50 protein-coding genes (1 of these 50 only partly in view) are annotated in these 57671 nt (G+C 64.2%); 32 read left to right on the forward strand and 18 right to left on the reverse strand.

Annotation, left to right across the window (positions count from 1 at the left end; genetic code table 11):
- Positions 1 to 357, forward strand: the 3' portion of a protein-coding gene (locus AC1RMD_RS12210; protein ID WP_492926888.1) for an aspartyl protease family protein. It extends 84 nt beyond the left edge of the window; the window shows 357 of its 441 coding nt (coding positions 85-441); its start codon lies off the left edge, out of view; its stop codon occupies positions 355 to 357.
- A 41-nt stretch (positions 358 to 398) separates the two neighbouring features.
- Here AC1RMD_RS12210 and AC1RMD_RS12215 read toward each other — a convergent pair whose 3' ends face one another.
- Positions 399 to 1853: an HD domain-containing phosphohydrolase gene (locus AC1RMD_RS12215; protein WP_492926889.1), complete on the reverse strand. Its 1455-nt coding sequence runs from the start codon at positions 1851 to 1853 to the stop codon at positions 399 to 401.
- 114 nt (positions 1854 to 1967) lie between these two features.
- Here AC1RMD_RS12215 and AC1RMD_RS12220 point away from each other — a divergent pair, with 114 nt between their 5' ends.
- Positions 1968 to 2570 carry a hypothetical protein gene (locus tag AC1RMD_RS12220; RefSeq protein WP_492926890.1) on the forward strand — a complete coding sequence of 201 codons (603 nt, stop codon included), beginning with the start codon at positions 1968 to 1970 and terminating at the stop codon, positions 2568 to 2570.
- 94 nt (positions 2571 to 2664) lie between these two features.
- Here AC1RMD_RS12220 and AC1RMD_RS12225 read toward each other — a convergent pair whose 3' ends face one another.
- From AC1RMD_RS12225 to AC1RMD_RS12250, 6 genes are all read right to left on the reverse strand, one after another.
- The gene (locus tag AC1RMD_RS12225; RefSeq protein ID WP_492926891.1) at positions 2665 to 3051 is read right to left on the reverse strand and encodes a VOC family protein; all 387 of its coding nucleotides are present in this window, start codon (positions 3049 to 3051) and stop codon (positions 2665 to 2667) included.
- A 10-nt stretch (positions 3052 to 3061) separates the two neighbouring features.
- Positions 3062 to 3487 carry a VOC family protein gene (locus AC1RMD_RS12230; protein ID WP_492926892.1) on the reverse strand — a complete coding sequence of 142 codons (426 nt, stop codon included), beginning with the start codon at positions 3485 to 3487 and terminating at the stop codon, positions 3062 to 3064.
- 118 nt (positions 3488 to 3605) lie between these two features.
- Entirely contained in the window at positions 3606 to 4391 is a 786-nt protein-coding gene (locus AC1RMD_RS12235; protein ID WP_492926893.1) for a LytR/AlgR family response regulator transcription factor, read from the reverse strand.
- Entirely contained in the window at positions 4388 to 5317 is a 930-nt protein-coding gene (locus AC1RMD_RS12240; RefSeq protein ID WP_492926894.1) for a sensor histidine kinase, read from the reverse strand. Before AC1RMD_RS12240 ends, AC1RMD_RS12235 begins: the two co-directional genes overlap by 4 nt.
- Positions 5314 to 5580 carry a hypothetical protein gene (locus AC1RMD_RS12245; protein ID WP_070267270.1) on the reverse strand — a complete coding sequence of 89 codons (267 nt, stop codon included), beginning with the start codon at positions 5578 to 5580 and terminating at the stop codon, positions 5314 to 5316. The genes AC1RMD_RS12240 and AC1RMD_RS12245 overlap by 4 nt, the downstream gene beginning before the upstream one ends.
- Positions 5581 to 5709: 129 nt before the next feature.
- Positions 5710 to 6282 carry a GNAT family N-acetyltransferase gene (locus AC1RMD_RS12250; RefSeq protein WP_492926895.1) on the reverse strand — a complete coding sequence of 191 codons (573 nt, stop codon included), beginning with the start codon at positions 6280 to 6282 and terminating at the stop codon, positions 5710 to 5712.
- Between the two features lie 146 nt (positions 6283 to 6428).
- On the opposite strand from AC1RMD_RS12250, the gene AC1RMD_RS12255 reads away from it, so the two are divergent.
- Positions 6429 to 7514, forward strand: a complete 1086-nt coding sequence (locus AC1RMD_RS12255) for an FxDxF family PEP-CTERM protein (protein WP_492926896.1) — start codon at positions 6429 to 6431, stop codon at positions 7512 to 7514.
- Positions 7515 to 7580: 66 nt separating this feature from the next.
- On the forward strand, positions 7581 to 8510 hold the full coding sequence (locus AC1RMD_RS12260) for a choice-of-anchor A family protein (protein ID WP_492926897.1): 930 nt from the start codon (positions 7581 to 7583) through the stop codon (positions 8508 to 8510).
- Here AC1RMD_RS12260 and AC1RMD_RS12265 read toward each other — a convergent pair.
- Entirely contained in the window at positions 8473 to 9153 is a 681-nt protein-coding gene (locus AC1RMD_RS12265) for a TetR/AcrR family transcriptional regulator (RefSeq protein WP_217942989.1), read from the reverse strand. The genes AC1RMD_RS12260 and AC1RMD_RS12265 overlap by 38 nt on opposite strands.
- Complete coding sequence (locus AC1RMD_RS12270) at positions 9135 to 10610, reverse strand: aminotransferase-like domain-containing protein (protein ID WP_492926898.1); 1476 nt, start codon at positions 10608 to 10610, stop codon at positions 9135 to 9137. The genes AC1RMD_RS12265 and AC1RMD_RS12270 overlap by 19 nt, the downstream gene beginning before the upstream one ends.
- A gap of 203 nt (positions 10611 to 10813) precedes the next feature.
- Here AC1RMD_RS12270 and aptA point away from each other — a divergent pair, with 203 nt between their 5' ends.
- The 14 genes from aptA (at position 10814) to AC1RMD_RS12340 (ending at position 30336) form a co-directional block, all read left to right on the forward strand.
- Positions 10814 to 12130 (forward strand): omega-aminotransferase AptA, encoded by a 1317-nt coding sequence (aptA, locus tag AC1RMD_RS12275; RefSeq protein WP_492926899.1) that lies wholly within the window; start codon positions 10814 to 10816, stop codon positions 12128 to 12130.
- Between the two features lie 13 nt (positions 12131 to 12143).
- Complete coding sequence (ald, locus tag AC1RMD_RS12280) at positions 12144 to 13259, forward strand: alanine dehydrogenase (RefSeq protein WP_492926900.1); 1116 nt, start codon at positions 12144 to 12146, stop codon at positions 13257 to 13259.
- 22 nt (positions 13260 to 13281) lie between these two features.
- Entirely contained in the window at positions 13282 to 14784 is a 1503-nt protein-coding gene (locus AC1RMD_RS12285) for a CoA-acylating methylmalonate-semialdehyde dehydrogenase (protein ID WP_492926901.1), read from the forward strand.
- A 28-nt stretch (positions 14785 to 14812) separates the two neighbouring features.
- On the forward strand, positions 14813 to 16183 hold the full coding sequence (locus AC1RMD_RS12290; protein WP_492926902.1) for an NAD(P)-dependent oxidoreductase: 1371 nt from the start codon (positions 14813 to 14815) through the stop codon (positions 16181 to 16183).
- Entirely contained in the window at positions 16183 to 17478 is a 1296-nt protein-coding gene (gene preA, locus AC1RMD_RS12295; RefSeq protein ID WP_492926903.1) for an NAD-dependent dihydropyrimidine dehydrogenase subunit PreA, read from the forward strand. Before AC1RMD_RS12290 ends, preA begins: the two co-directional genes overlap by 1 nt.
- A 74-nt stretch (positions 17479 to 17552) precedes the next feature.
- Positions 17553 to 19034 (forward strand): NCS1 family nucleobase:cation symporter-1, encoded by a 1482-nt coding sequence (locus AC1RMD_RS12300; protein ID WP_492926904.1) that lies wholly within the window; start codon positions 17553 to 17555, stop codon positions 19032 to 19034.
- Positions 19035 to 19053: 19 nt separating this feature from the next.
- The gene (gene hydA, locus AC1RMD_RS12305; protein WP_492926905.1) at positions 19054 to 20448 is read left to right on the forward strand and encodes a dihydropyrimidinase; all 1395 of its coding nucleotides are present in this window, start codon (positions 19054 to 19056) and stop codon (positions 20446 to 20448) included.
- 18 nt (positions 20449 to 20466) lie between these two features.
- Entirely contained in the window at positions 20467 to 21702 is a 1236-nt protein-coding gene (locus tag AC1RMD_RS12310) for a Zn-dependent hydrolase (protein WP_492926906.1), read from the forward strand.
- Positions 21703 to 21785: 83 nt separating this feature from the next.
- A complete protein-coding gene (locus AC1RMD_RS12315) occupies positions 21786 to 23456 on the forward strand; it encodes a putative bifunctional diguanylate cyclase/phosphodiesterase (RefSeq protein ID WP_492926907.1) in 1671 nt (556 codons plus the stop codon).
- 49 nt (positions 23457 to 23505) lie between these two features.
- Positions 23506 to 24822: a tetratricopeptide repeat protein gene (locus AC1RMD_RS12320; RefSeq protein WP_492926908.1), complete on the forward strand. Its 1317-nt coding sequence runs from the start codon at positions 23506 to 23508 to the stop codon at positions 24820 to 24822.
- Positions 24823 to 24932: 110 nt separating this feature from the next.
- The gene (locus AC1RMD_RS12325; RefSeq protein WP_492926909.1) at positions 24933 to 27758 is read left to right on the forward strand and encodes a xanthine dehydrogenase family protein molybdopterin-binding subunit; all 2826 of its coding nucleotides are present in this window, start codon (positions 24933 to 24935) and stop codon (positions 27756 to 27758) included.
- Complete coding sequence (locus AC1RMD_RS12330) at positions 27755 to 28306, forward strand: (2Fe-2S)-binding protein (protein WP_492926910.1); 552 nt, start codon at positions 27755 to 27757, stop codon at positions 28304 to 28306. Before AC1RMD_RS12325 ends, AC1RMD_RS12330 begins: the two co-directional genes overlap by 4 nt.
- Complete coding sequence (locus tag AC1RMD_RS12335; protein WP_492926911.1) at positions 28303 to 29526, forward strand: c-type cytochrome; 1224 nt, start codon at positions 28303 to 28305, stop codon at positions 29524 to 29526. Before AC1RMD_RS12330 ends, AC1RMD_RS12335 begins: the two co-directional genes overlap by 4 nt.
- Positions 29527 to 29577: 51 nt before the next feature.
- Positions 29578 to 30336 carry a substrate-binding periplasmic protein gene (locus AC1RMD_RS12340; RefSeq protein WP_492926965.1) on the forward strand — a complete coding sequence of 253 codons (759 nt, stop codon included), beginning with the start codon at positions 29578 to 29580 and terminating at the stop codon, positions 30334 to 30336.
- Positions 30337 to 30348: 12 nt separating this feature from the next.
- Here AC1RMD_RS12340 and AC1RMD_RS12345 read toward each other — a convergent pair whose 3' ends face one another.
- The 4 genes from AC1RMD_RS12345 to AC1RMD_RS12360 form a co-directional block, all read right to left on the reverse strand.
- Positions 30349 to 32118, reverse strand: a complete 1770-nt coding sequence (locus AC1RMD_RS12345; RefSeq protein WP_492926912.1) for an allantoate amidohydrolase — start codon at positions 32116 to 32118, stop codon at positions 30349 to 30351.
- Between the two features lie 73 nt (positions 32119 to 32191).
- Positions 32192 to 33112, reverse strand: coding sequence for a heparin lyase I family protein (locus tag AC1RMD_RS12350; protein WP_492926913.1), 921 nt, complete (start codon positions 33110 to 33112; stop codon positions 32192 to 32194).
- A gap of 11 nt (positions 33113 to 33123) precedes the next feature.
- Positions 33124 to 33936, reverse strand: coding sequence for a heparin lyase I family protein (locus tag AC1RMD_RS12355; protein WP_492926914.1), 813 nt, complete (start codon positions 33934 to 33936; stop codon positions 33124 to 33126).
- 138 nt (positions 33937 to 34074) lie between these two features.
- Positions 34075 to 35010, reverse strand: coding sequence for a LysR substrate-binding domain-containing protein (locus tag AC1RMD_RS12360; protein ID WP_217942973.1), 936 nt, complete (start codon positions 35008 to 35010; stop codon positions 34075 to 34077).
- Positions 35011 to 35128: 118 nt separating this feature from the next.
- On the opposite strand from AC1RMD_RS12360, the gene AC1RMD_RS12365 reads away from it, so the two are divergent.
- From AC1RMD_RS12365 to AC1RMD_RS12390, 6 genes are all read left to right on the forward strand, one after another.
- Positions 35129 to 36346 (forward strand): urate hydroxylase PuuD, encoded by a 1218-nt coding sequence (locus AC1RMD_RS12365; protein WP_492926915.1) that lies wholly within the window; start codon positions 35129 to 35131, stop codon positions 36344 to 36346.
- A gap of 22 nt (positions 36347 to 36368) precedes the next feature.
- A complete protein-coding gene (locus tag AC1RMD_RS12370; protein ID WP_492926916.1) occupies positions 36369 to 37601 on the forward strand; it encodes a M20/M25/M40 family metallo-hydrolase in 1233 nt (410 codons plus the stop codon).
- Between the two features lies 1 nt (position 37602).
- Positions 37603 to 38046, forward strand: a complete 444-nt coding sequence (locus AC1RMD_RS12375; protein WP_492926917.1) for a thioesterase family protein — start codon at positions 37603 to 37605, stop codon at positions 38044 to 38046.
- Positions 38047 to 38128: 82 nt separating this feature from the next.
- Positions 38129 to 39385 (forward strand): paraquat-inducible protein A, encoded by a 1257-nt coding sequence (locus AC1RMD_RS12380; RefSeq protein WP_492926918.1) that lies wholly within the window; start codon positions 38129 to 38131, stop codon positions 39383 to 39385.
- On the forward strand, positions 39378 to 41009 hold the full coding sequence (locus AC1RMD_RS12385) for a PqiB family protein (RefSeq protein WP_492926919.1): 1632 nt from the start codon (positions 39378 to 39380) through the stop codon (positions 41007 to 41009). Before AC1RMD_RS12380 ends, AC1RMD_RS12385 begins: the two co-directional genes overlap by 8 nt.
- Complete coding sequence (locus AC1RMD_RS12390) at positions 41006 to 41605, forward strand: PqiC family protein (protein WP_492926920.1); 600 nt, start codon at positions 41006 to 41008, stop codon at positions 41603 to 41605. The genes AC1RMD_RS12385 and AC1RMD_RS12390 overlap by 4 nt, the downstream gene beginning before the upstream one ends.
- Here AC1RMD_RS12390 and AC1RMD_RS12395 read toward each other — a convergent pair.
- Positions 41602 to 42510, reverse strand: a complete 909-nt coding sequence (locus AC1RMD_RS12395) for a LysR family transcriptional regulator (RefSeq protein ID WP_492926921.1) — start codon at positions 42508 to 42510, stop codon at positions 41602 to 41604. The two genes, AC1RMD_RS12390 and AC1RMD_RS12395, sit on opposite strands and share 4 nt — an antisense overlap.
- A 92-nt stretch (positions 42511 to 42602) precedes the next feature.
- On the opposite strand from AC1RMD_RS12395, the gene AC1RMD_RS12400 reads away from it, so the two are divergent.
- The 6 genes from AC1RMD_RS12400 (at position 42603) to AC1RMD_RS12425 (ending at position 51767) form a co-directional block, all read left to right on the forward strand.
- Positions 42603 to 43307 (forward strand): histidine phosphatase family protein, encoded by a 705-nt coding sequence (locus tag AC1RMD_RS12400; protein ID WP_492926922.1) that lies wholly within the window; start codon positions 42603 to 42605, stop codon positions 43305 to 43307.
- Positions 43308 to 43328: 21 nt separating this feature from the next.
- Positions 43329 to 44558 carry an acyl-CoA dehydrogenase family protein gene (locus AC1RMD_RS12405; protein ID WP_492926966.1) on the forward strand — a complete coding sequence of 410 codons (1230 nt, stop codon included), beginning with the start codon at positions 43329 to 43331 and terminating at the stop codon, positions 44556 to 44558.
- 21 nt (positions 44559 to 44579) lie between these two features.
- A complete protein-coding gene (locus AC1RMD_RS12410; RefSeq protein WP_492926923.1) occupies positions 44580 to 45662 on the forward strand; it encodes a LacI family DNA-binding transcriptional regulator in 1083 nt (360 codons plus the stop codon).
- 306 nt (positions 45663 to 45968) lie between these two features.
- Complete coding sequence (locus AC1RMD_RS12415; protein ID WP_492926924.1) at positions 45969 to 48449, forward strand: TonB-dependent receptor; 2481 nt, start codon at positions 45969 to 45971, stop codon at positions 48447 to 48449.
- 135 nt (positions 48450 to 48584) lie between these two features.
- Positions 48585 to 50957: a DNA polymerase II gene (locus tag AC1RMD_RS12420; protein ID WP_492926925.1), complete on the forward strand. Its 2373-nt coding sequence runs from the start codon at positions 48585 to 48587 to the stop codon at positions 50955 to 50957.
- Between the two features lie 12 nt (positions 50958 to 50969).
- Entirely contained in the window at positions 50970 to 51767 is a 798-nt protein-coding gene (locus AC1RMD_RS12425) for an isocitrate lyase/PEP mutase family protein (RefSeq protein ID WP_492926926.1), read from the forward strand.
- A gap of 54 nt (positions 51768 to 51821) precedes the next feature.
- On the opposite strand, the gene AC1RMD_RS12430 is transcribed toward AC1RMD_RS12425, so the two are convergent.
- Both AC1RMD_RS12430 and AC1RMD_RS12435 read right to left on the reverse strand, forming a co-directional pair.
- Positions 51822 to 52238 carry a DoxX family protein gene (locus AC1RMD_RS12430; RefSeq protein WP_492926927.1) on the reverse strand — a complete coding sequence of 139 codons (417 nt, stop codon included), beginning with the start codon at positions 52236 to 52238 and terminating at the stop codon, positions 51822 to 51824.
- Between the two features lie 25 nt (positions 52239 to 52263).
- A complete protein-coding gene (locus AC1RMD_RS12435) occupies positions 52264 to 53076 on the reverse strand; it encodes a pirin family protein (RefSeq protein ID WP_492926928.1) in 813 nt (270 codons plus the stop codon).
- A 104-nt stretch (positions 53077 to 53180) separates the two neighbouring features.
- On the opposite strand from AC1RMD_RS12435, the gene AC1RMD_RS12440 reads away from it, so the two are divergent.
- A complete protein-coding gene (locus tag AC1RMD_RS12440) occupies positions 53181 to 54071 on the forward strand; it encodes a LysR family transcriptional regulator (protein ID WP_492926929.1) in 891 nt (296 codons plus the stop codon).
- 410 nt (positions 54072 to 54481) lie between these two features.
- A complete protein-coding gene (locus tag AC1RMD_RS12445; protein ID WP_492926930.1) occupies positions 54482 to 55231 on the forward strand; it encodes a PEP-CTERM sorting domain-containing protein in 750 nt (249 codons plus the stop codon).
- Positions 55232 to 55289: 58 nt separating this feature from the next.
- Here AC1RMD_RS12445 and AC1RMD_RS12450 read toward each other — a convergent pair whose 3' ends face one another.
- Positions 55290 to 56099, reverse strand: coding sequence for a hypothetical protein (locus AC1RMD_RS12450; RefSeq protein ID WP_492926931.1), 810 nt, complete (start codon positions 56097 to 56099; stop codon positions 55290 to 55292).
- Positions 56100 to 56194: 95 nt separating this feature from the next.
- Complete coding sequence (locus AC1RMD_RS12455) at positions 56195 to 57481, reverse strand: TonB family protein (RefSeq protein ID WP_492926932.1); 1287 nt, start codon at positions 57479 to 57481, stop codon at positions 56195 to 56197.
- Positions 57482 to 57671 lie beyond the last annotated feature (190 nt).

Genomic DNA, 57671 nt, shown 5'->3' on the forward strand with positions numbered 1-57671 from the left:
CTTGCTGCGGCAGGGATCCCCGCACCTCCCGCCGCGCGCGGAAAGTTCTTGATTGATACGGGAGCTAGCCGCACATGCATTGATTCGAATTTGGTGGGGCAGCTCGGATTGCCCTCAATAGGATTGATCGATGTTCAAACGCCCTCTACCAAGGGCGTTCCTCACGCCTGCAAACTCTTCGATGCAATGCTCTTCATACCCGGGAAACGATCGGCGGGCTACCGAATTTCAACGCTTGCGTTGATCGAGGTTAGCCTGGCTGGTCAGGGAATTGATGGCCTCATCGGCCGAGACTTGCTGAACCGTTGGACGTGCATCTACAACGGCACTGCGGCCTCGTTCGCATTATGTTATTGATAATGTCACCATGCTATCGCCTTACTGCAAGAGGTGCCGGATCAGATCAACCGCAGGGTTACCGCCTTGAGGGTTGCGGCGGCGCGGGTGCTGCACTGCAGTTTGCGAAACACGTTCTCCACGTGCGTGCGCACCGTGCTCGGGCTGATCGCCAATGAACGTGCCACTTCCTTGTTGGTCAGGCCCAGGCTGATGCCACGGAAAACTTCGGTCTCCCGCTCCGTCAACACGACTTTGTTTTGCGCGCCGTCTGCGGTGGGCGCCTTGCCGCTGCAGATTGCCCGCACGGCGGCGCTGTCGAATCGGCCGGCATCGGCTTCCGTTTCCAACAGCAGGCGTGCCGCATCCGGCGTCATGGCTGCGCGCCAGGGCCGGAGCGATTGCAGTGCGATCCATGCCGACGCTGCGGCCACGATCCGGCCCTCGACCGGAATCGATGCTCCTGTGCAGGCGCGGAAGGCGCCGCTGCCGTCCAACCGTTCGGTAGCATAGGAGCCGGTGTCCGCCGCGCTAGCCAGGGCGCCGATGCGTGTGGTGGCGCGGCTGGTCCAGTAGGGCGCCAACCGCAGTTGTTCGCGTGCGGCCGCGGATAGTCGGCCGGTTATGTTCCATACCGAATTGGGCACCGCCGCGCGGCCGATGCCATGCACCAGCGCGGCCCGGTGGCAGTGCTCCGCCGTCTCCATGCCGAGTCCCATCGCGACCGCGCCGCAGCGCGCCGCTTCCGCCACGCGACGCGAATAGCCGGTCATCCATGGTAGCTTCAGATCAATCACGTCGGCCAGCAGTTCCAGCGATACTGCGCCCTGTCCGGCAAGCGCGCCGAATGACAGCGAGGCCTGCCAGCTCTCGTCATGGTCCAGCACTTCCAGCCATGAAGCCGCATGCCGTAGCGCGATCGCCGCCAGCGGCGCCGGGTAAGCCTTGCCGCTTTTTTGTCCGATGATGTCCAGCATGCGCTCCTCGCCTTGTGCGCGGCGGAGGACCTCGATGTCGCTTGCCAGGGCCACGATGTAGACGCTCTCCGGCACGCTTCGCGGCCATTCGTGATTGGGCCCGGTACCTGCTAGTGTCGTGAAGATCGAGCGCAGCGCCAGCTCGACATCGGCCGGTACGTTGAGCATGCGGGCGATGTCGCCCGACACCTCACAGTGGATCTCCGACAGTTGCCGGAAGGAGCCTTGCAGCTGCCTGCCCATCGCGGCATAAGCCGGGTCGCCGGTTTTCTGCGACATCAACAGCGCGCGGCCGCCGACATCGTCGCCAATCAGCGCGCTGAAATCCGGCGCGTTGGCAGTGCAGCCCGACCAACGCAGCAGCGCGACCTGTTGCACGGCTTCGCCGTCGCGGGCGCCGCAGCCGGAGGCGTGGGCCAGGCGCGCGCCCAGCCACGCGGTGCGCAGCGAATGGTCGGTGGGTTGGCCCATGCTCAGGTCGCCGATATACGCCAGCGCGTGCATGATGTCTGTAACGGAGGCGGGGGTTTCGGGATGCATCGGCCGATTATAGCCATCTTTGCCGCGCGGCCGGCATCGGACATTCGACCGATTACGGGGCGGCGCCGGGCGCGGCATAGTGCGGCTTCCACTTCATTCATCCGAGGATACAACATGAAATTTATCTCAACCCTGATCGTCGTCGCCACGCTGGCCACCTCCGGCGCCAGCTTCGGCGCAGACCGCCAACGGCATCTGCGCGGCGACGTGACCGCGGTCGGCGCCGGCGAGATGACTATCGTCGACCGCAAGGGCGTCACGACCACGGTGCAGTTGTTGGAGAAGGCGCAGGTACTGGACGTGTCGCGCAGCAGCCGGGCGGCGATCCAGGAAAACAGCTTCCTCGGCATTGCTGCCGCCCCGGCCCCGGATGGGAAGATCCGGGCGACGGGTGTGATGATCTTCCCGGAGGCGGCGCGAGGCATGAACGAGGGCCACTACCCTTGGGACAACATCGAACAGGGCACGATGACCAACGCCACCGTCGCCAAAGTGATCAAGAAATCCAGCAGCACCGAGTTGGAAATGCGCTTTGGCGGCAAGTCGCAGCAAGTGTTGCTGGACAAGGCCACGACCTACGGCCAGTTCGTGCCGGGCGAGCGCAAACTGCTGGTGGTCGGTGCCAAGGTCATGGTGATCGGCGCGGAAGGTGCGGACGGAAAGGTCCACGCCAACGCGGTGCTGGTCGGTCGAGACGGTCTCATGCCGCCGCTTTAAACCGCCAGTGGACCGGCCTCGCCGGCGCCAACGACTTCACCGGCGGCTACTGGGAAGACCTGCATGGTTACAACTGGTTTGCAGGTCTTTAGCGTCAAGCCGCGTTGGCGTCGCTCTGCATCATGCCGAAGATGTTGCCGTCGTGGTCTTTGGCGTAGGCTAGCCAGCCGATGCCGGGGACGGCCATCTTCGGCACCACTATCTCCGCCTTCAACGTGCCCACCCGGGACAGCATGCCGTCGAGCTGTTCGACATCGATGGTGCAGACGAAGGCGTTCACGCCCTGCATCGCCTCGGGCGCCGGCCCCCGGCGCGGCAGCAGGCCGCCGTTGATGCCGGGCTTGCTGCTGTCGCCGGTGTCGATCAGCCAGTATTCGCCGCCTTCCCACTTGTGGAAACTCCAGCCGAACAGCTCGCTGTAAAAATCGATCAGCACCTGCGGTTGGCTGGCCTGGATTTCAAAATGTACCGGACGTCCCATGTTGTTCTCCTTAATCCGCCGGATCGTAGGTGCCGATGCTCCAGATGTGGCCCTCTGGGTCGCGGCAGGTGAAGCCGCGTCCGCCGTAGTCCTCGTCCTTGATATCGAGCAGGATCTCGCCGCCGGCCTGCTTGACGTTGTCGTACACCTTGTCGGCGTCGTTGACGACCAGGTAGGAACTCTGCGTGTTGAACTGGCCGATCTCGGCAGGCTGCTTCATCAGGCGGCCGAACTCGGTGTCGAACACCGAACCGAGCATGATCATGCCGTTGCCGAAACTGAGTTGCGCGTGGGCGATGCTGCCGTCGTCGTTCGGCACCACCAGCGTCGCTTCAAAACCGAACGTGGTGCACAGCCAGTCGATGGCGGCCGGCGCGTCGCGGTAGCGCATGCATGGAATGACGCTGCTGCGCGTCTGCTTGGGTATGCTGGACATTGTTTTCTCCCTGTCGTGGTATGGAACAGATTCGATCAATATTTACCCCCATCCGTTCGGCGGGCTGGTGCGGCCGAACGATGCGGGAAAGTATATATTGATAACGATCAGACGGAGATTACATTTGCTGGAATAAATGGGCATTGCCGCGGCTGACTTCCAGCTGTTCGTCGAAGTTGCGGATCTTCACCATCTGCCGTCCGCGCAAGTCGCGCGTGACTTCTTCGATGGCATCGACCCGCACCAAGGTCGAGCGGTGGATGCGCCAGAATTCGTCCGGGTCCAGTTCGTCGGCCAGCTCCTTCAGCGTTTTGCGTATCAACACTTCAGCTTGCGCGGTCTGGACCCGGGTGTACTTTTCGTCGGCGCGGAAGAACAGCACTTCGCGCGTGCTGATCATGCGCAGGTTGTTGCCGACCACCGCCTGGATCCAGCGCAGGTATTCCGGCTTGGCGCTCGGCTTGCTCTGGCTGGACAACAGCTGGCTCAGCTGCCGCTCGATGTTGGACGGCTGCTGGCCGATCAACGATTGCAGGCGCGCGCAAGTGGTCTTCAGGCGTTCGCCGCCGGCCGGCTTCAACAGATAATCCAGCGCACCCTGTTCGAAGGCTTCGATCGCGTATTGATCGTAGGCCGTCACGAACACCAGGTGGCAGCGGTTGAACAGCATGCGCGCCGCCTCGATGCCGGACAGGCCGGGCATGCGGATATCGAGGAACACGATGTCCGGCTGGTACTGGCCGGCCAGCGCCACGGCCTCGATGCCGTTGGCCGCCTCGGCGACGATCTCCAGTCCCGGCCACGCTTCCAGCAGGCGCGCGCGCAGCTGGCGGCGCATCGGTTCCTCGTCGTCGGCGATCAGCGCGGTGGCGCGGCGCTGGCCGCCCTGTGTGACGATATTCATTTCGAACCTCCGGCAAAAATATCCGGTGCATACGGTATGCGGACGCTGGCGCGGGTGCCGCCCGTCAGCGGCGCCTCGATCACCAGCTGCGCGCGGTTGCCGTACAGGATGCGCAGGCGTTCGCGCACATTGGCCAGGCCGATGCCGTCGCCGGCATGGACGTTGAAGCCGATGCCGTCGTCCAGCACGTCCACCTGCAGCATGGCGCCGTCGACGCTGGCGCGGATGTCGATGCGGCCGCCCTCGATCTTCGGCTCCAGGCCGTGCTTGATGGCGTTCTCGATCAGGATCTGCAGCATCATCACGGGGAAGGTGGCGCTCAGCATTTCCGGCTGCACGTCGACCGACACCGCCAGCCGCGCTCCCATGCGGGCCTGCATGATGGCCAGGTAGGCGCGCGACATCTCGATCTGCCGGCCCAGCGTGCCGCTGCCCTTGGCGCGCATCTGCGGCAAGGTGGCGCGCAGGTAGTCGATCAGATTCTGGTGGATGCGCGCGGCCTGCGGCGGATCGGTCTCGATCAGCTGACCGATCAGCGCGAGCGTGTTGAACAGGAAGTGCGGTTCGACCTGCGCCTGCAAGGCCGCCATGCGCGCCTCGATCAGGCGCCGCTCCATGCCTTCCTCGTCGGCGTGGCTGGTGGCGTGGTGCGCCTCCAGCTCGGCCTTGCGCTTGCCGCCGGCCAGCACCTTCAGGCTCAGCGACAGCGCGATGAAGGCGACGGTCTGCTTGGGCAGGCCGAACGGCGTCAGGCCGAACAGCAGCAACAGCAGCCACACCATCATCAGCTTGCGCCATTCCACCTGCGCCAGCCAGTCGAAGAAACGCCACCACATGCTGGTGGCCGTTTCGCCGATCTCGCGGATGATGTCGAGCAGGCTTTTGGCGTTGTCGTAGCCGGCCTTGGCCAGCCCGCGCTTTTTCATTGCTGCTGCTCCTGGCGGCGACGCTGGCGGCGGCCGCCGACCACGCAGGCGCCGACGGCGATCTTCAGCACCAGGAAGAAGGCGAACAGCACCATCGCCAGCGGCAGGATGGTGAGGATGAAGGCCAGTATCAGCGCGGCGCCCAGCAGTGCCGGCGGCGACATGCGCTGCACCAGCCGCACGCCGTAGCGCACGGTCTGGGCGAAGGCGCGGAAGATTTCTTCCATCAGATCCATCACGGCCTGGCTGTTCAATTTACTCATTTGGAACTCCATCAAAATCGTTGCGATGGAATCACTGTAGCAAAGCCCTCAGGCGCGCTGTGGTGGATTCCGATCAACTGCGGTTTGAGCGGGATGGCCGGTTATTCCGGAGGATAAGCGGCGGCCAAATCAGTGCTCCTGCGTAATGACCGTTGCACGATCCCAGTCGCTGCGCAGCAGGCCGTAGATCACGCTGTCGGAGATCTCGCCGCCGACGAACCAGCGCTCGCGCAGCAAGCCTTCGCGCTGGAAGTGCAGGCCTTCCAGGATGCGGCCGGAGGCAATGTTGTCGGGATGGATATCGGCTTCGATGCGGTGCAGCTCCAGCGGGCCGAAGCCATGGGCGATCAACGCGGCCAAGGCTTCCTGCATGTAGCGCTTGCCCCAGTGCGGCTGCGCCAGCATATAGCCCATCTCGCAGCGATGGTTGCGGCGGTCGAAGGCATACAGGGTGACGGTACCGATCAGTTCGCCGTCCGGCAGCAGCATCGCCAGGCGCAGCGCGCTGCCGTCCTGGTAGCCCTTGAGGGTTTGCTCGACGTTGTCGACCGCCTGGGTGGCGTGCAGCCAGGGTCCGCTGCTCCAGTAGCGCAGCGCGACGGGATCGGAGAACAGGCGGAACAGCGCATCGGCATCGCCGTGGTCGACGAAGCGCAGGGTGAGGCGGGCGGTTTGCAGCTGGAAGGGTTCAAAGCTGGGCATGCTGGTTCTTCTGTTGATAGACGGCCTGCCAGCTTAGCGGATTTTATACGCCAGTTGGTGATTTTCATAATACTGACAACAGGAAATAATGATATACTAAAAACAATATCTATTAATCTTCTAATATCCAATCCAAGGACCGCTCCATGATCGCTCGCACCTGCATCGCCATTGCCGCCGCAACCCTGCTGTCTGGAACTGCCTGCGCAGCGCCGCTGACCGCCACCCAGATGCTGCAACAGTTCAATGTTGTCGTCAGCGGCAATCTGAGCTCCACCTCGCACGTGGACGGCCGCGCCTACGTGGGCCTGAACGCCAATGGCGGCGACTATGTGCAGCACGCCGGCGATACGCCGGCCTCGGCCTATGCCGGCCTGACCGTGGGCGGCACGCTCAGCGGCAACGTGCATGTGAACGCGCTGGGCCTGGTCACCGGCGGCGACGCCAACGGCATCAACGTCAACAGCGGCGCGTCGTACGTCGGCGGCGCTGCGAGCAATTCCAGCTTCAATGGCGCGGCCTGGGTCAGCGGCAGCGCCAACGGCGTCAACTTCAACGGCGCCGGCCATGCGGCCAGCTACGTCAACACCAATAACAACAACGTGCTGAACGCGCCGACCAGCCTGATGAACAGCACGCTGGCGGCGTCGACCTCGACCAATTTCGGCGCGGTGATGACCGGCCTGTCGAGCCAGCTGTCGGCGTTGCATGCGACCGCCGGCACTTCGGTCGCATATAGCAACAACGACAGCAACGTGCTGCTGAGCGGCACCGCCGTCAATGGCGTGCTGGTGTTCGACCTGACCCACGAAGACAGCAAGATCTTCTCGAACAAGGTGACCGATATTTCGTTCAACCTGGGCGGCGCCACCACGGTGATCTTCAACACCGACGACAGCATGCTGAGCCTGAACGCCAATTTCAACCAGGCGCAGGCCCTGGGCAGCAAGCTGATCTGGAACTTCGCCGGCCACGACACCAGCGTCAGCGTCGGCCGCACCTTCGGCGGCCAGGTGTTGGTGGCCGATGGCAGCTTCAGCAATGTCGGCGGCGCCAATGTCGAAGGCGGCGTGTTCGCCAAGACGCTGAACCAGTTCGGCGAGATCCATCTCCAGAGTTTTACCGGCTCGGTGCCGACCGCGCCGGTGCCGGAACCGGAAACCTATGCCATGTTGCTGGCCGGCCTGGGCTTGATGGGGGCGATGCTGCGTCGCCGCAAACAGCCAGGTTGAAAGTGCTTTGCGGCAACGGAACGTGATATACTTGAAGTAATTTAATTTGCTATCAAGGAACTATTCATGGTCGCTGTCACGAAAACCGCTGTTTCTGCTGTCGTTCTTGCAATTGCTGCCCTGGGTAGCGCGCAGGCTGCCGTGCTGGATCTGGGGCTGCATGGCGCCAATGTCTTCTCCTTCACCGATTTCAAGGCGCCCAGCGCCGACGTCGAAGGCGCCATCATGGCCGGCCGCGATGTGCAGCTGGCCAATTACTCGGTCAACGCCAACAACGTCGATGCTTTCGGCGGCTATGCGCTGATCGCCGGCCGCGACCTGAAATTCACCAGCGGCTCGATCAAGAACGGCGACGCCTTTGTCGGCGGCAAGTCCAGCCTGACCCAGAGTGTCGATGTGTACTCGAAAATCAAGACCGGCGCCGCACCGGTCAACATGGCTGCGCTGGCCGGCCAACTGACGGCGACGTCGACTTCGCTGTCCAAGTTGTCCACCACCGGCAGCGCCACCGAGCAGTGGGGCGGCCTGAACATCGCCGGCAGCAAGCAGAGCGTGGAAGTAATCGACATCGACGCCAAGACGCTGTCGAAAGTCACCTACTTCAACTTCAGCAACCTGAACGCCGGCTCCACGCTGATCCTGAACGTCAGCGGCGACAAGGGCAGCTTCAACGGCGGCTACCAGGGCTTCGAGAACTACAACGTGCTGTTCAACTTCTACCAGGCGACCGACCTGGGTATCCACACCGGCCTGACCGCGAATATCCTGGCGCCGCTGGCCAGCGTCAACGGCGGCAGCGGCGTGATCACCGGCAATGTGATCGTCGATTCGTGGAGCTCGTCGGTGCAGATCAATGCCAGCCATTACTTCAAGCCGACCGACGTCAGGGGCTACGTCAGCGCCGTGCCGGAACCGGAAACCTATGCCATGCTGCTGGCGGGCCTGGGCCTGGTGGGCTTTATGGCGCGCCGTCGCAAGCAGGCCGCGGCACGCTGATCGCCGACAGCACCATATCGACGATGACCTTCTCGGCATCGTCGAAGTCCTTCCTGGTGAGCTGCTTGCGGTTCAACACCAACGCCATCTGCGCCGAAAAGTCCGCATAGGACTGCGTCATCGCCCAGATGGCGAACAGCAGGTGCGTCGCATTGATCGGCGCAATCTTCCCCTCGCTGATCCACTTCTCGAACACCTCGATATCCTTGCGCACCAGCGGCACCACGCGGTTCTGGATCTGCGCGCCGTACATCTGCGCGCCGCTGATCACCTCCATCGCGTACACGCGCGAGGCCCACGGCTGTTCGCGCGAGAATTTCAGCTTGGCCTGCACGTAGGTGCGCAGCACGTCGCGCGGGTCCTGGTCGCCGGAGGCCAGGTTTTCCATCCGCTCCAGCCACTCGTCCAGCACCTCGTCCAGCACGCGCTGGTACAGCGCCTGCTTGGTGGGGAAGTAGTACATCAGGTTCTGCTTCGACAGGCCGGCGTTCTCCGCCACGGTGGCGATCGAGGTGCCCTCGTAGCCGCATTCGGCGAACACCCGCACCGCCTCGGCGGCGATGTCGGCTTCCAGTTTGTCGCGATTGAGAACGCGCCGTTTGATCTTCGGCGCTGGCTCGGCATTCAGTTTTGCTGTCGGCATGTGAGTCTCAGGAAGGTCAGGAGTTGAGGATGGTCGGTGTAGGCCACGTTGAAGCGGAACCAGATCGATTCCGGCGCGCGCAGCATGAAGAAATCGCACGGCGACAGCAGGATGCCGGACTTGAGCGCCAGGTCGGCGATGATCTTGCCGTTCCAGTCGGCGCTCGGCGCCTCGCTCCAGCCGGCGCTGACGAACATGCCGCCGCGCGGCCTGGCCAGCGGCTCCATGCCGACGCTGCGCAGGCTGTCGATGGCGCGTTCGCGGCCGGCCTCCAGCTGGGTGGCCAGCTTGTCCACCATGCGCTTGTAGGGCCGCGCGGTGATGGCGTGATAGACGGCGCGCTCGTTGATCTCGGAGGTGGTCAGGCCGGCCAGCATCTTCACCCGCAGCAGCTCGGGGATCAGCGAGGCCGAGGCGCAGATCGAACCCACGCGCAGCACCGGCGACAAGGTCTTGGAGAAGCTGCCGACGCGGATCACGCGCCGCAGGCCGTCCATCGCCGCCAGCGAGGCTTCGCCGCGCGGCGCCAGTTCGCGGTAGATGTCGTCCTCCACCAGCCAGAAATCGAACTGCTCGGCCATGCCAAGCAGGCGGTGCGCCTGCGCCACGCTGAGCGAAGTGCCCAGCGGGTTTTGCAGCACCGTGTTGACGAACATGAGCTTGGGCTGGGTTTGCGCGGCCTGCCGCGCCAGCGTGTCGAAATCCAGGCCTTGCTCGCCGCGCGGTATGCCGACCGGCACGCAGCCGTGGTGGCGGACCAGCGACAGCAGGTTGCTGTAGCCGGGATCTTCGACCAACACGGTGTCGCCCGGCTTGGTCAGCGTGCGCAGGATCAGGTCGAAGGCGTGGGTGGCGCCGTGGGTCAGCAGCACCTGTTCCGGCTCGACCGGGAACAGTTCATCGCTCAACGTGGACGACAACTGCTGGCGCAGCGACGGGAAGCCCAGCGGATGGCCGTAGCCGCGCAGCCGGTTGGCGGGGATGCGCATCGCGTGGCGCACGGCGTCGAGGATGGTGTCCTCGCCGTACCACTCGGGCGGCAGCCAGCCGGCGCCCACGGCCAGCGCGTCCGAGGTGCCGGAATACAGATCGGGGGTGAGGGCGTCGATGGCGGTCGGCGCGGCTTGCAAGGTCGACGGCAGCAAGGTCGCGGGCACGTCCTGGCGGGCCACAAAATAGCCGGAACCGCGCCGCGATGACAACAGCCCCAGCGTCACCAGACGGTCATAGGATTCGACAACTGTAAAGGTACTGATGCCATTACACTTCGCGAATTGCCGCACCGACGGCATTTTGGTTCCGATGCGCAACTCCCTGCGGCCCACCATCGCGCTGATGGCCGAGACGATCTGGTCGACCAGGCTGCCTTTCCTGCTGCGCTCTATGGCGAGCACGGGCCAGCCCACCGCTCCGGGCGGGCAGTCGGCTTGATCGATCGCAGGATTCGCTAGCTCCATCCTTGACTCCACTTAAAGCGCAAAGCAAAACTGTAGTGTTTTTGTTGCCAGTACGGTTGGGCAGTTTTGATATTTGTGTATCTGTGCCATAGTTGTTGCGCTGTCTATTATTGCATCATCATTTTGCCAACTGGTAAATTTTTTTACGGTTCGTCAAAAAAATCCATACGTTTGCGAGCAAACTGTTATCCCAGGAGATGAGCATGAACGAATCCAGACCTGAATCGATGGCGTCCTTCTGGATGCCCTTCACGAACAACCGCGATTTCAAAGCCCATCCGCGCCTGCTGGTGTCGGCGCAGGGCATGTACTACAAGGACGTCGACGGCAACAGCATCCTGGACGGCACCGCCGGCCTGTGGTGCGTGCCGTGCGGCCACGCGCAGCCGAAGATCGTCGCCGCCGTGCGCGAGATGGTGGGCCAGCTCGATTTCGCGCCGACCTTCCAGATGGGCCACCCGGCCGCCTTCGACCTGGCCGAAAAGCTGATGGAGTACACCAACCATAAGTTCGGCCACGTGTTCTACACCAACTCCGGTTCCGAGGCGGTGGACACGGCGCTGAAGATCGCGCTGGCGTACCACAAGGCGCGCGGCGAAGCGAGCCGCACGCGTTTGATCGGCCGTGAGCGCGGCTATCATGGCGTCGGCTTCGGCGGCATCTCGGTGGGCGGCATCGCCGGCAACCGCAAGCCCTATGGCGTGATGCTGCCCGGCGTCGATCACCTGCCGCACACGCACAACCTGGAGAAGAACGCCTACACGCGTGGCGAGCCGGAATACGGCACCGAGCTGGCCGACGAACTGGAACGCATCGTCGCGCTGCATGACGCCTCGACCATCGCCGCGGTGATCGTCGAACCGGTGGCCGGTTCCACCGGCGTGCTGATACCGCCCAAGGGTTACCTGAAGCGCCTGCGCGAGCTGTGCACCAAGCACGGCATCCTGCTGATCTTCGATGAAGTGATCACGGGCTTCGGCCGTTTGACGACGCCGTTCGCGGCCGACTACTTCGACGTCGAGCCGGACATGATGACCACCGCCAAAGGCCTGACCAACGGCGTGATTCCTATGGGCGCGGTGTTCAGCAAAAAATTCATCCACGACGCCTTCATGGAAGCGCCGGCCGGCATTGAACTGTTCCACGGCTACACCTACTCGGGCCACCCGGTGGCCTGCGCCGCCTCGCTGGCGACGCTGGAAGTGTTCAAGGAACAGAAGATCCTCGAACACGCGGCCGGCATGGCCGAATACTGGGCCGACGCGGTGCACTCGCTCAAAGGCCTGCCGCACGTGATCGACATCCGCACCATCGGCCTGATCGCCGGCATCGAACTGGCGCCCATCGCCGGCAAGCCGGGCGCGCGCGCCTTCGCCGCCTTCAAGCAGGCCTTTGCCGACGGCGTCTTGATACGCACCACCGGCGACATCATCGCTCTGTCGCCACCGCTGGTACTGGAGAAAAAACACATCGACGAACTTTTTGGAAAGCTGACGACGGTACTTAAAAACTTAAACTAACGAGGAGAACACCATGCTGGTAGGCGTCCCAAAAGAGATCAAGAACCAGGAGTCCCGCGTTGGCCTTACCCCGGCCAGCGTGAAGGAACTCGTATTGCGTGGCCATCAAGTACTTGTGCAGAAAAATGCCGGCGTCGCCATCGGCTTGAGCGATGCGATGTATGAAGGCGCCGGCGCCACCATCGTCGAAGCGGCGGCCGAAATCTTCGCCCGCGCCGAGATGATCGTCAAGGTAAAGGAACCGCAGCCGGAAGAATGCGCGATGCTGCGCAAAGGGCAGATCCTGTACACCTACCTGCACCTGGCGCCGGACCCGGAGCAGACCAAGGCGCTGGTGGAATCGGGCGCGGTCTGCATCGCCTACGAAACCATCACCGGCGCCAACGGCGGCTTGCCGTTGCTGGCGCCGATGAGCGAGGTGGCGGGGCGCATGTCGATACAGGCGGGCGCCGCGCACCTGGAGAAATCCAAGGGCGGCATGGGCCTGCTGCTGGGCGGCGTGCCGGGCGTGGCGCCGGGCCATATCGCCATCATCGGCGCCGGCGTGGTCGGCACCAATGCCTTGCAGATGGCGGTCGGCATCGGCGCGCGCGTGACGATCCTGGACAAGAACATCGACCGCCTGCGCCAGCTGGATCTGATCTACGGCAACCGCATCTCGACCATGTATTCGAACGCGCACTCGATCGAGGAAGCGGTGCTCGATGCGGACCTGGTGATCGGCGGCGTGCTGGTGCCGGGCGCCGCCGCGCCCAAGCTGGTGACCAAGGACATGATCGCGCGCATGAAGCCGGGCGCGGTGGTGGTGGACGTCGCCATCGACCAGGGCGGCTGCTTCGAAACCTCGTACGCCACCACGCACGAGAAGCCGACCTACGTGGTCGACGGCGTGGTGCACTACTGCGTGGCCAACATGCCGGGCGCCGTCGCCCGCACGTCGACCTTCGCACTGAACAACGCAACCATAGTCCATGCGGTAGCGCTGGCCGACAAGGGCTGGCAGAAAGCGCTGAAAGCCAACCCGCATCTGAAGCACGGTTTGAATGTCTGTCTCGGCCAGGTCACCTACGAAGCGGTGGCGCACGGCCTTGGCTATACCTATGTAGACCCGGACAGCCTGCTGGGCTGATGCCGAAATTTGAAAGAAGATCATGAGCAACCTGGACACCATCACCCATTACATCAACGGCGTTAAAGTCGATACGCAAAGCGGCCGCTACGCGGACGTGTTCAATCCCGCGCTGGGCGAACCGGTGGCCAGGGTCGCGCTGGGCACGACGGAAGAAGTCGATGCCGCGGTGCGCGCCGCGGAAAAAGCTTTCCCGGCGTGGGCCGCCACGCCGCCGCTGACGCGCGCCCGTGTTCTGTTCAAATATCTGCAGCTGTGCCAGCAGCACACCGACGAATTCGCGGCGATGCTGACGCGTGAACACGGCAAGACCTTCGCCGATGCGCAGGGCGAAGTGGCGCGCGGCATCGAGATGGTGGAATTCGCGGTCGGTATTCCGCAGCTGTTGAAAGGCGAATTCACCGACCAGATCTCGCGCGGCATCGACGCCTGGTCGATGCGCCAGGCGCTGGGCGTGGTGGCCGGCATCACGCCGTTCAACTTCCCGGTGATGGTGCCGATGTGGATGTTCCCGGTCGCTATCGCATGCGGGAACACTTTTATTCTCAAGCCTTCCGAGCGCGATCCGTCGCCGTCGCTGCTGCATGCGCGGCTGCTGAAGGAAGCCGGTTTGCCGGACGGCGTGTTCAACGTCATCCAGGGTGACAAGGTGACGGTCGATGCCTTGCTCGATCATCCTGTGGTGCAGGCGGTGAGCTTCGTCGGTTCGACGCCGATCGCCGAATACATCTACTCGCGCGGCTGCGCTGCGGGCAAGCGTGTGCAGGCTTTGGGCGGCGCCAAGAACCACATGGTCGTCATGCCGGATGCGGACATGGAGATGACCGTCGATGCGCTGATGGGCGCGGCCTACGGTTCGGCCGGCGAGCGCTGCATGGCGATCTCGGTGGTGGTGGCGGTTGGCGATGCGGGCGACAAGATCGTCGACGCACTGGCAAAGCGCACCGCCGCACTGAAAGTGCGCGACGGCATGGCGTCGGATGCCGAAATGGGGCCTGTCGTTTCCAGCGCGGCCAAGCAGCGCATAGAGCGCTTGATTGGCGAGGGCGTGGCGCAGGGCGCGACACTGGTGGTCGATGGGCGCAACCACGTTGTGGCCGGGCGCGAGAACGGCTTCTTCATCGGCGGTACTTTGTTCGATCACGTCACGCCGGATATGACGATCTACAAGGAAGAGATTTTCGGCCCCGTGCTGTGCATGCTGCGTTCGCCGGACGTGGGCAGCGCGGTGGAGCTGATCAACCGTAACGAGTACGGCAACGGCGTGGCGATCTACACGCGCGATGGCGGCGTGGCGCGCGAGTTCGTGCGACAGATCCAGGTCGGCATGGTGGGCGTGAACGTGCCGCTGCCGGTGCCGATGGCCTTCAATAGTTTCGGCGGATGGAAGCGCAGCCTGTTCGGCGACCACCACGCATATGGCCCCGAAGGCGTGCGTTTCTACACGCGCCACAAGGCAGTGATGCAGCGCTGGCCGAACACCGCAAGCGCTGGCGCAGAATTTGCATTCCCACAGATGAAGTAATCGCCACCACGTCTAGCCAGGAAATCGTATGATGATCGAATCTCTCAAATACATGCCCCAGCCGAAGGAAGCCAATGCCACACTGGCGGAACACTTCACTGACCTGGCACCCGCGCTGAATGCGCGCCAGGCCGCGATCGAAAGCTCGCGCTGCCTGTATTGCTACGATGCGCCGTGCACGCGCATCTGCCCGTCGGATATCGACGTCGCCAGTTTCATCCGCAATATCCACGACGAAAACGTCAACGGTGCGGCGGTCGGCATCCTCAAGCAGAACATCCTGGGCGGCAGCTGCGCGCGCGTCTGTCCGACCGAGATCCTGTGCGAGGACGCCTGCGTGCGCAACCACGACGCCGAAGGCCAGCCGGTGAAAATCGGACTGCTGCAGCGCTATGCCATCGACAACATGACGCTCACCGGGCACCCGTTCGCGCGCGCCGCATCGACCGGCAAGAAGATCGCCGTGGTCGGCGCAGGTCCAGCGGGACTGTCGTGCGCACACCGCCTGGCGATGCTGGGCAACGACGTGGTGATCTACGAAGCGAAGGAAAAATCCGGCGGCCTGAATGAATACGGCATCGCCAAGTACAAGCTGACCGACAATTTCGCGCAGAAGGAAGTCGACTTCCTGCTGCAAATCGGCGGCATCGAAATCAAGCATGGTCAAGCTCTGGGCGGCAACGTGGAGCTGAAGGACCTGCACGCGCAATACGACGCCGTGTTCCTCGGCCTGGGACTGGGCGCCAGCAAGCAGCTGGGCCTGACCGGCGAAGACGCTCCCGGCCTGTTGGCCGCCGTCGACTACATTGCCGCGCTGCGCCAGGCCGACGACCTGAGCAAGCTGCCGCTGCCGGCGCGCGCCATCGTCATCGGCGCCGGCAATACCGCGATCGACATGGCGGTGCAGATCCAGCGCCTCGGCGCGGAAGAGGTCACGCTGGTGTACCGTCGCGGCTTCGACGCGATGAGCGCCACCGAACACGAACAACACATTGCGAAAGAAAACCAGGTCCGCATGCGCACCTGGGCCCAGCCGCAGCAAGTGCTGCTGGACGAAGCGGGCCGCGTGCGCGGCATGCGCTTCGAGAAAACCGCAATCACCAACGGCCGTCTGGCTGGCACCGGTGAGACTTTCGAGATCGCGGCCGACGCCATCTTCAAAGCCATCGGCCAGAGCATGGACGAAAAGAGCATCAGTGATCCACTGGCGAAAACGCTGAAACGCGACGGTGACAAAATCCACGTCGACGATCAGTTCCGCACAGTCCTGCCGCGCATCTACGCCGGCGGCGATTGTGTGGCGCCCGGACAGGACCTGACCGTGCAGGCGGTACAGCACGGAAAACTGGCGGCCCACGCCATCCATCACGACATTAACGGTATGAAGGAGGCTGCATAATGGCTGACCTGAGCATAGAATTCTGCGGCATCAAGTCCATCAATCCGTTCTGGCTGGCCTCCGCGCCGCCGACCGACAAGGCCTACAACGTGGTGCGCGCATTCGAGGCGGGTTGGGGCGGCGTGGTGTGGAAAACGCTGGGCGAGGATCCGGCCGCAGTCAACGTATCGTCGCGCTACTCGGCGCACTACGGCAAGAACCGCGAAGTCCTCGGCTTCAACAACATCGAGCTGATTACCGACCGTTCGCTGGAAATCAACCTGCAAGAGATCACGCAGGTGAAGAAGGACTGGCCCGACCGCGTCATCATCGTTTCGCTGATGCTGCCGTGCGAAGAGAAGCTGTGGGCCGATATCCTGCCGCTGGTGGAAGCCACCGGCGCCGACGGCATCGAGCTCAATTTCGGCTGCCCGCACGGCATGCCGGAGCGCGGCATGGGCGCGGCCGTGGGCCAGGTTCCCGAATACGTGGAGATGGTCACGCGTTGGTGCAAGACGCACTCCAAGCTGCCGGTCATCGTCAAACTGACACCCAACATCACCGACGTGCGCGCACCGGCGCGCGCCGCCAAGGCCGGCGGCGCCGATGCGGTCTCGCTGATCAACACCATCAACTCGATCACCCACCTGGACCTGGACCAGATGGTGGCCTTCCCGATCGTCGGCGGCGCCAGCACCCACGGCGGCTACTGCGGTTCGGCCGTCAAGCCGATCGCGCTGAACATGGTCGCCGAGATCGCCCGCGATCCGCAGACCAAGGGGCTGCCGATCTCCGGGATCGGCGGCATCGGCAACTGGCGCGACGCGGCGGAGTTCATGGCGCTCGGTTCGGGCTGTGTGCAGGTCTGCACCGCCGCCATGCTGCACGGCTTCCGCATCGTCGAAGAGATGAAGGACGGCCTGTCGCGCTGGATGGACGAGAAGGGCTACAAGAGCATCGGCGAATTCGTCGGCAAGGCCGTGCCGAATACGACCGACTGGAAATACCTGGACATGAACTACCAGGTGATCGCGCAGATCAACCAGGACGACTGCATCAAGTGCGGCCGCTGCTACGTGGCGTGCGAAGACACGTCGCACCAGTCGATCGCGCAGCTGATCGACGCGGCCAGCGGCGTGCGCACGTATGAAGTCATCAAGGAAGAATGCGTGGGCTGCAACCTGTGCGAAATCACCTGCCCGGTGCAGGGCTGCATCACGATGGTGCCGCAGAACACAGGCAAGCCATACATGAACTGGACACAGGACCCGCGCAACCCGCGCGCGGAGAACATCAAGGTGACGGAAACGGTATAAATGGTATAAATGCGCGGTACAAGGTACGGAACTTGCAGCGATAGAAGGACATATCAACCTTTGGAGAAAGCCCCGTGAGCAAAGAACTCTCTGGCAGCACGCAACTCTGGAACGAAGACCTGGCACCGACCACCGAGGCGCAACGCACCTGGCGCTGGTATCACTTCGCCGCGCTGTGGGTCGGCATGGTGATGTGCATACCGGCCTACACGCTGTCCGCCAGCTTGATTGAAGGCGGCATGTCCGGCTACCAGGCCGTGCTGACCGTGTTCCTCGCGAACGCCATCGTTCTGTTGCCGATGCTGTTGATCGGCCATGCCGGCACCAAGTACGGCATTCCGTATGCGGTGCTGGCCCGCTCTTCGTTCGGTACCTCCGGCGCGCGCTTGCCGGCGCTGATGCGCGCCATCGTCGCCTGCGGCTGGTACGGCATCCAGACCTGGTTCGGCGGCCAGATGATCTACACGCTGCTCGGCGTGATGATGGGCGGTGACATCGGCGGCGACAAGATCGCGGGCCTCGGCATCAACGGCGGTCAGTTGTTGTGCTTCCTGGCTTTCTGGGGCATCCAGTTCTGGTACATCGTGCACGGCATGGATGCGATCCGCAAGCTGGAAACCTATACCGCACCGCTGAAGATCCTGATCTGCTTCGTGCTGCTCGGCTGGGTCTACAACAAGGCAGGCGGCTTCGGCGACCTGCTGTCGGCGCCTTCGCAGTTTGTCGCCGGCGGCAAGAAGGCCGGCCAGTTCTGGTCCGTGTTCTGGCCTTCGCTGACGGCGATGGTAGGCTTCTGGGCCACGCTGGCGTTGAACATTCCCGACTTCACGCGATTCGCCAAATCGCAGCGCGACCAGGTGCTGGGCCAGTCGGTAGGCCTGCCGGTGCCTATGGGCCTGCTGGCGATGATGGCGGTGATCGTCACTTCCGCCACGGTGGTCTTGTACGGCAAGGCGATCTGGGATCCGGTCGACCTGGCCAGCCGCATGACCGGCGCCGCGGTGCTGATCGCGCTGTTGATACTGTTGATCGATACGGTGTCCGTCAACCTGGCGGCGAATCTGGTCGGCCCGGCCTATGACTTTTCGTCGCTGGCGCCCAAGCAGATCTCGTACAAGGTGGGAGGCTACATCACGGCCGGCATCGCGATCGTAATGATGCCCTGGAAGATACTCGAGTCCACACAGGGCTATATCTTCACCTGGTTGATCGGCTATTCGGCGCTGCTGGGGCCTATCGCCGGCATCCTGATCGTCGACTACTACATGGTGCGCAAGACGGAGTTGAACGTCTCCGAGCTGTATCGCGAAGACGGCCAGTACTCGTATGGCAACGGCTGGAACATGGTCGCGCTGGTGGCGTTTGTGGTCGGCGTGCTGCCGAATATCCCCGGCTTCCTCAATGCCGCTTTCCCGGCGTCCTTCCCCGATGTGGCGCCCGCCTTTAAAACGATCTATACCTATGCCTGGTTTGTGGGAATCGCTATTTCCGCGCTGGTGTATGGAGTTATGATGAAGGGCAAAGCAGTTCCCGCGATCCGGGCTGCCCACCCCTAAAGAGATTCAGGAGATGTCTATGACAACTATCATCCGCGGCGGCACTGTCGTCAACGCCGACCGGGCTTTTCGCGCCGATGTGCTCTGCTACGGCGACAAGATCGTCGCCGTCGGCGACAACCTGGATGCGCCGGCGTCGGCCAAGGTGATCGACGCCAGCGGCCAGTACGTGATGCCGGGCGGGATAGATACCCACACCCATATGAACCTGCCCTTCATGGGTACCGTGACGCAGGACGATTTCTACACCGGTACGGCGGCCGGCCTGGCCGGCGGCACCACCACCATCATGGACTTCGTGATCCCGGCGCCGAAGCAGAACCTGATCGAGGCCTATCACCAGTGGCGCGGCTGGGCGCAGAAGGCCGCCGGCGACTACACCTTCCATGTGGCGATCACCTGGTGGGACGAGACGGTGCACCGCGACATGGGCATCCTGGTGCGTGAGCATGGCGTCAACAGTTTCAAGCACTTCATGGCGTACAAGAACGCCATCATGGCCGACGACGAGACCCTGGTGAAAAGCTTCCGCCGTTCGCTGGAGCTGGGCGCGATTCCGACCGTGCACGCCGAGAACGGCGAGCTGGTTTATCAGTTGCAGCAGGACCTGCTGAAGAAGGGCATGACCGGACCGAGCGCGCATCCGCTGTCGCGTCCACCGGCAGTGGAGGCGGAAGCGGCCAACCGCGCCATCGCCATCGCCAATGTGCTCAACACGCCGGTGTACATCGTGCACGTCTCGTGCGCCGAATCGCTGGACGCCATCACCCGCGCCCGCGCCAACGGCCAGCGCGTGTACGGCGAGGCGCTGGCCGGCCACCTGGTTATCGACGACAGCGTGTACCAGAGCGAGGACCTGGACTTCGCGGCTGGCCATGTGATGAGCCCTCCGTTCCGCAGCAAGCACCACCAGGCCGCGTTGTGGCATGGTCTGCAAGGCGGCAACCTGCACACCACCGCGACCGACCACTGCACCTTCTGCGCCGAGCAGAAAGCCGCCGGCAAGGACGACTTCACCAAGATCCCGAACGGCTGCGGCGGCGTGGAAGACCGCATGTCCGTGGTGTGGGATGCGGGCGTCAACAGCGGCTTGCTGACGCCGTCGGAATTCGTCAAGGTGACGTCGACCAACGCCGCGCAGATTTTCAATATGTATCCACGCAAGGGCGTGATCGCCGTCGGCGCCGACGCCGACATCGTGGTGTGGGACCCGGAAGGCAGCCGCACCATTTCGTCGTTGACGCAGTTTGCCAAGGGCGGGTTCAATGTATTCGAAGGCCGCACCGTGCGCGGCGTCCCGAGCACCACGCTGGCCGCCGGTAACGTCGTGTTCCATCGCGGTGTGCTGATGGCGGTGGAGGGCGCGGGCCGGCATATCGACCGTCCGTCGTTCAAGCCGACGTCGGCGCGCTAATCAAAGAGGAGTAGAGCAATGAGCGAAATGCGCATCAATGGCGACCGCCTGTGGGCGGCGCTGATGGAACTGGCCCAGATAGGCGCCACCGCCAAGGGCGGTGTCAAGCGCCTGGCCCTGACGGACCTGGACAAGCAGGGCCGCGACCTGGTGGTCGGCTGGGGCAAGCAGGCCGGCATGTCGGTCACGGTCGACCAGATCGGCAATGTCTTCATGCGCCGCGACGGCACCAACAACGCGCTGCCGCCGGTGATGACCGGCAGCCATATCGACACCCAGCCGACCGGCGGCAAATTCGACGGCAACTACGGCGTGCTGGCCGGCCTGGAAGTGGTGCGCACGCTGAACGACTTGAAGATCAAGACCGAGGCGCCGATCGAAGTCGCCTTCTGGACCAATGAGGAAGGCTCGCGCTTCGTGCCGGTGATGATGGGTTCCGGCGTGTTCTGCGGCGCCTTCAGCCTGGAGACGGCCTACGCCGCCAAGGACACCGAGGGCAAGACCGTCGGCGAGGAACTGGCGCGCATCGGCTACAAGGGCGACCAGGTGCCGGGCGACCATCCGATCGGCGCCTACTTCGAAACCCATATCGAACAAGGCCCGGTGCTGGAAGACGCCGACAAGGTGATCGGCGTGGTGCCGGCGGTGATGGGCCTGTCCTGGTACGACTGCGTGGTGACCGGCATGGAAGCCCACGCCGGCCCAACACCGATGGGCCTGCGCAAGGATGCGTTGCAGGTGTCGACCCGGATCATGCAGGAAGTGGTGGCCATCGCCAACCGCTACCCGCCGTATGGGCGTGGCACAGTCGGCATGGTGCAGCTGTTCCCGAACAGCCGCAACGTGATACCTGGTGAGGTCAAGTTCAGCATCGACCTGCGCAACGTGAACGATGAACTGCTCAACACCATGCACGAAGAGATGTTGGCTTTTATCGACGCGACCCGCAGCGAAACCGGCTTGAAGATTTCGATCGAGCGCGTGTCCTACTACCCGCCATGCCCATTCCACCCGGAGTGCGTGGACGCGGTGCGCAACGCCACCGCCAAGCTGGGATATTCGACGATGGACGTGGTCTCCGGCGCCGGCCACGATGCGATCTACGCCGCGCGGCTGGCGCCTGCCGGCATGATTTTCGTCCCTTGCAAGGATGGCATCAGCCACAATGAAATCGAGGACGCCAAGTCCGAACACCTGGAAGCAGGCTGCAACGTTCTGTTGCATGCGATGCTGGAGCGCGCCCGTATCGTTTGACCGCCGCCCGGCCGGGAGGCATACTGACTCGTAGTGGGCTATTGAGCCCACAGGAATGGATCAGGGCTTTCCCGGCTTTCAACATGCAAGAACCACCACCATCCCACGCGGCGGCCCTGGAGACAGACTGCCTGACGGCCACCCTGGAAAGCATCTCCGATGCGGTCCTGATGCTGGACCGTAGTTGGAGTATCCGCTACATGAACGGCAATGCGGAACGGCTGCTGCAGGTGCTGCGCCGCGACGTGACGGGCAAGAACGTCTGGAAGGTATTCCCCGAAGCGGTCGACGGCCCGTATTACCGCGCCTATCACCTGGCGGTGGAGACCAACAGCCTGGTGGCTTTCGAGGAGTACTACGCGCCGCTCGATCTGTGGACCGAGATCCGCGCCTATCCGTCGCAGCAGGGCGTGACGATCTACTTCCGCGACATCAGCGAGCGCAAGGCCATCGAGGCGCAGATCCACAACATGGCTTTCTACGACAAGCTCACCGGCCTGCCGAACCGCCAGCTGCTGCTGGACCGCGCCGGTCATGCGCTGTCGCTGGGCCACCTGGGCGCCATGCTGTTCATCGATCTGGATAACTTCAAGATCATCAACGACACGCGCGGCCACGACAAGGGCGACATGTTGTTGCAGCTGGTCGCAGCCCGCCTTGTCGCCGAGGTGCGCGAATGCGATACGGTGGCCCGTTTCGGCGGCGATGAATTCATCGTGCTGCTGGAGGATCTGGGTAGCACCGAGAACGACGTCGCCAGGGCGGCGCAGGATATAGCACTCAAGATCGTCCGTGCCTTCGCCGAGCCGTTCGATATCGAGGGAATGGAACAATACAGCACGCCCAGTATCGGCATCACGGTTTTCAGCGGCGCCTGCGGTGTGGACGACGTGCTGAAACGCGCCGACCTGGCCATGTACCAGTCCAAGGCGGCGGGGCGCAACACCGTATCGTTCTTCGACCCGGCGATGCAGGCGCGCGCCAGCGCGCGGGCCGCGCTGGAAGCCGACATGCGGCGCGCACTGGGCAATGACGAATTCGTGTTGTACTACCAGCCGCTGATGGGGGTGGGCGGTAGCATGGCCGGCGTCGAGGCGCTGGTGCGCTGGCAGCATCCGCAGCGTGGCCTGGTGCCGCCCGTCGAATTCATTCCGGTGGCCGAGGAGTCGAGCCTGATCCTGCCGCTGGGGCGTTGGGTGATGCGTGAGGCATGCAGCCGGCTGGCGCAGTGGGCCGGCGACGCGCGCACTGCCGGGATGGAAGTCGCGGTCAATGTCAGCGCTTCGCAATTCCACCGGCCGGACTTCGTCGAACACGTGCTGGAGGTGCTGGCGCAGACCGGCGCCCGCGCCGACCGGCTGCGGCTGGAACTGACGGAGAGCCTGCTGTTAAAGGATGTCGAGGGAACGGTAGCGAAGATGCAGCAGCTGCGCGCCGCCGGCGTCAGCTTCGCGCTGGACGATTTCGGTACCGGCTATTCGTCGCTGTCCTATCTGCACCGGCTGCCGCTGGACCAGCTCAAGATCGACCGGTCCTTCATTTGGAGCGCGGTCAAGGAAGACAGCGGCGCCGCGATCGTCCGCATCATCGTCTCGCTGGGCAAGGCGCTGAACATGTCGGTGCTGGCCGAGGGCGTGGAGACGCAGGAGCAGCTCAACTTTGTCATCGCCGAAGGCTGTCAGTATTATCAAGGTTATTTATTCAGCAAGCCACTGCCTGAGCCGGAGCTGCTGACACTCATCGCAGGCTTATAGTTTGATGCATTCGGATCCAAGGCAAGCCTACCTCGATGGAAATCACCATATGGCCGCCGGCGACTTCGCCGCTGCGGAGCATTGCTTTTTGCTGGCCCTGGTGCTGGAGCCCATGCATGGCGCCGCGCGCGCCAATCTCGGTTATCTGAAGGAGCGGCAGGGCGCGCTGGCGGAGGCGGAGTTCCACTATCTCCTGGCGATTTCGCTGATGCCCGGCCATGCACAGCTTTACCAGAATCTGGGCGTGCTGCTGTTGAAGGCGAAGCGCTTCGAAGAATCGGAGGCTGCGGCACGCATGGCACTGGAGCTGGCGCCGGAATCGCTGTCCGCGTGGAGCCAGCTGGGCGTGCTGCTGGCGTGCGTCAAGCGCGAGCACGAGGCCGAGCAATGCTACCGCCGCGCGCTGGCGCTGGACCCGGAGCATGCGCGGACCCGCTTCAACCTGGCCTACGTCCTGCTGCGGCAAGGGCGCTTTGAGGAAGGCTTGCCCTTGCTGGAGGCGCGCTGGCAGTTCGACTCCTTGGCGCATACCTTCACCTGCCCCCGCTGGGACGGTGAACCTTTGCATGGCAAGTCGGTGGTGATCGTGCTGGAGGCGGGGCAGGGCGACATGATCCAATTCTGCCGCTACGCCGCGCAGTTGAAGGTGCGGGGCGCGTCGCGCGTCGCCGTGATATGCCACGCGTCGTTGAAGCGGCTGTTCGCCACGTTGCGGGGCGTCGACCGGCTGTATGCCTTGGGCGATCCTCTCCCGGATGAGCCATGGGACTACTGGACGCATCCGATGCGCCTGGCCGCCACGCTGGGCATCAGCCTGGCCTCCATGCCGGCTGCGACTCCTTACCTCGCGGCGGAGCCTGAGCTGGTGCGGTATTGGGCCGGCCGCCTGCCGCAGCAAGGCCTGCGGGTTGGCCTGGCATGGCAAGGCAATCCGGATTTCGAGAACGATGCCGACCGTTCGCTGCAGTCGCTGGAGACGCTGGCGCCGCTGGCCGCCGCCGGATCGGTGCATTTCGTCAGCCTGCAAAAAGGCAGGAGCGAGGATGAGGCATTGAACCCGCCCGACGGCATGTCGCTGTACGCGGCCGGTCCGCAGCTGCGCGACTTTGCCGACACCGCTGCCGTCATCGCCAATCTCGATCTGGTGATCAGCGTGGATACGGCGGTAGCTCATCTGGCGGGCGCCCTGGGCAAGCCGTGCTGGGTGCTGCTGCCCGATTATCGCTGCGACTGGCGCTGGTTGACCGGGCGTAGCGATACGCCATGGTATCCGGCGATGCGCCTGTTCCGGCAATCCACAGCCGGCGACTGGGCGCCGGTGATCGACGCCGTCGGGCGCGAATTGCCCCTGTTGCGCGGCGATTAGACTGTAGCGGCGCCCCGTTTGAAAGATGTTGACTCGTCCCCCGCTCTCTGGTCAACTAGATTACTCGAAAAAGAAGAAGCGCTTGACCTGACTCTCTGAGGGGTTACAAGATGAATGGGGACATTACACGCCGCAGTTTCTTGAAGGCCAGCGTGGTCGCTGGCGTTTCCGTCTACATCGCGCCCCTGGGCGGCAAGGCGCTTGCCGCCCTGTTCGAGGAAAAAATCCTCACGCCAGTCGCCTGGGACGGCAAGGCCGGACTGGCCAAATTCCGCATCGACGGCCTGTCCAAGGTGACCGGCGCCAAAGTCTTCGCCCGCGACATCCGCTCGCGCGACATGCCGCACTGGCCGCAACAACAAGCCCACGCCCTGATGCTGCGCACCACCCGCGCCGACGCGCTGTTCGACGGCATCGACCTGTCCCTGCTGGGCGCGGACCTGAAGCCGGACCGTATCGTGACGGCGGAAGACCTGGTGCGCGACGGCATCGCCTTCCCTGGTTTCTATGGCACAGACATGCTGCTGCCGATCGGGAAGCAGCCCGCCTATCTGGGACATGCGGTGGCGGTCCTGATCTTCAACGACTTCGCCCGCTTCCGCGCGGCCAAGGATGCGCTGCAGTTCAAGGTGGGCGTGGTGCGCTACGGCGCCGCCGCGCCGCCGATGGAGCGCGACCCGTGGGGCACCTTCCGTTTTGTGCGGGTGGGCGGCGCCACGTCGGCCGACATGGACGTTTTCTCCAGCCTGAAAAACGCGCCGGTGTTCCCGAGCGCGATGCGCAAGCAGCAGCCGGTCTGGCCGGACGGCATAGAACACGGCAAACTGGGCGAGCAGGGCATGTACTACGCCAACCAGATCAAGGAAGAACTGGACCGCCCGCCGGCCGACTGGCTGGTGCTGGAGCGCGACTACAACACGCAGTCGGTGGACACGGCCGCGATGGAGCCAGACAACGCCAACTGCTGGTACGACGCCGCCGCCCAGGCGCTGCACATGGTGGTGCCGACGCAGTCGCCGCAGGAGGTCATCGACAGCACGATAGAAATGCTCAAGAAGAGCAAGTTCCCGCTCAAGAAGCTGTTCCTGCATCCGTGCTACACGGTGGGCTACGGCTCCAAGGACCACTACAGCTTTCCGTTCTACGGCCTGATGACGGCGCTCTACGCGAACGGCATTCCGGTGCGGCTGGCCAACGACCGCTACGAGCAGTTCCAGTCGTCGATCAAGCGCCATGCGTTCAAGCTGAAATACCGCATCGCGGTCGACCGCAAGAGCGCGATGCTGCAATCGTTCCAGGGATACTTTGAAGCCAACGGCGGCGGGCGCTGTAATTTTTCGCCGTCGGTGGCGATGGTGGCGGCGACGGCCGCGCAATCGATCTACTATTTTCCGAAGAACGATTTCGCCGCCGTCGCCATCGCCTCGCGCGCGGTCGATGCCGGCTCGGCGCGCGGCTACGGCACCTTGCAGAGCATGGCCGCAACCGAAATGATGATGGACGAATTCGCGGAAAAGCTGGGGCTCGACGCGATCGACTTCCGGCTGAAGAACGCGTTGCGGTCGGGGATGAAGAACACGCAGGGCGCGATTCCGGCCGGCGCGGTGCGGGTCGACGAGGTGCTGCAAAAGGCCAAGGTCCATCCGTTGTGGACCGGCCGCGCCGGCGCCAAGCGCGCGTTCGAGGCGGCGCATCCCGGCCACCGCTACGGCGTGGGATTCGCCTGCGTACAGAAGGACTTCGGCACCGGTGCCGAGAGCTCTTTCGCCAAGGTGCAGATCAACGCCGACGGCGCGATCGACCTGTCGCACAGCGGCACCGAGATCGGCACCGGCATGTCGACGTCGCAGGCGGTGGCCTGCGCCAAATGGCTGGGCAAGCCGGCCGGCACGGTGCATACCGCCGTCACCGAATGGGACGACCTGCCGGTGGTCAGCAGCGGCGATCCCTACATCATGAGCCAGGCCGACCAGGACAAGCTGTCGGCCAATCCGCGTTGGTCGCCGACCTACTGTTCTCCCGCCAGCGCCACCAATTCCGCCTACTACTTTACGCACAGCACGCGCGAGGCGGCGCGGGTGGTCTTCATGCACGGCCTGTGGCCGGCCGCGATGGCCATCTGGAGCGAAGGCTATGCCGGTGGCCAGGCGGCGTCGCTGGTGATACGGGTGGAGGACGCGCGCTGGGTCGACGGCAAGCTGTCCGCCGGCGGCTTGCAGGCGCTGTCCTGCGAGCAGCTGGCGCAAAAGGCGCACGAGCTGGGATTGGTGACCGGCGCCACGGTGCACGTGTTCAACCGCTGGCAGTGGAGCGAGGCGGAGTTCGACGTCGACGGCGCCGGCGTGCGCCTGCCGATAGACGGGCTGTCGCTGCGCTACGGCGATGGCGCGGACAAAGGCAAGAAGGCCAGCATGAGCTCCACCGGCGGCTACCATGTGCTGAACCGCAAGCGCGTGTTCATCGCGCCGGTGCAGCGCAATAACGCCACCGTCACTTACTACAGCGCGGTGGGTACGCTGGTCGAACTGTCGGTGCACGAGGCCAGCGGCAAGGTCGAGCTGCTCAGCCATCATTCCATCATGGAGTGCGGCAGCATGCTGTCGCCGCAGCTGGTTTCGAGCCAGTTGCAGGGCGGCCTGGCGATGGGCATCGGCCATGCGTTATACGAGCAGCTGCCGTTGTACGAAGACGGTCCGGGCAACGGCACGTGGAACTTCAATCGCTACCAGCTGCCGCGCGCCAGCGATGTCGCGGTGTGGCGGCAGACGGCGGATATCCTGCCGCCGTTGACGGAGACCGACACGCCCAAGGGCATCGCTGAGGTGGTGATGATTCCCGTGGTGGGCGCCATAGTCAACGGCATCGCGCACGCCATCGGCCACCGCTTCACCGACTTGCCGGTGACGCCGGAACAAATCCAGGAGGTGCTGGCATGAGCATCGCGACCAAACCGATTACGCTCAACATCAACGGCAAGACGGTTGGCCCGCTGCCGGCGCCGGAAGGCCTGATGATGATCGATTTCCTGCACGAGTACCTTGACCTGACCGGCTCGCGCCTGGGCTGCGGGCAGGGCGTCTGCCACGCCTGCGTGGTGATCCTGGACAAAGCCGACGGCACCAGCGAGGAAGTCCGCTCCTGCATCACCGGCGCGCATTTCTTCGATGGTAAAAAAGTCCGCACGGTGGAGGGCCACGCCAAGTTGAACGACAAGGGCGAAGTCGTGGCGCTGTCGCCGGTGCAGCAAAAATTCCTCGAACATTTCAGCTTCCAGTGTGGCTACTGTACCCCGGGGTTTGTGAACGCGGCCACGGTGCTGCTGGAGCGCTTGAAGCGCACACCGGTCAGCCGCGACCGGATCGACGACACCATCACCGAAAGCCTGAATGACCACATCTGCCGCTGTACCGGCTATGTGCGCTATTTTGAAGCGGTCAAGGATGTCGTGCTGAATACACCCGGGCTGGTGAAGGAGGGCAAATGATGAGCCGCCATCCCACACTTTGCGCGTCCCTGGCGCTGCTGGCCGTATTGTCCGGCGGCCTGCAGTCCGCCGCCGGCAGCGATGCCGTCACGCGTGGACGCTATCTGGTCAAGGTGGCCGATTGCGCCGCCTGCCACACGTCCGCCACCGGCGCGCCGTTTGCCGGCGGCGTCGAACTGAAATCCGACTTCGGCACTTTTTACGGCACCAACATCACGCCGGACAAGGAGCATGGCATCGGCAAATGGACCGCCGGGGAGTTCTACGCGGCCCTGCGCGACGGCGTGGCGCCGGACCGGCATCTGTATCCGGCCATGCCCTACACCTCCTACCGCTCGATGAGCCGCGCCGACAGCGACGCCATGTTCGCCTATCTCATGCAGATCAAGCCGGTGGCCGTGGCCAGCAAGGCCGCCGATCTCAAGTTCCCATACAACATGCGCTTCGGCATGCGCTTCTGGAACATGCTGTTTTTGAAGGACACGCTGCCCGACGCGTCGGCCGGCCAGTCGCCCGCCTATCTGCGCGGCCGCTACCTGGTCAACACGATGGGGCACTGCGCGGAATGCCATACGCCGCGTGGCGCGCTGGGGCAGATGGATGGAATGAAACCGTTGAGCGGCAGCGCGATGGCGCGCATCGCTGCGCCGGATATCTCGCCGGCCGGACTGTCGGCATCCGGATGGACGGCGGCCGACCTGGCGTCGTTCCTGGGCACCGGCGTCGCGCCGCAAGGCTCGGCCTACGGCGAGATGTTCGCCGTGGTGCACCTGAGCACCCAGCATTTGACGCCGGGCGACATGTGGGCCATGACCACCTATCTGCTGGGCGACAAACCCTTGCCGCCGCAGCCGCTGAAGCCCGTCGCGGCCACCGGCGATGCCGCGATCGATGCTGGCCGTCGTACCTACATCGCCGTCTGCGCCGGTTGTCATGGCGCCGATGGCGGCGGCAAGCCGCATGTGGCGGTGGCGATGAAGGGCAACACCACGGTGCGCAGCGCCGATCCGCACAACCTGATCGCCGTCACGCTGGACGGCATCGAAGCGCAGCGCTTTGGCGCGAAGGAGAACATGCAGGCGATGCCGGGTTTCGCGAAAAAGTTGAGCGACAAAGAAATCGCCGGCTTGAGCAACTTCCTGCGCGCGACCTGGGGCGGGCAGGCCGGTACGGTCGGCGAGTCGCAGGTGAAGGATCTGCGGACGGCGGAAAAGCCGTGATTCACTGTCTAATCGGGAGGCTTCGTGCTTGGTAAGTCTCGTTTGGCAGCAGTGCTGCTCTTCGCCTACGGCATTGCCCATGCCGGGGCCTACCGCTGCGTATCGCTCAACTATCCCCCATTGATCCAGCAGGACGCCGGCGGTCCGGTGCACGGTCTGGCGGTCGACATCGTCGCGACGGTGATGGCGGGTCTGGGCCATACCGTCAGCGTCGAAATCCTGCCATGGGGCAGGGCGCTGGCGTTGATCCGGCAGGGCGAGCGTGACTGCATCTTCACGATCTTCCAGTCGCCGGAGCGCGAACAATTCCTCGACTTCAGCCGCGAATCGCTGATTCCGCAGATTATTTACTTCTACGCCAGGGACGACCACAGCGCCCGCTTCGACGGCGACTTCGCCGCGCTGGCCGGACTGCGGGTGGGCACCGTGCTGAGCGTGAACTACGGCGCTCGCTTCGAGGCGGCGCGCCCGCAACTGGCGATTCGCGAGGTGCCCACGCTGGAGCAGAACTTCCGCAAGCTGACACTGGGCCGGGTCGATCTGATTCCCAGCAATGTGTACACCGCCAGCTACACGCTTGACAAGCTGGTCGGCGCCGACCTGGCCAGCCATATCGTCAAGCTGCCGCAGGCGATCGACAGCGTACCGAGTTACATTGCCTTCGCCAAGGGGCGCCAGTTGACCGCATTGCGCGACCAGTTCGACCAGGGCCTGCGCGCCCTGATCGCCAGCGGCGAATACCGCCGGCTGCTCGAGCGCCACCGCATCGAGTGGACGCCTGAACTGAGCCGGCAGGTCGAGGGGCGCTAGCCCGGCATGACGCTAGGCGGGGCGGAAGCTGCGCAGGAAATCCAGCAGCACATGGGCGGCGATGTCGGCATCATCCGCCGTCATCGTCTCCAGCGGATTGTGGCTGATGCCACCGTTTCCGCAGCGGGTGAACAGCATGGCCACGTCGGTGATGGCGGCCATCGCCATCGCGTCGTGGCCGGCGCCGGACAGCAGATCGAAACGCGGCAGGCCGGCGCGCTCGATGGCGGCGCCGAACTGCCGCATCAACCGTGGCGCGCACGGCGCGGCCGAGGCGTTGACGATCTGCTGCATGCTCGCTTCCACCTGGCGCCGCGCGCAGATCGCGGCGATGCCGTCCAATACATCCTTCACCGCCGCCAGCCGCACCGCATCGTCGGCGGCGCGGATGTCCAGCGACAGCCTGCATGCGCCTGGGATCACGTTGACCGAACCGCCTGGCACCTGCAACTGGCCGACCGTGCCGACCAGCGATTCGCCCTGCGCGCAGCGCCGTTCGACCAGCAGCACGATTTCCGCCGCCGCCGCTGCCGCGTCCTTGCGCATCGCCATCGGCGTGGTGCCGGCATGGCTGGCCAGGCCGGTCAGCTCGACCAGGTAGCGCGAGCTGCCGGCGATGGCCGTCACCACGCCCAACGCCAGGTCGCGTTCCAGCAGCACCGGGCCTTGTTCGATATGGACTTCCACGAAGCCGAGCAGTTGCGCCGGATCGCGCGCGATGGCGGCAATGCGCGCCACGTCGTGGCCGGCGGCCAGCAGCGCGTCGCGCATGGTGACGCCGTCGGCGTCGGTCTGGTCGAGCAGCGACAGGTCGAAGCGGCCCGTCACCGCGTTACTGCCCAGGAAAGTGCTCTTGAATCGCACGCCTTCCTCCTCGGCGAAACCGACGATCTCGAAATGGAAGGGCAGCTTCTCGCCGCGCTGGTGCAGGTGGCGCACGATGGCGATCGGCAGCAGGATGCCGAGACGGCCGTCGTACTTGCCGCCGTTGCGCACGGTGTCGTAGTGCGAGCCGGTCATCAGCGTTTTCGTGTCAGGTGCGTCCGAGCGGTAGACGCCGACCACGTTGCCGACGGCGTCGATGTGCGCATCCATGCCGGCCGCGCGCATCCACTCCGTCAGCTGCGCGGCGGTCTTGCGGTGCGCCGGCGTCATGTAGGCGCAGGTCAGGTCGAAGTCCGCGTTGACGCTGTTGTCGGTGTCGCTCCAGGCGCCGATGGTCTCGCACCACTGCATGATGGTCGGGCCGAAGTCCAGCGTTACGCCCAGCAGGTCGTTCAGGCGTAGCTCGGCGATGCGATTAATCTGGCGCAGGCACTCGGCGATTTCGTCGGCGCGCTGGTTCTTCAGGCGGCGCGTGAAGGTGGCGATGATGGCGCGGCGCGTCAGTCCCTGTCCGTCCGGGCCTTTGACGGCGAGGATGAAGGGAAAGCCGAATTTGTCGTTGTAGTCCGCGTTCAGCTGGTGCAGCGTGGCGAATTCCTCGGCGCTGCACAGGTGCAGACCGGACCTGGCTTGCTCGCTGGTGGATTCGGCCGTCAGCCGGCCGGAAACGGCTGCTTTGCCCGCCAGTTCAGGGTGGGCGCGGATCAGGCCCAGTTGCTCGTCCAGCGACGCGGCGCCGACCGCTGCCTGCAAGGCCAGCTTGAGCGCGGTGGGGTTGGCGAAAGGCCGCTGGGCCGCCGCCCGTTCCGGTATCCAGGGCGAATGCTCGTAGATGCCGCGCAGGCGGTCGGTGAAGGTGGCGGCGTCGCCGCTGTTTAATTCGGAAAGAGTCGTCATAGCCTAGTGTAATCCCAGGTGAAGGATTTGGGCGCAAAATGACCGAAGAAACAGTGGCCACGCCAGTGGCGTTTCAGGAACCGCATGGCGTCTTCGACGCCAGCACCGACGGTTCCGAGGTCGCCGCGCCTGCCAGGTAGACGTAGTCCGTATAGATCGTCTGACTGTCCGGCATCCCCCTTGTGCCTGGAACATACAGGCCGGTCTTGGGATAATTACCCAGCCAGGTCGTGTACGAATTGAACGCGTTTTCAGCTTGATATTTCAGCTTCCCGTTCATCCATAGCTTGAAGGAGCCGGTGCCCGGCGTTGGCGACCAATCTGCGCGCATGACGAAGCAGTACCACTTGTCCCTGGCCTCAAGCTGGTCAATTTGCGCGAGGCGGATCGACTGGCTTGACGAGGTCAGTTTTTCCAGGTGCGGCGTCACCGACATGGTGTCCGTCAACTCGCTGGCCTGCAATGCGAGCTTCAGGTACTTGCCTTGAATGGCCAGCGCCACCGGCGGCGACAGGATGGCCTCGTTCTGGCTGGTGTGTAGCTGCCCGATTACCATGTCCAGATCGTTGACCTGCCAATCGTGTGGGACAAAGACGCTGATGGCGTACCAGCGAACCCCGGTCTTGATATAGTCCCAGCTTGGCGACAGTTCGCCGCGCGACACGACGGCCTTGCCGTCCGGCGTGACGGTCACCGCGGGGCGGAAGGCCTGCACTTTGAATACCTCATGTCCCGCCTGGGCGGCGCCGGGGAACTCCTTGGACCAGGCGATCTGCGCATCTTGCTTGTTGAGCGTATAGACGTCGTCGATGTAGCGTCTATTTGAAGGATTCGAGTTGTAGCTAATTGCGGCCGGTGCGGAGCGTTGGGCGGGCGGAGACGGGTTGGTGCCAAAGTCGTGAATGATGCCTCCCAGGCCGATGTCGAACTGGGCGTGCGCCGCACCGGTTATGCCGAGAGCCAGCATGGACAGTATGATTCGAGAAGTAGTCATCGTCTGTGTCCTTATTGTGCGGAGATTGGGCAAGGCATGTATTTTTGCAGGAAGCCTGAATAGGCTGTGCTGTTGCCGAGAATGACAGCATCGACTATCGCCTTGCGCGTGATGGTTTGCGCGGTGGCGTTCGTGCTCAGCCCGACCTGCGGCGTCAACACCGCGCCCTTGTAGCTGTTATGGGTCCGGACTGCGTCATAGGCGGCGCTTGCCTGGCCGTTCACCCAGACATGGGTTTCTCCTTCGCGCACGTTGCCGCTCCAGGCAGCCTTGATCACCACGCAGTGCCACTGGCCCGCGACCGCCGGCGAGAGCGCGAAGCTGCGCGTCTGCGTGTTGGCCGCGGTTGGCGGCTCGCCGCTCGCCGGATCGCGATGGTTGGCGCTCAATACGATCTTCAAATCATGATCATCGATGACCAGTGCCAGCGGCGGCGGCAGATTCGCGTTGTTCGATGCGATGCGCGCGACCGTCACTGGCCCGGAGTCATACGTCCAGTCGGCGGGCAGGTAAATACTGAAGCCGTACCATCGTATCGGCTCGGCGGCGTAGGGATCGGACAACGGCGCAATCATTGCCTGCTGCGGCGTGGCACCGGAGCTCAGCCCCACTTGAACGAAGCCCTTGGAGGGTACGCTGATGGGGTTCGGCTTGAACTCTTTGATGCCGGTGGCTGTGGCCAGGAACTGGTAGCTAGCCGGGAAGGTGCTGTTGGTCAGGCCCTGGAAGCTGCTCAGTTGGGCGGGAAGGGCTTCGGTTGCCTGTGCCGCGCCCTGCACGAGGTATAGAGCCCCGAGCAGGAGAGCGTATCGGGATATCGGCATATTGTTTTCCTCTTGGGGTGAAAGGATGGCAATATTATCATTTTCTTATGTTTGTCGACGTGACTCGCTTTGCCTGGTGTGCGCGGCGCCGGTAGCGGCCTGGATACCCGGTATCCAGGCCGGCTTATATGGCGGGGCTTACTTCCCCAGCGCCTTGGCCGCCGTGGCGACCTGCTCGCGCAGCCACTTGTGCTCCGGCGCCTGGTGCACGCGTTCGTGCCACAGCTGGTAGAAGCGCATCGGCGGGAACTTGACCGGCACCGTGAAGGTCTTCAGCGGCATGTTGCGCTCGTAGTAGCGCACGAACTGGCGGCCGGTGGTCAGCACCAGGTCCGTCTGCGTCAGCATGTACGGGATCAGGCCGAAGTAGGCCGATTCCACCGCGACGTTGCGTTGCAGGCCCTGGCGCTCCAGGAAGTCGTCGATGACGCCGTGGTAGCCGGGCAGGATCTGCGTCGGCGCCACGTGGGGCAGGGACAGGTAGTCGTTGATGGTCATGTCGTCGCTGCCGGTGCGCAGCGCATACGGGCAGTCGGAGCGCATCACGGCGATGATCGGGTCCTCGAACAGCTTGGACATGTGCAGGTGCTCGGGCGGCTCGTCCCAGTTGGCGATGACCAGGTCCATGTCGCCGTCCGACAGCAGGCGCACGTAGTCCACGCCGGGGCCCAGGCCGTGGATCTTCACGCGGCTGTTGGGCGATCCGCGCCGCAGCAGCGCCACCAGGTTGGGCAGGAACTGACTGTCCAGGTAGTCCGGCGCGGCGATGTGGAAGGTGCGCGCTTCTTCCTGCGGCACGAAGGGCGACTTTTTCAGGAACAGGTTCTCGGTCTCGTCGAGGATGCGCTTGGCCGGGATCAGCAGGCTTTCGCCGTGCTGGGTCGGCACCATGCCGCGCGCGCCGCGCACCAGCAAGGGGTCGCCGGTCAGCTCGCGCAGCTTGCGCAGCGAGGCGGAGATCGAGGGCTGCGGCTGATTCAATTTGAGGGCGACGCGTGAGACGTTCTTCTCAACCAGCAGCAGGTAGAGGATGCGGATCAGGTGCAGATCCAGGTGTTGCGGCAGGGCGGCCATGGGAGTATTTCTGTTATACGGAATCGGATATGTTTAATATACTCCAATGTTCATGTGGTCGGCGTCAATTCCGTTTATCTTCTGTAAATTAGCCACACTCTTTACCCGGAAAGTTCCCATGGATTTATACGCCTATCTGATCCCGTACGGCCTTGAGTGGCTAAACCTGATCGTGCGCTGGCTGCACGTCATCACCGGCATCGCCTGGATCGGCGCTTCGTTCTATTTCGTCTGGCTGGATAATTCGATCCGCCCGCCGGCTCCCGGTTCGGAGCTGGCGAAGAAGGGAGTATCGGGCGAGCTGTGGGCGGTGCACGGCGGCGGTTTCTACAACCCGCAAAAATACCTGGTGGCGCCGGCCGAGCTGCCGAAGGACCTGCACTGGTTCAAATGGGAGGCTTATTCCACCTGGCTGTCCGGCATCGCGCTGCTGACCATCGCCTACTACTTCAACGCCCAGGCGATGATGATCGATAAGTCGGTGGCCGATATCGGCAGCTGGCAGGCGATCGGCATCGGCGTCGGCACGCTGGTGGTCGGCTGGACCGTGTACGACCTGCTGTGCCGCTCCCCGTTGGGCCAGCGCGACCTGTGGTTCGGCGTGGTGGTGTTCGCGCTGATCGTCGGCGCCGCGTATGGTCTCACGCATGTGCTGAGCGGCCGCGCCGCCTACATCCACGTCGGCGCGCTGATCGGCACCATCATGGTCGGCAATGTGCTGATGCTGATTATTCCCGGCCAGCGCAAGATGGTGGAGGCCATGTCGGCCGGCCGCCTGCCCGATCCGATCCACGGCCAGAAGGCCAAGCAGCGCAGCGTCCACAATAACTACTTCACGCTGCCGGTGCTGTTCATCATGATCAGCAACCACTACGCGATGACCTACCGGAACGACCATGCGTGGCTGGTGCTGGCCTTCATCATGGCGGCCGGCGTCTTCATCCGCCACTTCTTTAACCTGCGCCACAAGGGCCGCGTGGAGTGGCGCTATCCGGCCGCCGGCGTGGCGCTGCTGGTCGGCGTGGCGGTGGCGATCGCACCGCCGCGTCCCATGGCGGTGGCTGCGGCGGCCGACCCTGCGGCGCAATTTTCCAAGGTGAAGACCATCGTCGACCAGCGCTGCGTGGCTTGCCACTCGGCCCATCCGTCGCAGGCCGGCTTTGCGACGGCGCCGGCCGGCGTGATGCTCGACAGCGCCGAGCAGGTGCGCCAGAACGCGGAAAAAATCTACAAGCAATCGGTCCAGCTGAAAGCCATGCCGCTTGCGAATCTGACCAATATGACCGATGCCGAACGGGCGCAGATCGCGACCTGGTTCGAGTCCGGCGCAAAATGAGAGAACAGCGGAGAGAACTGCGATGACGACGAACAAAGAACAACTGGCACTATGGATCGACGCGCACTTCGATGAGGAAGTCGGCGTATTGCAGCAGCTGCTGCGCGTGCCGACCGATACCCCGCCCGGCAACAACGCGCCGCATGCGGACATGGTGGCCGACCTGGTCAAGGCCTACGGCTGGACCGCCGAGAAGCACGCCGTGCCGGCGCAGGTGGTGCAGGACTACGGCATGGAGACCATCACCAACCTGATCGTGCGCCGCCCGTATCAAGCCGGCGGCCCGACCGTGGCGCTCAACGCCCACGGCGACGTGGTGCCGCCGGGCGACAACTGGACCTATCCTCCGTACGGCGGCGTGGTGGAAAACGGCTACATCTACGGCCGCGCCGCAGCGGTCTCCAAGTGCGACTTCGCCACCTACATCTTCGCCACCCGCGCGCTGGAGGCGCTGGGCGTACCGCTCAAAGGCGGGCTGGAACTGCATTTCACCTATGACGAGGAATTCGGCGGCCTGCTGGGACCCGGCTGGCTGCTGGAGCAAAAGCTGACCAAGCCGGACTTCGTCATCGCTGCGGGCTTCAGCTACAACATCGTCACCGCGCACAACGCCTGCCTGCAACTGGAGATCACGGTACACGGCAAGTCCGGCCACGGCGCGATGCCGGAAACCGGCCACGATGCGCTGCAGGCGGCAACCCGCATCCTGAACGCGATCTACGACCAGCTGCCGGAACTGAAGAAGGTCAAATCGAAGATCCCCGGCATCGACTCGCCGACCATGCTGGTGGGCCGCATCGACGGCGGCACCAATACCAACGTAGTGCCGGGCAAGGTCGTGCTGAAGATGGACCGCCGCATGATCCCCGAAGAAGATCCGGCGGTGGTGGAAGCGCAGGTGCGCGCGCTGATCGAGAAGGCGGTGGAAGGCCAGCCCGGTATCCGCGTCGAAATCAAACGCCTGCTGCTGTCGCACGCGCTGCGCGAGCAGCCGGGCACCGGGAAGCTGGTGGCCAGCCTGCAGCAGAACGCGCAAACCTTCATCGGCGAGACGATCCCCGCGCAAGGCACGCCGTTGTATGCGGACGCCCGCCTGTACGGCGAGCAGGGCATCCCGGCGGTGCTGTACGGCGCCGGCCCGCGCTCGGTGCCCGAGTCCAACGCCAAGAAGGCCGATGAGCGCCTGTTGCTGGAAGACCTGCGCAAGGCGACCAAGGTGGTAGCATGCACGCTATTGGATTTCCTTGGAGAGTAAGATGTTTGAGAAGAAGATGATGGCCGGCTGGGGCGATATGGACTTCAACAGCCATATGCGCAATACGGCGTTCCTGGACAAGGCGGGCGATGTGCGCATGCTGTTCCTGTCGGAGAACGGCTTCCCGATGAGCGAATTCATGCGCCTGAAAATCGGCCCGGTGGTGATGAAAGACGAAATCGCCTACTTCAAGGAAGTCATGCTGCTGGAGGAGATCACCGTCACGCTGGGCGTGGCCGGCCTGTCCGAAGACGGCAGCCGCTGGTCGCTCAGCACCGACATCATCCGCGCCGACGGCAAGCTGGCCGCGCGCGTGACCAGCACCGGCGGCTGGCTCGATCTGGCGGCGCGCAAGCTGATTGCGCCGCCGGCCAATCTGCTGGCCACCTGGCAGTCGCTGGGCAAGACGGCGGAGTTCCAGGAACTTAACACCAGCATCAAGTAAGGCCATCGGGCGGCCGCGATTCTGGCGGATTATCGTATCGATTGTCGTATCATATGGCCATTATTGAACAAACGGCCAGCCAGTGCATCGATATGATCTGATCAGCTGTCACGATTGCGGCGTACTGCACAAGCGGCGCCCGGTGCTGCCGCGCGAAAAGGCGCGCTGCGTGCGTTGCCGTTCCATCCTCTATCGCGGCATCCACTCGGACGTCAACCGCATGGCGGCCATCACCCTGTGCGCCATCTTCACCTTCCTGATCGCCCAGTTTTGTCCCATCGTAGAACTGGAAGTGGGCGGCTACTCGTCCAGCGCCACCTTGTTTGGCGCGATACGCGTGCTATGGACGGAGCAGATGCAGCTGGTGGCGGCGATCGTGTTCCTGTTCACGGCGCTGTTGCCGGCGGTGGAACTGGGCGCGCTGCTGTATGTGACGCTGGCGCTTCATTATGGCGTGCGGCCGCGCGGTTTCGACCATCTGCTGCGCGCGGTGGGCGCGGCGCGGCGCTGGGGCATGACGGAGGTGCTGATGATCGGCATCCTGATCACCATCGTCAAGATGACCAGCCTGGCGCATGTGGTGGTGCAACCGGGCCTGTTCGCCTTTGGCGCGCTGACGCTGATGCTGGCGATCGTCACCTCTTTCGATCCGCAGATGCTGTGGAATATCGGCGAGCACTTGCCGGGACCGCGCCGTCCGGCGCAGGCCGAGTTCCGCTACACGCCGCACACCCGCCTGGCCGCCTGCCACAGCTGCGGCCTGGTGGCGCAGGACCAGCCGGCCGCGCACCAGCATTGCGCGCGCTGCGGCGCCGTGCTGCACCGGCGCCGGCCCGATAGCGTGGGCCGCACCTGGGCCTTCCTGCTGGCTGCCACCATCCTCTACATCCCCGCCAACCTGCTGCCGGTGATGTACACGCACTCCTTGTTCGGCAAGGAGGACGACACCATCATCAGCGGCGTGGTCTACTTCTGGACCAGCGGCTCGCCGGCGCTGGCGGCGATCATTTTCATCGCCAGCATCGTGGTGCCGGTGCTGAAGCTGGCGGCGTTGTCGCTGCTCGCGCTGACGGCGCAGCGGCGTTCGCGCTGGCGTCCCTTGCAGCGCACGATGCTGTACCGGATCGTGGAGTTTGTCGGCCGCTGGTCGATGCTCGATATCTTCGTGATTACCCTGACGGTGGCGCTGGTGCGCTTCCAGTCGCTGGCCGTGATCACCGCCGGTCCCGGCGCGCTGGCGTTTTGCGCGGTGGTGGTGCTGACGATGCTGGCGTCGATGCAGTTCGACCCGCGCCTGATCTGGGATCCAATCGATTCAAATGGAGAGAACCATGCCTGAAAACGAGAGCGGTGCGCCGCCGCTGCCCGAGCCGAGAGTGGAGAAGGCCAATCGCTGGCTGCCTTCGCTGGTATGGCTGATCCCCCTGCTGGCCGCCTTGATCGGCCTGGCGCTGGTGACCAAGTCGGTGATGGACCAGGGCCCGACGGTGACGGTGAGTTTCCGCAGCGCGGATGGACTGGAGCCGGGCAAGACCAAGGTCAAATACAAGGACGTGGATATCGGCCTGGTGCGCACGATCACGCTGTCGCGCGATTTGTCCAAGGTGCTGGTGCAGATCGACATGAGCAAGGAAGCCAAGCGCTTCACCGCCGCCGATACCCGGTTCTGGGTGGTGCGACCGCGCGTGGGCGCGAGCGGCGTTTCCGGTCTGAGCACCTTGCTGTCGGGCGCCTACATCGGCGTTGATGCCGGCAAGTCGGAGGAGGTCAAGGAGGAATTCGTGGGCCTGGAAAAGCCGCCGCAGGTGGCCGGCGACGACAAGGGCAGCAAATTCTCTTTGCATGGCGAGAGCCTCGGTTCCGTCGATGTCGGCTCGCCGATCTTCTACCACCGTATCCAGGTGGGGCAGGTGGTCGGCTTCGACCTGGACGAAAAGGGGCGCGGCGTGAAAATGACGGTGTTCGTCAACGCGCCGTACGACCAGTACGTCGGCAAGAACACGCGCTGGTGGCATGCCAGCGGCGTCGATGTGCGGCTCGATTCGAATGGTTTCAAGGTCAACACGCAGTCGCTGGCGGCCCTGCTGGTGGGCGGTATCGCGTTCGAGAGCATGAGCGGCCAGAAGCCGGAACAGCAGGCGGCGCCCGGCACCGACTTCCCGCTGGCCTCCGACCAGGCCAACGCCATGCGCGAACCGGATGGCGTGCCGATCACCACGGTGCTGTACTTCGACCAGTCGCTGCGCGGCCTGTCGCCGGGCGCGCCGGTGGACTTCCGCGGCATCGTGCTGGGCGAGGTGCGCTCGGTCGGCGTGGAGTTCGATCCGGTGAAGAAGAGCTTCCGCATGCCGGTGACGGTGGACATGTACCCGGCGCGCCTGGGCCGCAGCTTCCAGCAGTCGGTTTCCGGCGACCAGGATCGCAACGCCGGTCCGGTGGTGTTGGAGCGCATGGTGACGCGCGGCCTGCGCGGCCAGCTACGTACCGGGAACCTGTTGACCGGCCAGCTGTATGTGGCGTTGGACTTCTTCCCGAACGCGCCCAAGGTGAAGCTGGATGTGGCGCAGTATCCGCTGGAGGTGCCGACGGTGCCGAACAGCCTGGACGAGTTGCAGACGCAGATCGCCAGCATCGCGCGCAAGTTGGATCAGGTGCCGTTCGGCGAGATCGGCAACAACCTGCGCGACACGCTGAAGAGCGCCAATGTGCTGCTCAAGCAGATCGATGCGCAGGTGGTGCCGGAGATGAAGGATACGCTGGGCGCGGCGCGCAAGACCTTCGGCGAAGCCAACCTGCTGCTGCAGAAGGACTCGCCGGTGCAGTCCGACCTGCGCGAGGCCTTGCAGCAGCTGACGCAAACGCTGCAATCGCTGAACGCGTTGTCGGATTATCTGGAACGTCATCCCGAGTCGCTGTTGCGCGGGAAGGCGAACAAGCAGGACACCAAGGGAGAACCTAAATGAAGCGCTATTCAACCGCGCTGGCCATGACGGCCGCGATGCTGCTGGCCGGCTGCGCCGCTGCGCCGCCCGAGCACTTCTACAGCCTGAGTAACGGCATGGGCGTGCCGGCGCCTGCCGCCAGGCCGGCGGGCTACTACATCGAACTGCCTGCGGTGACGGTGCCGCAGCAGGTGGCGCGCTATCAGCTGGTGGTCAGCACCGAAGCGGGGCGCATCGATCTGCTGGAGCATGAGCGCTGGTCGGCGATGCCGGCGTCTGAGCTTGGCCAGGCGCTGTCGCTGGCGATCACCGGCGAACTGGGAACGGTGGACGTGTTTCGCACGCCGACGGCGGACGGCGCGCCGGTCTACCGCATCAGCACCAACGTGCAGCGCTTTGAATCCGCGCCCGGGCAGTATGCGCTGATCGATGCGGTGTGGAGCGTGCGCCTGGTCGGCAGCGCCAAGGTGCTGACCTGCCGCAGCGTCGCCAACGAGGTGGTCGGCGGCGGCTATGACGCGCTGGTGGCCGGCCACCGCCGCGCCGTCACGCGCATCGCCGCCGATATCTCCAAAGCCATCCGCATGCTGGCCTCCGGCGCCAGCGCCGGCTGCTAGTTCGCCGCCTGCATGGCCTGCTTGATTTGTTCGCGCAGCCAGATGCTGGCTGGATCGGTGTCGATGTTGGCGTGCCAGTACAGGTAGATGTCCAGCGACGGCATGGTCAAGGGGAAGGGCAGGATCTGGTTGCCGAACTGCTGGTTCACCACGCGCGCCAGGCGTTCCGGCATCGTCAGCGCGAGGTCGGTCTGGCTGACCACCCGGCAGGCGGCGAAGTAGTGCTGGCAGCGCAGCCGCACGCGCCGCTGCAATCCCATCCGGCTCAATTCAAAATCCTCCAGCCCCGGCCCGCGCCGGCGTGAGCTGGTCTGGATGTGCTCCAGTTTCAAATACCCGTCCAGATCCAGCGCGCCGCTTACCAGCGGATGATCGCGCCGCACCAGCACCACCGTCTGGTCGGTCGCCAGCAGCGTGCGGCGGATGTCGTTCGACAGCGGCAGCAGGATGTCGATGGCGGCGTCCAGCGTGCCGGCCGCCAGTTCGCTCTCCAGCTCGCGCCGTCCCACCTGCAAGGTGTTCAGGCCTACCGTCGGCGCGTCGCCGGCCACGCGCGCCATCAGCGGCGGCAGCACGCTCGCCTCCAGCACATCGCGCAGCGCCAGCGAGAAGGTGCGTTCGCTGGTGGTGGCGTCGAAGCGCTCGGCGCCGTTCAGCGTCACTTCAAAGCCGCGCAGCGATTGCCGCACCGGGTCTATGATGGAACGGGCCAGTGGCGTCGGCACCATCACGTGGCCCTGGCGTTCGAACAGCGGATCGTCGAACAGCTGGCGCAGCCGGTTCAGCGCGTGGCTGATGGCGGGCTGGGTCAGGTTCATCTTCAGGCTGGCGCGGGTGATGCTGCCTTCCGCGTAGATCGCCTCGAAGACGATGAACAGGTTGAGATCGACCTTGGATATATGCATGAAATTTATTCGGCCCAATTAAAACTATTCATTTGATGAATTATAGGCCGGACGTTAAGCTGGTGCCTGTTTTGATCGGGAGCTGGAAGAAAATGGGACAAATTTATCTGGTGCGCCACGGGCAGGCTTCGTTCGGCAGCGCCAACTACGACCAGCTGTCGACGCTGGGCTACGAGCAGGCGCGCTTGCTGGGGCAGTGGTATGCCAACAGCCGTCAGTCCTTCCAGCGCGTGGTGGTGGGCGGCCTGGCGCGTCACCGCCAGACCGCCGACACCTGCCTGGCCGAGCTGCCGAAAGCGCAGCTGGCCGACACCGAATGGATCACCGATCCCGGCTTCGCCGAATTCGACCATCTCGAAGTGCTGCGGCGCCACTGTCCGCAGGTGGACGACGCCGCCGCCTTCCAGCAGATGCTGGCGCAGCACGAAGAGCCGCAGCGCGCGCTGGAGCATCTGTTCCGCGCCGCCATGCAGCGCTGGATGAGCGGCTGGCACGACGACGAATACAGCGAGACCTGGCCGGAATTTCGCCGCCGCTGCGTGGGCGCGCTGGAGCGGCTCGACACCGACAGCAGCAAGCAGGCCACCATCGTGTTCACTTCCGGCGGCGTGATCGCCACGCTGATGCAGCACCTGCTTGGCTTGCAGGACTACCAGGTGATGGAGCTCAGCTGGACATTGGCCAATTGCGCCGTCACCAAGCTGCTGCAGCGCCCCGGCCAGTTCACGCTCAGTTACCTGAACAACTACTCGCACCTGGAATGGCTGGGGCAACCCGGCGCCGTCACCTACCGATAAAGAATGACAAAGGACAGCATCATGGACTTCGACTACAGCCCGAAAGTACAGCAACTCCAGGCCCGGCTGACGGCCTTCATGGACGAGCATATCTATCCGAACGAGGCGCGCTTCCACGCCGAGATCGACGCCAACCGCACCGCCGGCGACGCCTGGGTGCCGACAGTGGTGATGGAAGAGCTCAAGCTCAAGGCGCGCGCGGCGGGGCTGTGGAACCTGTTCCTGCCCGATTCCAAGCACGGCGCCGGCCTGACCAACCTGGAATACGCGCCGCTGTGCGAGATCATGGGCCGCGCCGTGTGGGCGCCGGAAGTGTTCAACTGCTCGGCCCCGGACACCGGCAACATGGAGGTGCTGACCCGCTACGGCACCGAGGCGCAGCAGCGCGAGTGGCTCGCTCCGCTGCTCGATGGCCGCATCCGTTCCTGCTTCGGCATGACCGAGCCGGACGTGGCCTCGTCCGACGCCACCAACATCGCCAGCTCCATCGTGCGTTCCGGCGACGAGTATGTGATCAATGGCCGCAAGTGGTGGTCCTCCGGCGGCAACGACCCGCGCTGCAAGGTCTTCATCTTCATGGGCAAGAGCGATCCCGATAACCCCAACCGCCATGTGCAGCAGTCGATGATACTGGTGCCGCGCGATACGCCGGGCGTCAACGTGCTGCGCCACCTGCCGGTGTTCGGCTTCGACGACGCGCCGCACGGCCACGCCGAGATCGTGTTCGACAACGTGCGCGTGCCGGCCTCCAACCTGCTGCTGGGCGAGGGGCGCGGTTTCGAGATCGCCCAGGGCCGCCTCGGGCCCGGCCGGATCCACCACTGCATGCGCTTGATCGGCCTGGCCGAGCGCGCGCTGCAGCAGATGTGCCGGCGCAGCTTGAGCCGCGTCGCTTTCGGCAAGCCGGTGGCGGAGCAGGGCGTGACGCTGGAGCGCATCGCCGAGTCGCGCATCATGATCGACCAGGCGCGCCTGCTGGTGCTCAACGCCGCCCACATGATGGACACGGTCGGCAACAAGGTCGCGGCCAAGGAGATCGCCATGATCAAGGTGGCGGCGCCGGCGATGGCCTGCAAGGTGATCGACTGGGCGATCCAGGTGCAGGGCGGCGGCGGCATGGCCGATCCTTTCCTCGCATCGGCCTACGCCGGCGCGCGTTCGCTGCGGCTGGCCGATGGTCCTGACGAAGTGCACCGCAGCCAGATCGGCAAGATGGAGCTGGCGCGCTACAAGGCGCCACGCAGCCACTGAGGCGGGTGTTAGAATCGCCGCATGGATGACGCCCCGGACCACAACATAGACTCGAATGCGGTACCGCCGGCGGCCGCGCCGCGCCGCACCCGCCGCAAGAACGGCGGCACCACGCTGCGCGACGTCGCCAAGCTGGCGGGCGTGGCGCCGATCACCGCCTCGCGCGCGCTGAACACGCCGAACGCGGTGTCCGACGCCATCCTGCTGCGGGTGCGCGAAGCGGTGGAGCAGACCGGCTACGTGCCCAATATGCTGGCCGGCGGCCTGGCCTCGCGCAAGAGCCGGCTGGTGGCGGCGGTGATCCCCACCATTTCCGGCAACGTGTTCCTGGAGATGGTGCAGTCGCTGACGGCGTCGCTGGCGGCGTCCGGCTACCAGTTGATGCTGGGCCAGTCGGGCTACGAGGATTCGCGCGAGGATGAACTGCTGGAGGCCATCATCGGCCGCCGTCCAGACGGCGTGATACTGACCGGTATCATGCGCTCGCCGCAGGGCCGCCAGCGCTTGCTCACCAGCGGCATCCCGGTGGTGGAAACCTGGGACCTGACGCCCGACCCGATCGACATGCTGATCGGCTTTTCCCACGAAAAGGTGGGGGAGTCGGTGGCGCGCTACCTGCACGCGCGCGGCAAACGCCGGGTCGCCACGCTGAGCGCCAACGACCAGCGCGCGATGCGCCGCATGAAATCCTTCTCGGACACCGCCATCGCCCTCGGCATGGCCGCGCCGGGCGAGGGCGCCGTGCCGGGCTGGGTGGTGCCGGCGCCGACCAACGTCGGCATGGGCCGCACCGGCCTGCGCGAGCTGCTGGCGCGCCATCCCGACATCGACGCGCTGTTCTGCAGCTCGGACATGGTGGCGCTGGGCGTGCTGACCGAAGCCCAGGCCCAGGGCATCGCGGTGCCGGATCAGCTGGCCGTGGTCGGATTGGGCGATCTCAGCTTTTCGCGCGATCTGCAGCCGGCGCTGACCACCGTGCGCATCGACGGCGCCCGGATCGGCAGCACCGCCGCCCGCTTCATCATCGAACGCTCGCAGGAACGCGAAGTGAGCGACAGCATCCTCGACATCGGCTTCTCCATCATCGAGCGCGACAGCGCCTGATATCCGTTACAAATCGCTTCATCCCCCTTTCTGAAACTTATTGACATCTCCTATCCACCGGATTAACCTAAGTCATCGTACAACTGGTACCGGTACCATCAGCCGGGCGCCAGGGGCATTTCATAGGGCAAGACCCTGTTTAAGCTGATGAAATGGTGCGGCGCGGGAGTCCGGTGGTGTGGCTTGGGTTGTTGTTAAACGCCTACACATCGTACAACTGAGTGGAGTCAAGCAGAGCAGTTTTTATCTGTCAATTAGGGGACAATAGTGTTTAACAAAAATTACAAGCATCACGCGACTACGACCATGACCACCATCAAGATGACGCCACTGGCGCTGGCCTTGTTCGCCATGGGAGCCCAAGCGCAGCAGGCATCGACCGCCCAACCCGGCCAGCTGGAGACCGTGGTGGTGACCGCCAACAAGCGCGTCGAAAAACTGGAAAGCGTGCCGATGGCGATCTCGGTCATGAGCGAGCAGGAAATCCAGCGCGCCAACATCCGCGAGTTCGAGGACGTGGTCAACATGATGCCCTCGCTGACGCTCAACTCCGGCACCACGGCGGCCAACAACGCCATCTTCATGCGCGGCATCGGCACCGTCTCGGTCGGCATCGGCGTCGAGTCGGACGTGGCCGTGATCATCGACGACATCCCCATCGCCACCCAGTTCCAGGCCTTCAAGGACCTGGCCGACGTGGCCCGCATCGAAGTGCTGAAGGGGCCGCAGAGCACGCTGTTCGGCAAGTCGGCGGTGGCCGGCGCGGTCAACATCGTGACCAAGCCGCTGTCCGGTCCGATGACTTATCGCGGCAGCACCTACCTGAGCAACGACCATGAGTGGCGCGTCAACGCCTCGATGGGCGGCCGCATCAACGAGCAGTTCGCCATGCGCATCGCCGCCAGCAACACGCGGCTGCCGGGCACCTTCCACAACCTGACCGACGGCCGCGACGTCAACGGCTCGGGCGGCAAGACCTTCCTGGCCAAGCTGCAATGGACGCCGCTGGACAACCTGTCGATCGACCTGACGCCGCACTACAATTTTTCGGAAAACACCCGTGGCGTCACCGCCATCAACGGCTTCTTCCTGCGTAGCGGTTCGGCCGCCGCCGGCAACCTGGTGTCGACCCCGGTCGGCCTGAGCGGCGCCTACCTCAACGGCAATCCGCTGCTGCCGGCCACGGCGGTGCTGGCCGGCATCAACGTCAACGATCCGAACAACCGCAACGTGCGGCGCGACTTCCCGACCGGCCTGGTCTCCAGCGACCGTGGCACCGGCTTGAAGGTGAGCTACACCTTGCCGAATGATGCGCAACTGATGTCGATCACGTCGGTGGACAAATACCTGGCCAACGATTTCCGCGACCAGGATTTCACCGACGTGCCGACCATCGCCGAAGCGGGCAAGACCGCGCTGACGCAGGGGAACAACCAGTACGGCAGCTACGACATCCGCGCCAAAACGCAGGAGTTCCGCTACGTCTCGCCGGACCAGGGCAGCTTCAAGTACGTGGCCGGCCTGTGGCTGGCGCATAACGAGATCTACCGCCACTTCATCCGCGGCTACTGCGTGGCGCCGACCTTGTGCAACGGCAGCTCCAACTCCAGCCCGACCAACTACTACACCGACATCTACAACACCAACAAGGCCTTGTTCGGCCAGGCCTCGTGGGAATTCGCGCCGACCTGGACGCTGGAAGCGGGCCTGCGCGACAACCAGGAAACCTCGGGCTTCCACTATGCGCGCAACTACTACACCAACCAGGTGGACCGCGCCAGCTTCGTGCCGGGCGCGGTGGGCGTGGACCAGTTCCAGAGCACCGGCAACTCGGACCGCTCCTACACCGGCAAGGTCAGCTTGCAGAAGCAGGTCACGCCGGAGTTGATGGTGTACGTGATGGGCGCGACCGGCTACAAGGGCAAGGCGTACGACGTGACGTCCGGCCTGAAGGCGGTGGCGGCGTTCCCGGTGCGTCCGGAAACCAGCCAGACGATGGAGCTCGGCGCCAAGGCCAACCTGTTCAACAACCGCATGTCGGTGGCGGCCACGGTGTACAACTCGGAGTTCTTCAACTACCAGCAGAACGTCACCTACGTGCTGCCGAACGACCCGACCATCTACAGCCAGCTGAACTCGATCCCGCGCATCCGCACGCACGGTTTTGAGCTCGACGCCAACCTGCTGGCGGCCAAGGACCTGACCATCAACGCGGCGCTGGCGTTCACCTTGCCGACGATCGAGAAGTGGGCCAACGGTCCGTGCTTCGCCGACACCACCAACGTCGCGGTCGGCACGACCAAGCTGGCGGCGAATGGATCGCTGGCCGGCCAGAACCCGAGCTGCTTCCCGATCGCGCCCGGCTCGACCACCGGCGTGCAGAATCTGGACCACAGCATCTTCCCCGGCACGCCGAAGATCAAGCTGAACCTCGGCGCCAACTACGAGTTCCCGGTGCCGCGCTTGCCGGTGAATGGCTTCGTCAACGTCAACGTGCGTTACCAGGGCGAGTACAACACCAACATCAACAACGACCCGCGCTCGGTCAACGCCGGCTACAGCATTACCGACCTGGGCTTTGGCGTGAAGGACCAGAAGGGGCGTTACGGCATCAGCTTCCGGGTGAACAATCTGTTCGACCGCTTCTACATCCCGAACGCCAACGCCAGCGGCCCGGCCTTCCGCTCCGGCCCGACGGCCACCTCGCCGGCGCTGACCGTCAACAGCTGGGTGCCGCCGCGCGACGTGTTCCGCTACTTCAGCGTCAAGCTGGACGTGAAGTACTAACCCCGCGGGGGTCAAGTCTGACATTCGGACACGAGCTCTACCGTAGCTGCTGCTACGGTAGAGCTCGTGTCCGAATGTCAGACTTGACCCCCGATTGTTTTTGCGGGCTGTATGCGCATACAGTATAATTCTGGCATGACGCTTACCGCCCAACACGGCTTTATCCTGACTCGCCACTGGCGAGATGCGGCTAATGGGACGGAGATCGAGTTCTGGCTGGCGACCGACGACGGCCCGAAAAAGATCCGCCTGTCCGCCCAGACTTCGGTGGCCTTCGCCGAGGCCCGGCAGCGCTCGGCCATCGAGGCGCTGATCGACGACAAGTCCGGCATCGAAGTGCGCGAGCTGGACTTGAAAACCTTTCAGCAGGAACCGGTCGTCGGCATCTACGCTTCCCGCTACAAGCAACTGACCGCGCTGGAGCGCACTCTGCGCGAGCATGGCATCAAGATGCTTGAGGCCGATATCCGCCCGCCCGAGCGTTATCTGATGGAACGCTTCATCACCGCCGCAGTGCAGTTCGAGGGCGGCCGCGCGGAAGGCGCCGCCGTCATCCACAACTGCAAGCTCAAGCCCGCGCCCGACTACCGCCCCAAGCTGAAAATGGTGTCGCTCGATATCGAAACCAGCGCCTTCGAGGACTTGTATTCGATCGCGTTGGAGGGCTGCGGCCAGCGCCAGGTCTATATGCTGGGCGCGCCGCAGGAGTCGTCGCAGCAGATCGACTTCGAACTGGAATACTGCGCCACGCCGCGCCAACTGCTCGAGAAACTCAACGCCTGGTTCGTCCGTCACGATCCGGATGTGCTGGTCGGCTGGAACGTGGTGCAGTTCGACCTGCGCGTGCTGCAAAAAAACGCCGACAAGCACAAGATCCCGCTGGCGCTGGGCCGCGAGGGCAAGACCATCGAATGGCGCGAGCATCCGGGCAAGCAGGGCTATATGTTCGCGCCGGTGGTCGGCCGCATCGTCCTCGACGGCATCGATGCGCTGAAGGCTGCGTCGTGGACCTTCCCGTCCTTCAGCCTGGAGAACGTGTCGCAGGCCATGCTGGGTGAGGGCAAGGATATCGGCGACGTCTACGACAAGATGGCCGAGATCGAACGCCGCTTCCAGCACGACAAGCCGGCGCTGGCCCACTACAACCTGAAGGACTGCGAACTGGTCACCCGCATCTTCGACAAGGCCAACCTGCTGGCCTTCATGATCGAACGCGCCACGGTGACGGGCTTGCAGGCCGATCACCTGGGCGGATCGATCGCCGCCTTCGGCCACCACTACCTGCCGCGCATGCATCGCGAAGGCTATGTCGCGCCCAGCGTCGGCGACGTCTCTGGCGGCGCTTCGCCGGGCGGCTTCGTCATGGACTCCAAGCCCGGCCTGTACGACTCGGTCGTGGTGCTCGATTACAAGAGCCTGTATCCGTCGATTATCCGCACCTTCCTGGTCGATCCGGTGGGCCTGGTCGAAGGCGAGAACACCGCCGACCAGTCGACCGTGGTGGAGGGCGTCAACGGCACCGTGTTCTCGCGCACCAAGCACTGCCTGCCCGAAATCACCACCCAGATCTGGAAGCAGCGCGACGCCGCCAAGCGCGCCAGGAACGAGCCGCTGTCGCAGGCGCTGAAGCTGCTGATGAATTCCTTCTGCGGCGTGCTGGGCGCGACCGAATGCCGTTTCTTCAACCCGCGCCTGGTCTCCTCGGTCACGCTGCGCGGCCACCAGATGATGAAGCAGACCCGCGAACTGGTCGAGGCGGAAGGCTACGACGTCATTTACGGCGACACCGATTCCATCTTCATCTGGCTGAAAAAGGAATACCAGAACAGCGAGGCGCTGGCCATCGGCGAAGGCCTGGCCGGCAAGATCAACACGTGGTGGCGCACCATGCTGATGGAAAAACACGGCCTCGAATGCCACCTCGAGATCGAATTCGACACGCACTACCAGAAGTTCTTCATGCCCACCATCCGCGGCACGGAGACGGGCAGCAAGAAGCGCTACGCCGGCCTGATCATCAACGCCAGGGGCGAAGAAGAAGTCATCTATCGCGGCCTGGAAGTGGCGCGCAGCGATTGGACGCCGCTGGCGCAGCAGTTCCAGCAAGGCCTGTTCAGACGCATCTTCAAGGACCAGCCCTACCAGGAATTCGTGCGCGACTATGCGCGCAAGACCATGTCCGGCGACTTCGACGAGTTGCTGGTGTACCGCAAGCGCCTGCGCCAGCGGCTGGACGAATACAAGGTCAACGTGCCGCCGCAAGTGCGCGCCGCGCGCTTGGCCGACGAGTACAATCAGGCGCAGCATCGCCCGCTGCGCTACCAGAACGGCGGCTGGATCAGTTATGTGATGACCACCAGCGGCCCCGAACCGACCGAAGTGATGCGCTCGAATATCGACTACGAGCACTACTTGACCAAGCAACTGCAGCCGATCGCCGATTCGATCCTGCTGCCGATGCACGACAGTTTTACCAACCTGACCACGGCGCAAGCCAGCCTTTTCTAACACGGAGATAGCATGAGCGATTTCAAGAAACTGCACGACGGAAGTAAACTGCTGCACCTGCCCAACGCCTGGGACGCCGGCAGCGCAAGACTGTTCGAAAGCCTGGGTGCACCGGCCATCGCCACCACCAGCGCCGGCGTGGCCTGGGCCGCCGGCTATGCCGATGGCGGCCCGATGCCGGTCGACGTGGCGGTCAACGTCGCCGCCAGCATCGCGCGCGTGTTGACGGTGCCGCTGTCGGTGGACATGGAAAACGGCTATTCGGACGACGCCGACGCGGTCGCGCAAACGGTGCTGCGCCTGATCGATATCGGCGTGGCCGGCATCAACCTGGAAGACGGCAACGACGCGCCGCAATTGCTGGCCGCGAAAATCACCGCGATCAAGAAGCTGGCGGCGCAGTCGGGCAAGCAGATCTTCATCAACACCCGCACCGACGTCTACCTGAGAGGCCTGGCGCCGGAAGGCGAACGCGTGGCCGAAGTGTTGAAGCGCGCCGCGCTCTACAAGGAAGCCGGCGCCGACGGCCTGTTCGTGCCGGGCATTTGCAAGGTCGATGAGATCAAGGCGGTGGTGGCCGGCGCCGGCTTGCCGGTCAATGTGATGGACTGGCCGGGCCTGCCGTCCGCCGCCGAACTGCACCAGCTGGGCGTGCGCCGCCTGAGCGCGGGCTCCGGTATTTCGCAAGCCTTGTGGGCGGTCGCCGCCGACATGGCCAAGGACTTCCTGGCCACCGGCAGCGCCGGTCCGCTGGTCGAGAAAGCGATGCCGTACGGCGATCTGCAAAAACTGTTTATCGTCGCACGCTAATAAACGGCAAGGGCATCGCCGTAACGATGCCCTTGCCGCGGACGCGTGAGTTGCTTACGCCGGTTGGCGGCCAGCGCCGACGGCGCGGCGCTGGTCGAAGCTGTAGGCGCCGGCGCCGAAGGCCACCACTTGCAGCAGGCCGCCTGCCATGGCGATGTTTTTCAACAGGTGGATCATCTGGTTCTGGTCGCCGACCGCGTGGTGGAAGGCCAGGCCGGTGACGATCGAGAAGGCCGCCAGTCCCGCCGCCACCAGGCGGGTCTTGATGCCGAACGCCAGCAGCAGGCCGCCGCCCAGTTCGACCGCGATGGCGATCGCCAGGCCCAGCGTGGCGAACGGCAGGCCGGACGATTCGATATAGCCTATCGTCGCGGCCGGCGCGAACAGCTTGCCGACGCCGCTCATGACGAAGATGGCGGCCATCAGGACGCGGCCGATTGCCGGGATGACGGAAGTGTTGGTGTTGTTCATGATCTTTCCTTTGCTATGAGTTGGATTACATCAAATTTGCCGAACGCAGCTGGCTGCCGATGCGTTCGATTTCTGTTTCGCCTTGCGCCAGTGCGGCCTCGCTGCTGTGTACCGAGTAATACCCTGTGACCAGATCGTGCGGATGTTTGACCGCCGAGCCGAGCACGAATTCCGTCTCGCCGTCGGCGACGAAGTCGATGGCCTGGCCGCCTTCCTCGAACACCGCCAGCTCGCGGCCGATCACCGCCTCGCCCACCTGCAGCGCACCGTCCGCCACCGCGACCCAGGCCACGTCATGGCCGGCCGGCGGCTGGTAGCGCCAGCGTTCGCCGTCACCCAGCTTCACATGCAGGTAGGTCAGCGCAGCGCGCGGCTGGATGCGGCTGGCGGCGTCGCCGTAGCGGCCGAGGATCACCCTGGCCGGACCGCTGCTGGTCACATGCTCGGCCGCCAGGTACTGGCTGTGCGCCGGGCCGTTTTCATCTTCCGGCGGCAGCGCCAGCCACAGCTGGAAGCCGTGCACCGGCACGTTTTCGGCGGGACCGCCGTCGTGCCAGACGCCATTGCCTGCGCTCATCCACTCGACGCCGCCGCTGTGCAGCACGCCTTCGCTGCCGGTGGTTTCGCGGTAGGCCATCGCGCCTTCCATGATCACGGTGGTGGTGGCGATGCCGGAGTGCGGATGCATGCCCATCTTGCCGCCACGGCCGGCTTCCATGCGGAAGCGGTCGAGGAACACGAAGGGCTTGATCATCTGGCCGACGTCGCCGGGACTCGCCAGGCGGGTGATCGGACCACGGGTGCTGCCTTTGGTGCGGAATGCGATGTTGCGGTTCATTGCTTGCTCCTGGTTGGTTGCAGTGCATGGAGAGCATCTTAGGTCGGCGCTATCCATCTGAATAGCCTATATAATTGGATGGATAGTATCCAAGGAGTAGATACATGCTTGACGCCATGTCGATGGACCAGCTGCGCACCTTTATCGCCGCAGCCGACGAAGGAAGTTTCTCGGCCGCCGGCCGCAAGCTGCGCCGGGCGCAGTCGGTGGTCAGCACCACGCTGGCCAACCTGGAGCAGCAGGTGGGCTTCGCGCTGTTCGAGCGCACCGGCCGCTATCCGCGGTTGACGGAGGCGGGCGGGGCGCTGCTGGAGCAGGCGCGCGCCGCCGTCGGCGGCATGGATGCGTTCAAGGCCAAGGCGCGCACGCTGGCCGAGGGGCTGGAGCCGGAACTGGCGGTGGCCGTCGACGTGATGTTCCCGATCGCCACGCTGACGGCTGCGGTGCAGGCGTTCAAGGCGGAATTTTCCGCCACGCCGTTGCGGCTGTACGTGGAGGCGCTGGGCGCGGTGGTGCAGCCGCTGATCGCCGGCAGTTGCCGGGTGGCGATCATCGGCTCGCTGCCGGAAATTCCGGCCGGTTGCGCGTCGGAATTCCTGCTCAGCGTGAAGGCGGTGTGCGTGGCCGCGCCCTGCCATCCGCTGGCGGCGGCGCCGGCGCAGATTCCGCAGGCGGAGGCCGCGCAGCACGTGCAACTGGTGCTGACCGACCGCTCGACGCTGACGGCCGGGCGCAACTTCGGCGTGGTGGCGGCGCAGACCTGGCGGCTGGCCGACCTCGGCGCCAAGCATGCCTTCCTGCGCGCCGGCCTGGGCTGGGGCTACATGCCGCTGCACATGGTGGAGGACGACCTGCGCACCGGCAAGCTGGTGCGCATCGCGCTGGAGGCGCACGCCCCGCTGGGGCCGGGCTTCTCGATGCACGCCATCCACATGCGCGACCATCCGCCGGGACCGGCCGGACGCTGGTTCATCAATCAGCTGAAACTGGTTTGACGCGGCTTGGCCGCGACGCTTGGTGTAGCAAAAAACAAACATTCTGCCGTCGCCGGTGCCGGTCGCCGGCGACGCCCTCGCGTCCTTTCCGGACGGTCGAATTTGCTTGACGTTTAAATTACTTCCTCATAGGAGAGCGCTGCTCTTTCGCCCGCCCGCTAACTGCCAGTTACAAGTTTCCACTAGGAATGGCGGTTGCCGCCTGAGAAACTTGGTTACATTTTCCTTACAATTTAGTTGGGTGTTGCCTTTGACAGACGGGTGCGCCGATCACAGAATCGGCCTCACACCGGCTTACAAAAACGCCAATTTTTAGGCGTTTTCAACCTTGGCAACGCGCTACCGCGCGCGGCCGGAAGGACGGTGTGGTGTTAGCGGTATCCCTCTAACCTGTGTGTAAAGGAAAAACCATGACTTTGAATAAAGCAATGATGGCGTTGTTACTGTCTCTGGCCGGCGGTGCTGCGATGGCCGTGCCGCATTCCACAACAGTTGATTTCTCCAAGGGGCTGGAAGGCTGGCGGGGCATGCAGCCGCTGGACGGCAACGGCGGCTCCGGCATCGACACCGGCATGGGCCAGGGCGCGCCGGCGCTGCGCACCGTGATGGAGAACTTTGGCGTGGACTGGAGCACCAATAGCAACCAGGCCTTCCTCGGCGACTATACCAGGCTGCAGGGCGTGACCTTGGGCCTGGACATCTCTGCGCAGCAGATTTACTTCTTCAACCGCGAGGTGTCGCGCAACGTGATCGTCGAGCTGCGCGACTACGACAACACGCCGTCCGGCTTGCCGTACACCAGCGTGTTCTACAACCTCGGCAGTATCGATTCGACCAAGGGCTGGCAGCATCTGTCGGTGACTATCGGTGACACCAACTCGACGCTGCTGCCTGCCGGATGGGGTGGCTACGGCGGCCCCGACGCGCAAGGGCCGACGCTGCCGGCCGGCCGCACCTTCGCCAGCGTGCTGGCCAGTGTCGATGAGGTGGTGTTCACGACCTTGCAGCCCGGCTATGTCTACGGCTACACCAACTTCGACATCGCGATCGACAATGTGTCGATCACCGCCGTGCCGGAACCGTCGACCTACGGCATGCTGATCGGCGGCATGGGACTGGTCGGCTGGATGGCGCGCCGCAAAGCGCGCACGGCGGCGTAAGCCTGCCGCATAGCTGTCGGAGAGTGGGGCCCCGCCCTCCGATCGATGTGTGGTGGATTTATTTGGCTGCGGGCGGTGGCAGTTCGGAATATTCCTTGAGCAGGGCGGAAAATTCCCGCACGCCGGCGGAGCCCAGCCAGGACCACATCTTCTCCACCTGGGCGGCATGCGCGGCATAGTAGCCGGCGCTGGCGGCCAGCCAGATGTGGTCGGAAAAAATTGGCTGCGGCAGGCGGACGACGGCGCCCTGGTATTTTTGGGCGATGTAGGCGTCCATGTCGTTCGGCGAGGTGACGGAGACCGCGAAGCCGTCGATCCGGTGCAGCCTGAGCTTTTCCAGATTGCGCGCGATATCGACCGCGCCGCTGTCGACTTTCAGGCCCAGCGCCAGCATGCGGGCCTTGTAGCTCGATCCCAGGGTGATGCCCAGCGGGCGGTTTTGAAAATACCGGGCCGGGTCGGTGGCCGCCGGTATCCGGTCGGCGCTGCGGACGAACACGACGATGTTCAGCGCCAGCGCGCGGCTAATGTCCGGGTGGTGGTTTTTGTCGAGCGGGAAGACGATGCCGGCGGTGTCCGCGGCGCTGGAGTCCATCGGGGCGAACTCTATTTCGCCGGCGACCAGGGCCGGCTTGATGCGCATCACCGGCAGGCGTTTCAAGTCCGCCTGGCACCCCGTGCTGGCGGCGAAGCGCTGCACCAGTTCCGCCGACGCGCCGGGCTTGGCCGGCACCTCGGTGCCGGTTCCCAGCCAGTACGGCGGTCTTTCCTGGTCAAGGTAGCCAATTCGCACCGGTTCGCAGGCCGCCGCGCCGTTGCCCAGGCTGCTGCTCATGGCGAAAGTCACCGCGAAGATGCCGAATTTCATGAATCGTCCAGATGCCAACAATAATTATTGGCAGCATTATGACAGCAGCGAGCCGGTCGCGCCGATACGCGCAGGGCAAACGGGCGCGTGCTTGATCAGTCCAGTGTCCACACATAGCTCAAGCTGGCCCAGACCGGTTCGCCCTGGCCGTCGCTGCCGGCCGGTTTGAACTTGCACTGCGAGAGCGCGCGGCGCGCGGCCTTGTCGAGATCCGGGAAGCCGCTGGACTTCTGCACTTTCGATTCGAGCACCCGGCCGTCATTCCCCACCAACAGCGCCAGCAGCACCGTGCCGCTCTCGCCGCTCAGATAGGAATTGGGCGGATACTTGGGCGGGACGCAAGCGCGCGCGTCGACGATGACGGCGGTGCGCGGCGCCGCACGGCCGGCGTCGGCCACGGGCTTGGCTTCGTTGCGCGCAGGCTCGGCCGCGACCGGGCGCTCGGCCTCCCGGCTCGCTTCGGGCGTTGGGGCCGGCTTGGCGGCCAGTATCGGCGGCGCTGCGGAACTCGCCTTTGGCGCCTCGGCCGCCTTGACCGGTTCGGCTGCCTTGAGCGTTTCGGCCGCCTTCGCTGCTGGCGGCGGCTTGACGCTGGAAGCCTGGGTAGGCACGTCCAGCTTGTGCAGGCCCAAACCCATGCTCTTCAACATGGCCGTCAGGCGCTCATATTCGGACGCCTTGCTGGCGGGGGCGGGCGCCGGCGGCGCCTTCGGCGCCGCGGCCGGCTTCGAAGCCTCGGCGGCGTCGCTGCCGCGCCCGGACGGCGCCGACGCCTGGGGCGCGCCGACAGCTGGGGACTTGGCTGGCGAGTCGTGGTCCGCGGCCGGAGCCACCGGTTCCGGGGGCGGCGCATACATGGCGGCCTGTTCCAGGCGCATCATCGATTGGTTGTCTTTCCAGTTGAACCATAAGATGACGACGATGGACAGGGCAAGGAAACCGAACAGCAGGCTGGTATTGCGTACCCGGCGGCCTCGCGCGTGCTGGCTGATGAAGTCGAGCAAGGCATCCAGGTTTTTCCCGGGCTTGCGCTCAGACGTGGCCGGAGCCGGGCGGCTAGCCCGGCCCGACTCATTCATGGCAAACGGCGTATAGACGACGGTGGGGTCGCCCAGATCGACGGTGCTTTGAAAGCTGTAGTGCTTTTCACGGGCGCGCTGCTCGCTCAGGATCTGCAAATCGTACAGTTCCCGTTGATCCGCATCGGACAACACGGTGTATGCCGCGTTCAGGCGCGCCATCATTTGCTCGGCATGATGGTTGCCGATATTTTTATCCGGATGATGCTTTTGCGACAGTGAACGATAGGCGGCGCGAATGACCTCTGGGGGCGCGTCGCGGGTGACGTTGAGACTCTCGTAATGGCTGTGAAGTTTTGTCATCGGAAATAGCTACAACGATAGATTTCTGGCACCCCAGAGGACTAGGAACTTGCAATTTTATTCAGTGATGCAAGATACTATATTGAAATCATTGCTGAAACGCAGTTCTATGCCCAGGTTTTGAAAAAATGGCTTAAATACAACAGTTGTAGAATACACACGGCGATTGCCGGACGCCCTCCACGCTGCA

It is taken from the genome of Duganella sp. GW822-FHT06D06 (assembly GCF_058799615.1).

What these genes read in the sequence shown, in the direction of transcription:
- AC1RMD_RS12215 (WP_492926889.1), bottom strand. Translation starts at nt 1,853, where the DNA reads ATGCATCCCGAAACCCCCGCCTCCGTTACAGACATCATGCACGCGCTG.
- AC1RMD_RS12220 (WP_492926890.1), top strand. Translation starts at nt 1,968, where the DNA reads ATGAAATTTATCTCAACCCTGATCGTCGTCGCCACGCTGGCCACCTCC.
- AC1RMD_RS12225 (WP_492926891.1), bottom strand. Translation starts at nt 3,051, where the DNA reads ATGGGACGTCCGGTACATTTTGAAATCCAGGCCAGCCAACCGCAGGTG.
- AC1RMD_RS12230 (WP_492926892.1), bottom strand. Translation starts at nt 3,487, where the DNA reads ATGTCCAGCATACCCAAGCAGACGCGCAGCAGCGTCATTCCATGCATG.
- AC1RMD_RS12235 (WP_492926893.1), bottom strand. Translation starts at nt 4,391, where the DNA reads ATGAATATCGTCACACAGGGCGGCCAGCGCCGCGCCACCGCGCTGATC.
- AC1RMD_RS12240 (WP_492926894.1), bottom strand. Translation starts at nt 5,317, where the DNA reads ATGAAAAAGCGCGGGCTGGCCAAGGCCGGCTACGACAACGCCAAAAGC.
- AC1RMD_RS12245 (WP_070267270.1), bottom strand. Translation starts at nt 5,580, where the DNA reads ATGAGTAAATTGAACAGCCAGGCCGTGATGGATCTGATGGAAGAAATC.
- AC1RMD_RS12250 (WP_492926895.1), bottom strand. Translation starts at nt 6,282, where the DNA reads ATGCCCAGCTTTGAACCCTTCCAGCTGCAAACCGCCCGCCTCACCCTG.
- AC1RMD_RS12255 (WP_492926896.1), top strand. Translation starts at nt 6,429, where the DNA reads ATGATCGCTCGCACCTGCATCGCCATTGCCGCCGCAACCCTGCTGTCT.
- AC1RMD_RS12260 (WP_492926897.1), top strand. Translation starts at nt 7,581, where the DNA reads ATGGTCGCTGTCACGAAAACCGCTGTTTCTGCTGTCGTTCTTGCAATT.
- AC1RMD_RS12265 (WP_217942989.1), bottom strand. Translation starts at nt 9,153, where the DNA reads ATGCCGACAGCAAAACTGAATGCCGAGCCAGCGCCGAAGATCAAACGG.
- AC1RMD_RS12270 (WP_492926898.1), bottom strand. Translation starts at nt 10,610, where the DNA reads ATGGAGCTAGCGAATCCTGCGATCGATCAAGCCGACTGCCCGCCCGGA.
- aptA (WP_492926899.1), top strand. Translation starts at nt 10,814, where the DNA reads ATGAACGAATCCAGACCTGAATCGATGGCGTCCTTCTGGATGCCCTTC.
- ald (WP_492926900.1), top strand. Translation starts at nt 12,144, where the DNA reads ATGCTGGTAGGCGTCCCAAAAGAGATCAAGAACCAGGAGTCCCGCGTT.
- AC1RMD_RS12285 (WP_492926901.1), top strand. Translation starts at nt 13,282, where the DNA reads ATGAGCAACCTGGACACCATCACCCATTACATCAACGGCGTTAAAGTC.
- AC1RMD_RS12290 (WP_492926902.1), top strand. Translation starts at nt 14,813, where the DNA reads ATGATGATCGAATCTCTCAAATACATGCCCCAGCCGAAGGAAGCCAAT.
- preA (WP_492926903.1), top strand. Translation starts at nt 16,183, where the DNA reads ATGGCTGACCTGAGCATAGAATTCTGCGGCATCAAGTCCATCAATCCG.
- hydA (WP_492926905.1), top strand. Translation starts at nt 19,054, where the DNA reads ATGACAACTATCATCCGCGGCGGCACTGTCGTCAACGCCGACCGGGCT.
- AC1RMD_RS12310 (WP_492926906.1), top strand. Translation starts at nt 20,467, where the DNA reads ATGAGCGAAATGCGCATCAATGGCGACCGCCTGTGGGCGGCGCTGATG.
- AC1RMD_RS12315 (WP_492926907.1), top strand. Translation starts at nt 21,786, where the DNA reads ATGCAAGAACCACCACCATCCCACGCGGCGGCCCTGGAGACAGACTGC.
- AC1RMD_RS12320 (WP_492926908.1), top strand. Translation starts at nt 23,506, where the DNA reads ATGGCCGCCGGCGACTTCGCCGCTGCGGAGCATTGCTTTTTGCTGGCC.
- AC1RMD_RS12325 (WP_492926909.1), top strand. Translation starts at nt 24,933, where the DNA reads ATGAATGGGGACATTACACGCCGCAGTTTCTTGAAGGCCAGCGTGGTC.
- AC1RMD_RS12330 (WP_492926910.1), top strand. Translation starts at nt 27,755, where the DNA reads ATGAGCATCGCGACCAAACCGATTACGCTCAACATCAACGGCAAGACG.
- AC1RMD_RS12335 (WP_492926911.1), top strand. Translation starts at nt 28,303, where the DNA reads ATGATGAGCCGCCATCCCACACTTTGCGCGTCCCTGGCGCTGCTGGCC.
- AC1RMD_RS12345 (WP_492926912.1), bottom strand. Translation starts at nt 32,118, where the DNA reads ATGACGACTCTTTCCGAATTAAACAGCGGCGACGCCGCCACCTTCACC.
- AC1RMD_RS12350 (WP_492926913.1), bottom strand. Translation starts at nt 33,112, where the DNA reads ATGACTACTTCTCGAATCATACTGTCCATGCTGGCTCTCGGCATAACC.
- AC1RMD_RS12355 (WP_492926914.1), bottom strand. Translation starts at nt 33,936, where the DNA reads ATGCCGATATCCCGATACGCTCTCCTGCTCGGGGCTCTATACCTCGTG.
- AC1RMD_RS12360 (WP_217942973.1), bottom strand. Translation starts at nt 35,010, where the DNA reads ATGGCCGCCCTGCCGCAACACCTGGATCTGCACCTGATCCGCATCCTC.
- AC1RMD_RS12365 (WP_492926915.1), top strand. Translation starts at nt 35,129, where the DNA reads ATGGATTTATACGCCTATCTGATCCCGTACGGCCTTGAGTGGCTAAAC.
- AC1RMD_RS12370 (WP_492926916.1), top strand. Translation starts at nt 36,369, where the DNA reads ATGACGACGAACAAAGAACAACTGGCACTATGGATCGACGCGCACTTC.
- AC1RMD_RS12375 (WP_492926917.1), top strand. Translation starts at nt 37,603, where the DNA reads ATGTTTGAGAAGAAGATGATGGCCGGCTGGGGCGATATGGACTTCAAC.
- AC1RMD_RS12385 (WP_492926919.1), top strand. Translation starts at nt 39,378, where the DNA reads ATGCCTGAAAACGAGAGCGGTGCGCCGCCGCTGCCCGAGCCGAGAGTG.
- AC1RMD_RS12390 (WP_492926920.1), top strand. Translation starts at nt 41,006, where the DNA reads ATGAAGCGCTATTCAACCGCGCTGGCCATGACGGCCGCGATGCTGCTG.
- AC1RMD_RS12395 (WP_492926921.1), bottom strand. Translation starts at nt 42,510, where the DNA reads ATGCATATATCCAAGGTCGATCTCAACCTGTTCATCGTCTTCGAGGCG.
- AC1RMD_RS12400 (WP_492926922.1), top strand. Translation starts at nt 42,603, where the DNA reads ATGGGACAAATTTATCTGGTGCGCCACGGGCAGGCTTCGTTCGGCAGC.
- AC1RMD_RS12405 (WP_492926966.1), top strand. Translation starts at nt 43,329, where the DNA reads ATGGACTTCGACTACAGCCCGAAAGTACAGCAACTCCAGGCCCGGCTG.
- AC1RMD_RS12410 (WP_492926923.1), top strand. Translation starts at nt 44,580, where the DNA reads ATGGATGACGCCCCGGACCACAACATAGACTCGAATGCGGTACCGCCG.
- AC1RMD_RS12415 (WP_492926924.1), top strand. Translation starts at nt 45,969, where the DNA reads ATGACCACCATCAAGATGACGCCACTGGCGCTGGCCTTGTTCGCCATG.
- AC1RMD_RS12420 (WP_492926925.1), top strand. Translation starts at nt 48,585, where the DNA reads ATGACGCTTACCGCCCAACACGGCTTTATCCTGACTCGCCACTGGCGA.
- AC1RMD_RS12425 (WP_492926926.1), top strand. Translation starts at nt 50,970, where the DNA reads ATGAGCGATTTCAAGAAACTGCACGACGGAAGTAAACTGCTGCACCTG.
- AC1RMD_RS12430 (WP_492926927.1), bottom strand. Translation starts at nt 52,238, where the DNA reads ATGAACAACACCAACACTTCCGTCATCCCGGCAATCGGCCGCGTCCTG.
- AC1RMD_RS12435 (WP_492926928.1), bottom strand. Translation starts at nt 53,076, where the DNA reads ATGAACCGCAACATCGCATTCCGCACCAAAGGCAGCACCCGTGGTCCG.
- AC1RMD_RS12440 (WP_492926929.1), top strand. Translation starts at nt 53,181, where the DNA reads ATGCTTGACGCCATGTCGATGGACCAGCTGCGCACCTTTATCGCCGCA.
- AC1RMD_RS12445 (WP_492926930.1), top strand. Translation starts at nt 54,482, where the DNA reads ATGACTTTGAATAAAGCAATGATGGCGTTGTTACTGTCTCTGGCCGGC.
- AC1RMD_RS12450 (WP_492926931.1), bottom strand. Translation starts at nt 56,099, where the DNA reads ATGAAATTCGGCATCTTCGCGGTGACTTTCGCCATGAGCAGCAGCCTG.
- AC1RMD_RS12455 (WP_492926932.1), bottom strand. Translation starts at nt 57,481, where the DNA reads ATGACAAAACTTCACAGCCATTACGAGAGTCTCAACGTCACCCGCGAC.